A 56,783-nucleotide genomic window follows, 5' to 3' on the forward strand; every position below is an offset into this window, starting at 1 on the left:
GTCTCGAGGACCACTACGCCGGCGAGGAACCCGCGGCTGCAGACGACTGATGAGCTCACAGATATCCGACGGCCCGACTCGAGCGGCCGTCCGCGATCGATTGAACCGGGTTACCGATCCGGAACTCGACTGCTCGATCGTCGCGCTCGAGTACGTCGACGGCATCGAGATCACCGGGCACCGCGTCGCCGTCGACCTCACGCTTCCGACTGCGTGGTGCTCGCCGGCCTTTGCCTGGATGATGGCAGTCGACGCCCGTGACGAGGTCGAGTCCCTCTCGACAGTCGAGGAGAGCCGGATCACGCTCCACGAACACATGCACGAAACGGAGATCACTCGCGGCGTGAACGAGCGCCTCTCCTTCGGCGAGGCGTTTCCTGATGCCGACGGTGATGTCGCAGCAGTCCGTGCGGAACTCGACGAGAAAGCTCGCGTCGCCCGCCAGTACGATGCAGTCGAGGCACTGCTGGACGCCGGCCTCGACGCCGAGGCGATCGTCGATCTCAGCTCCCGCGACCTCGAGATGGACGATTCGACGAACACTGTCGCCGTCTACGTCGACGACCGTTCGTTCGCGGTCACCGTTCCGAACGACCCGATCGAGCGGTACCTCCACAAAGCTCGCGAGACTGCCCTCGTTTCCGAGCCGGACGCCTCCCTGTTTCGAACGCCGGAGGGCGACCCCATCGACGCCGAGTCGTTCGCCCTCGTCCACCGGCGGGGGCGGCTCACACAGGTCAACATGTCGAGTCAGGGCGGCATCTGCGACGGCCTTCGGGAGGCCAGAGAACGGCGTCTCGAGGGGGCGGCCGACGACTGACTGCGGTCCGCTGTATTTGCAGCTAGTGTGTCCCTCGCGGGACGTCTCGGCACCGCGAAACTACTTTTCGACCTCGAGCAGTGCGACCCGTTCGTGAACCAGCGCCGACAGTGGCGCGTCTGTGGCCGCCCGTTCGGCATCGGTGATGTCGAAGAAGCCACACAGCGTCTCGGCGTCCTGCGTCTCGAGCGTCGAGTCCCGCTCGACGAACGCGCCCAGCGCCTTCAGTTCCGCGATCGCGGCCGCTTCGTCCCCGTCGTGAGCGCCGTCGACGAGCACGACCGCGCGGTACTCGCCCTCGCCGACGCCCATCTCGAGGGCGCGGTCGATCTGCCGCCGGCCGGCGGCGTACAGGAGGATCTCGACGGCCCGATCCCGGGCGACGTTCTCGCCCCGTTCGATGGCCCGGTCGGCGAACTCGACGGCCCGCGCTATGTGTCGACGGTCGGCGACGTACCGCGAATCGAACGCCTGAACCGTCACGCCGTGGCGGGCCCCGATCTCACCGAGGGTGGCCACGAACGCGTCGATATCGTCGATCTCGAGTCGGCCTTCGAGTAGCGCCATCAGAAATCACCCAGGCTCGCTTGACTGTCGTCCGCGTCCGTCGTTTCAGTCGCATCCGTTGCTGTGCGGTCCCCGCTCGCGTTCGCCACTGCGTTCCCGTCCCCGTCGCTTTCCCCGTCCGCTCTCGGCTCGACGCCGTCCATCGAGGGGTCCTCGCGGCCCGCGTTCTCGAGGATGGTCTCGGCCGTCTTCCGCCCTTTGAGAACCGCGAGGATGACGCCTTTGTCCGCAGTCCGTAAGTCGGCGGGCTCCTTGATCCCCGCGTCGTAGAGCCGGCGGGCGCGCTTGCGGCCCACCCCGCCGACCCCGACGAGTTCGAGGAGTTCCTCACCCACGCCGTGTTCGACGCGGGCGCGGGCCTCCCGGACGGCGACGGTCCACTCGCTGTCGATCTCCGCGGCCAGGGACTCGGCCGCCCCGAGCAACCACTCGGCGGTGTCGACCTTCCCGCGGAGGTCGCCGGGTCCGATCTTGTAGCGGTCGGTCAACTGCTCCTCGTCGGTCTCGGTCGCCCAGTCCTCGAGCAGCTTGCCCGTCTTGAGCGCCGAGAGCCAGTCCTCGAAGCGCTCCTCCTCGAACTCGCTCGGGGCGTTCCCCAGCAGCTCGGCCCCCCGTTCGTAGAAGAGGTCGCCGAATCGTTCGTCCTCGCCGGAGCGCAGATAGAGTTCGTACATGTCCGGCGTCCGCGAGATCAGTTGGTAGAGTCCCAGTGCGGTCGGCCGTTCGTCGGCGTCCGCGAGCCCGTGGACGATCTCGGCGGCGCTCATCGGGTCCAGGTAGAGCCGCGAGACGGTGTGTCCGAGGCTGGTCGCCGCGAGTTCCTCGTCGCGGCTGCCGTCGTCTGCGAGAGCGGCTGCCGATGTGAACGCTCCGTCGTCGACACCCTCGCTGTCGTCGCTCCCACCGCTCTCGCGCTCGATAAAGTCGTTCGACTCGAGATACTGTAGGACCGTGTCGGTCACCGTCTCGAGCCGACCGGGTTCGCTCGACTGGCTGGCGTAGAGAGTGGCTTCGAGGAACTCGAGCAACTCATCGCGCGTGCGGGCGAAGCCGGAGGCGATGGTCGCGAGGACGTGGGTCCGCAGGGCGGGCTCGGCCGCCAGTTTCGAGCGTACCGGCTCGGGCTCGGCCCAGATGTAGCGATCGAACAGGTCCTCGCTCTCGTCGTGGTTCTTCGCGAGCAACACGGCCTCGCCGTAGGGATCGAGACCGGGGCGGCCGGCCCGCCCCATCATCTGGTGGACTTCGAGGACGTCCAGCGGTGCCATGCCGCCGGCGCTGGGATCGAAGCGCCGCCAGTCGCGGACGATCACGCGGCGGGCGGGCGTGTTCACGCCCGCGGCGAGCGTCGGCGTCGCCGAGATCACTTTCAGGAGTCGGTCCCGGAAGGCGTCCTCGACGATCGACCGCTGGGTGCTCGAGAGGCCGGCGTGGTGAAATGCGGCCCCGTGTTCGACGGCCGCAGCGAGGTCTTTGCTGGTCTCGGTGTCGCTGTCGTCCCGAATCTCGTCGGCCAGTTCGGCCAGCTCGGTCCGTTCTTCGGGAGTCAGTTCGTTCGTCGAGACGTCGCCCAGCCGCCGCGCGGCGGCCTCGGCGTTCTGCCGGGAGTTGACGAACACGAGCGAGGAGCCGTCCTCCCGTAAAATGTCGCGGACGAGGGCGGCCTCCTGCTTTTCGCTGCCCTGGACCGGGACCTCCCGGGTCGAGCCGTCGTCGAAGTTCAGGGCGTTGCCGTAGTGGACGCCCATCTGCAGCTCGATCGGTCGCCAGTCGGTGTCCACGAGCGCAGCGTCGAGCCAGTCCGCGATTTCGTCGGCGTTGCCGACGGTCGCCGAGAGCGCGACCAGCTGCATGCGGGGATTGAGCTTCCGAAGTTTCGCGAGGGTCACCTCGAGCGTCGGCCCTCGATTCCGGTCGTCGATGAGGTGTACTTCGTCCGAGACGACGCAGGTCAGATCCGAGAGCCAGTCGGCCCCGTTGCGAACGAGCGAGTCGACCTTCTCGCTGGTGGCGACGACGATGTCCTTCGTCGCGAGCCAGTCGCTGGTGCTCTCGTAGTTGCCCGTCGTCACGCCGACCGTGACGCCGAAGCGCTCGTAGGCCTCGAACTCGTCTTTCTTCTCGCTGGCGAGTGCCCGCAGGGGGACGATGTACAGTGCCGTCCCGCCGCGCTCGATCGCCGACAGCATCGATAGGGCGGCGATCATCGTCTTCCCGCTGGCGGTGGGGACCGCGGCGACGAGGTTCTCACCCTCGGTCGCGCCGGCCTCGACCGCCGCTGTCTGCGGCGGGTAGAGCTCCTCGATGCCTTCGCTCCGGAAGTGGTCGACGGCACCGGCCGGGAGCCCCGACAGCTCCTCGATATTCATTGTCCTCCCTTGGCGCGTCCCGCGGTTTAAAGTATCGTCTTGTGGGCTGCGGAGGCCGCCCCTCGAGCGACGCTGTGCTCGCTTGTCGCCCCGGTTCACGGCGAGCAACCGGGCTGTTCGCGTGCGTTCGAAGAGCCGGTGGGTTTCCTTCTCCCGTCCGAGTCGTTCGACGCCGATAGACCGATGCGACCCGCCGTCGAACAGGCCCGTATGGCCGACTCCCATCCCGACCGCGTCCTCGTTCCCACGCTCGGCCGTCCGCGGGAAGACGAGGCCCTCGCCTACGCCCTCGAGACGTTCCCCGACGCCGACATCGTACTGCTCACCGTCATCACGCCGCTGGACGCGCCGCTCAGCGAGGGCGGTATCCTCGAGCGAAGCGAGGACCGGCGGGCGCAAGCGCGGGCCAGCGCAACCGACTTGCTCGAGTCGGTTGCCGATGCGGCCTCGGACCGGGTCCGGATCGAGACGGCCGAGGGACGGCCCGGAACTGTCGTTCCGCAGTACGCCGCCGAGGCGAGGATCGATCACGTCGTCATGTACGGCTCCAGGACGGGCTCGACGGGATTCCTCAGGCGGTTTCTCTGTCGCGACATCGCGGCCACGGTGGTCGACCGGACCGCACAGCCGGTGACGGTGCTCGACTGATGGCCTCGAGTCCGAACGAAGCTTAACCGCCGATAACCGACGCGAACAGCCGATACAGGCCGTAACTGACGACGACCGAACTCGAGAGGGTCACCAGCCAGAAGGTGATCGTGACGCCGATCTTGCGCCGGGAGACGCCCGCCGAGCCGCCGGCCAGTCCGCCGCCGATGACCCCCGACAGGATGATGTTGTTCAGCGAGATGGGAATCCCGAGCGCGATCGCCAACTGTGCGATGATGAACCCCGGGACCAGCGCCGCGATCGAGCGGCGAACCCCGAGTTGGGCGTACTCCCGGGACGTCGCCTGCAGCAACCGCGGCGCACCCATCCAGGCACCGGCGAGGATTCCGGTAGCCCCGATCCCGAGCAGGAGGATCCCCGGCAGGCCGAGTTCGACGCGAAAGAGGTTCTCGAGGGGGCCGGTCGCGAGGCCGACCTGCGAGCCGCCCGAGGAAAAGGCGACGATGCCGCCGAGGACGAGCAGGAACGAGCGGATCCCGTTCTCGACGGAGACGCGGACGCGCTCGCGGCTCCAGTAGAACGCGATGACGCCGACCCCGACGGTCACGAGGACGGTTCCGAGGTCGACGCCGGCGGCGAGCGCCGGCCCGCCACCGAACTGCCGGGAGACGAAGCCGGCCAGGGTGCCCTGCTCGGCGGCCGGATCGGGGATCACACCGAGGCGGACGTTGGCGACGATCGCGCCGACGATACCGGCCAGCAGCGGGACGCCGACCGTCTCGGGAACGTCGTCGCGCCGCAGAACCGTCGCCGTCGCGTACGCCAGTCCGCCGGACATGATCGGCACCAGCAGCCAGAAGAGTCCGAGCCGTCGGTAGGTGTCGATCGCCGGATCGCCGCCCAGCGAGAGGCCGACGCCGACCATCGCGCCCGTCGTCGCGAACGCCGCGGGGATCGGATACCGTGTGTAGATCCCGACCGCCATGAACCCCGCCGCGGTCAGCAGCCCCGCGGTGGCCGCAAGCGGCGTGATCGTGACGCCGTCGATGAGGTCCGCACCGACCGTCTCCGAGATGCTGCCGCCCTGCATGAGCGCTCCCGCGGCCGCGAGCAGGCCGATGACGAACGCCGCTTGCATCGTCGAGATGGCGTTCGCGCCGATCGCGGGGGCGAAGGGTGGCGAGTTGCTGTTCGCCCCGAGCACCCACGCCATGAACAGACAGGTGACGATAGCGGCTCCGACGAGGACCCCGAAGGAGAGTGCGACCATTCCGTCTCGTACATCGTCGTTCGACGACCCCGTGGAAAAGCGTTTGCTCGGCAGCGAACCCGTGGCTCATGGTCCCCATCGCCTCCCGTGGGGACCGTCGTGCCGTCCCGCTTTCGCAACTCGAGGGGGGGTGAGCCGCCGAACAGTAAAGCGATGCTGTCATCTGGCTCCTGGTACCGCGGACCATGACCGGGGACCGCTACCGATTTACGCCGATCGGCCCAACCACCTCGTATGAAGGTCGAATTCGACGAGGACACCTGTATCGGGATGTTCCAGTGCGTCGCGGAGTGGGACGCCTTCGAGAAGGACAAATCGAAAGGGAAGGCGATCCTCGCGGACAGCGAGGAACGCGAGGACGGCGTCTTCGTCCGCGAGGTGCCCGACGACGCGGAACTGGACGCGAAGTTCGCCGCTCGGTCCTGTCCCGTCGATGCGATCGCGATTTACGACGACGACGGCAACCAGTTGATTCCCTGATCCGACGGCCGAATCGCCGTCCGCAGTCTCGAGGCTACTCGGTCGACGATGGTCGCGAACAGAACCGGCGACCGGGTGTCGTCTACGAGATTTCGTCGTACTGCTCGGAGAGTTTCTCGGCGGCCTCGCCGAGTTGGTTGCGCTCGTACTCGGTGAGGTCCCACTCGACGATCTCCTCGACGCCGTCGGAACCGAGCTTCGCCGGCACGCCGAAGGCGGTGTCCTCGTGGCCGAACTCGCCCTCGAGTTTCACGCTCGCGGGGAGGACCTCGCCGGTGTCACGCAGGATGGCCTCGACCATGTGGCCGACGCCGGTCGCCGGCCCCCACTGGGTCGCGCCCTTCTTCTCGATGACGTTCATCGCCGAGGTCTGGAGTTCCTCGAGGAGGTCCTCCTTTTCGTCCTCGTCGAACTCGGGATCGCGTCCGTCGACCCGGACCTTGGAGAACACGGGGACCTGCGCGTCGCCGTGCTCGCCGAGGATGGTCGCGTCGACGTTCTGCACCGGAGCGTCGAAGCGCTGGGAAATGACGTACCGGAACCGAGCGGAGTCGAGCCGGCCGCCGAAGCCGATCACTTTCTCGCGGGCGCGCTCGCCCGTCTCGTAGAGGTGGCGGTTCAGCAGGTCGACCGGGTTCGACGTGGTGACGGTGATGAAGTCGTCGTTGTGCTCGGCGATCGAGGAGCCGATGTCTTCCATGATCGGGGCGTTGTCGCCCGCCAGATCGATCCGTGTTTGCCCCGGCTGGCGCGGGATGCCCGCCGTGATGACGACGACGTCCGATCCCGCGGTGTCCTCGTAGCCACCCTGTCGGATCGTCGTGTTCGAGTCGTAGGCCGCACCGTGGTTGGCGTCGGCGGCCTGTCCGATCGTGTCGTCTTCCTTGTCCGGAATGTCGACGAACACGAGCTCGTCCGCAATGTCCCGAAGCGCGATGTTGTAGCCCGCAGCGGCCCCGACGGTCCCGGCCGCGCCGACCACGCTCACTTTCGTCATACCACGTAATGATTCCCCATCGCACACGTTAAATCCGTCGAAACCTCTGGCTTCGAACCGATTCGGCGATGAATATTTCGACGACTGTCGTATTCCATCTCGCGCTCCGCGGACCACAGTATGCCCGGCCGCTCGGGCGGCCGCTCACTGCTTCCCCCCGCGATCCGACGCTCACTTTCGCTCGAGTCGCCCGCGACTCGAGACCGAACCGATCATTGTCGCCGCCCACGGCGTCTCGCGTATGCGCGCTAGCGTCATCGGCGGCGGGACGGTCACGGACGAACAGGCAGCCCGCGCGGAAGCGGTCGGCCGCGAACTCGCGGCTCGCGGTCACGTCGTCGTCTGCGGCGGTCGCGGCGGGACGATGGCAGCGGTCTGTCGCGGCGCGAAGTCCGAGGGCGGAACCACGATCGGTATCCTCCCCGGCGAGCGCCCCGGAGCCGCCAACGACGATGTCGACATCCCCATCGCGACCGGTCTCGGCCACGCCCGGAACACGCTCGTCCCGCTGAACGGCGACGTGGTCATCGCGCTGGCCGGCGGCGTCGGTACCCTCTCCGAGATCGGCTTCGCCGGGATCTACGACCGTCCCGTCGTCGGCCTCGGGACCCACGACGTTTCCGCCCTCGAGATCGATTTCGAAACCGCCGACACCCCCACCGAGGCCGTCGCTGCCGCCGAGGCCGCACTCGAACGATCGCGGTGACTCGGGGCGCGGCTCCGTCGATAGGGCCGCTCTCCCCCTTCGCAGCTTTTTCGATGGTCCGCCGCCTCTAGACGAATATGAGCGACTTCGACAAGGAAGCCGAGCGCGAGAAACTTCGAGAGAAGTACGAGCAGGACAAAGAGGAGCGCAAGGCGACCCAGCGGATGAGCGACCTGCTGCTCAAGGGTGCGACGATGACCAACGCCCATTGCGGGACCTGCGGCGACCCCCTCTTCCAGGATGACGGAACGACCTTCTGCCCCAGCTGTCACGGTACCCCCGACGCCGTTCAGGGGACCGATCTCGAGGCCCAGTCGGCTGCGGAGGGAGTGGGCGACGGAACTGCCACCGGTGGGTCCGCTGATCGACCCGGTGCCACCGACGCGGCCGCGCCGGATACCGACGACGCCGCGACGACAGCGGCCGAGACGGCGTCCACGCCCAACCAGACGACGACCGACCCGCGCGACGCCGACCACGGACGGGAGACGAGCGCATCGACCTCGGACCGGCAACCGCAGCCGTCGACGCCGGCTCGAGACGACGGCCCCTCGCAGTCCCGTCCCGACGCCGCGTCGACCGCCCGCTCCTCTGCGACTCCCCGCCCCGACGACCGTCGGTCCGGTTCCGACCGCAACCGCCCGCGTCCCGCAACCGGTCCGTCCTCGGCCGACGGCGATCTCGATGCCGCTCGCGATGCGCTCGTCCGGTCGCTCGAGAAGTTCGCCGAAGCGGCCGCCGCCACGGACGATCCCCGCTACGCGGCGGACTGTCTCGAGGCGGCTCGTGAAGCCAGCGAAACGTTGGCGACGCTGCGCTGACCGTCCTCGAGACCGCGGTAACGCCGATCGTAGCCGGCGTCGACGAACGACGGCGAGCTGAATCAATCGACATTCGCTCGGCTTGAGCGCCGTCAAGTGACTTCGCACGTCGCGCAGAGGTGGATCTTCACCGGTTCCTCGCGGTCCCGCGTTCCGTCCGGCTCGACCCCGTCGGGCACCAGTAGATTTAAATTAAGTAGAATGTTACCACCCGATAGGAATACGCGGCGCTGAGCCGTCACGGTTCGAGTGTCCGTCGATCGGGCGGTTTCGACCGGCGCGTCGTCGAAGGCGCCAGTGTCGCCGCCCGGTCCGACTCGCCGCCCTCCCCCCCGTGCCGGATACTCGCTCGCCTGCGGCTCGCGATCGCTTGCCACCCCTAGACGGAGGAGAGCCACCGATGGCATTAGGATACGTTACGTTCATTACGATAGCGACCGTCTGCACCGGCGTTACAGCCACTTGCGCGCTCTGTGTCCGCGCTTCGGCGCTCCCGCGAACGATCGCCGAACTCGAGGATCGGGGCCGGAGTATCGCGCCCTATCTCGGCGTCACGCTGCTGGTGTTGTTGGTGAAGCGATGGACACATTACCGCAGGTTGGAACTCTCGTATGCGCTCGACTGGGACATCACCGCGGAGATCTACGCCGTGGAAGGCTCGTTCGTCGCTGGCCTGCAGTCGATCGTTCCCGACGCGCTGATCGGATTCTTCTCCGCGATGTACATGTTCGGGTTCCCGTACCTGCTGGTGTCCGCCCTCGTCCTCTACTTCCTGTTGGGGACCCAGCGGCGCTTCAAGCAACTGCTCGTCGCGTACGCCCTCAACACCCTGGTCGGCTCGGTGTTCTATACGCTGTTCGTCGCCTACGGACCGCGCAATCATCTGTCGACCGTCAACGGGCTTATGTACGAGTTCTACCCGCAGACACAGGAACTCACGGCGGAGGTGTCGGCGAACACGAACGTCTTCCCGTCGCTCCACACGTCGCTGGCGGTTATCGTCGCGCTATTCGCCTGGCGGTCGCGCCGGGAGTACCCCAGATGGTTCCCGATCGCGTCGGTCGTCGCCACCCTCGTCGTCTTCTCGACGATGTATCTGGGGATTCACTGGTTGATCGACGTCGTCGCAGGCGTCGTACTCGGTATCTGGTGTGTCCTCACCGCCGAGCGACTCGTCGCTCGCGCGGAGGGTGAGCCCGTTTCGACGTCTGACGACCGCGAGACGGGTCTCACGACCGAAACGAACGACTGAGCCGTGACCCCGGTCGCTCGAGTACTTCGCTTGGCCGCTCGTAACCCGACTGGAGCATCCGCGTTGCTCAGCCCGTGTAGTCGCTTCCGATGACCTCCCGAATCCGCTCGGCGGTCACCGTCCCCACGCCGTCCGCTTCCTGTAACTCGTCTTCGGTCGCGATCATCACCGCCTCGACGGTGCCGAACTCCTCGAGCAGCGACCGTGCCGTGACGGGGCCGATTTCGGCGATCGAGGAGACCACGTACTCCTGTTGTTCGCTCAGGGTCTTGGTCCCCTTTTCGCCGTGGACCGACACCTCCCGGTCGGCGGTCTCCTGTTCCCGGCCGGCGATCACCGCGAGCAGTTCGGTCGTGTCGTCCTCGTCGTCGGTCCGCAGGACGCTCGCCCCGAAGTCGACCGCGAGACTCGAGAGTGCCCCCCGGACCGCGTTCGGGTGGACGTCCCGCTGTTCGTAGAGTCCCTCGCCCTCGATGACGACGATCGGCCGCGAGTAGTGGCGAGCCATCGCGCCGACCTGTTCGAAGACGGAGCGGTCGCCGCCGACCAGCGAGTCGACGAAGTCCGCGACGGACTTGCGCTCGACGACGACCCGATCGGAGAGGACGTAGTCGCCGACGTCGAGCGTCTCGAGGCTGATCTCGTACTCCTCGCGTCGCGAGAGGTCGCGGGCGATGTTCGCGTCCATCTCCCGCTGGTCGGCGACGACCGCGACGGTGTCGCCCTCGGCGTGTGGTTCGTGGGTCTCGACGTCCTCCTCGATCTCGGCCGCCCCGTCTCCGGGTTCTTCATTACTACCCGTTTCCGAGTTGTTCGCTCCGAATTCCTGCAGTCCCGGCCCCGCTACAACCCCCTCGCTTCCGCTGGAGGAATCGCCGACGGCGTCGGTGTTTCCGTCGTTCCCGTCTACTTTCACTCCGCCCTCGCCTGCCCCTTCGAAATCGGTCAGTGACTGCTGTGAGTCGTCGAGTTCCTCGGTGATTTCGGGGGCCAGTCCTTTCAGTTCGCGCAGTTCCGACTCCATCTCCTTCTCACGCCGCTGCGAGATCCAGAAGTAGGCCTCGTCGCGGGTGTCCTCCGCCATGAGGACGACGACCCGACCCTCGGTCTGTCGACCCGTCCGTCCCTTCCGCTGGATCGAGCGGATCGCCGTCGGGACGGGCTCGTAGAAGAGGACGAGGTCGACCTCCGGTACGTCGAGCCCTTCCTCGGCGACCGACGTCGAGACGAGCACCTCGAACTCGCCGGCGCGAAACTCGTCTAAGACCTCCTGTTGTTGCTTCTGGGTCATCCCGTCGGAGCCTTCGCGGTCGCCCTGCCCGACGAACCGCTTCGCGTCGAAGCTTTCCGAGAGGAAGTCAGTCAGCGCCTCCGCCGTGTCGCGGGACTCGGTGAAGACGATCACCCGCTCGCCACCCTCGAGCCCCAGCGTTTCCGCGAGCAGCATGCGCGCTTTGCTGTATTTGGGGTGGATCTCGTCGAAGCGCTCGGCGTTCCGCATGGCCTCGCGCACGCGCGGATCGGAGACCATCCGCTGGCTGGCCTTCGACGCGCCCGAGGTTCGGGCCTGATTGCGCTGGCGCTCGAAGTATCGCCGGAGCGCCTCGACGCTTTGAGTCTCGACCAGCGTGACGGCCTGCCGGAGCTTCATCACTTCGGCGTGGATCGACATCCCCTCGAACCCCTCCGACTGGTCGTTGTTGATCAACGTTTGCAACTCGGCCCGCATCCGATTCAGGTCCTTCTGTGACTGATCAGGTTGGGTCGAACTCGCGACCCCGAGGTCCTTGAGTTTCTCGAGGCGCTCTTTGATGACCTCGTTCAGGGCGTCGCGGATCTCGAGGACTTCGTCGGGCAGGTCGATGCGCTCCCACTCGACCTCGGTGTCGTGGGTGAACTCGTCGACGTCGGCGTCCTCCTCGGTCATCACCTCGACCTCGTCGATGCCGAGGTTCTCACAGACCTCGAGAATTGCCTCCTCGTCGCCCCCGGGCGAGGCGCTCATCCCCGTCACGAGCGGCCGCTTGGCGTCGGCGTGGTAGCGCTCGGCGATGTAGTTGTAGGCGTAGTCGCCGGTCGCGCGGTGACACTCGTCGAAGGTGAGATGGGTCACGTCGGCGAGCGAGATCCGGCTCCCGACGAGGTCGTTCTCGATCACCTGCGGCGTCGCCATCACGACCGTCGCTTGCTCCCACGTTGCGGCGCGGTCGTCCGGGCTCACGTCGCCCGTAAAGACGACGATCTCCTCGTCGGGGAGCTGCAGCGCTTCGCGGTAGAAGTCCGCGTGCTGCTGGACGAGCGGTTTCGTCGGCGCGAGCATCACCGACTTCCCGCCGACCTCCTCGAGTCGCCGTGCGGTGACCAGCAGGCTCACCGTCGTCTTCCCCAGCCCCGTCGGGAGACAGACGAGCGTGTGGTGGTTCGCGGCCGTCCCCGCGAGTTTCAGCTGGTAGAGTCTGCGCTCCAAGAAGTCGGGCTCGAGGAGCGGATGCTCGATCGAGGGCGGTTCCTCGTCCTGTGCTGCCATTGCCGGCTGTTCACCGTCGCCGCGAATAAGGGTTCCCGTACCGCGGTGAAAGTAAACGAGGACGACCTCGTCCCGTGTCGACCTCGAGTCGACGGTCCGATTCCGCCGGCGACACGACCGATACGGGACCCAGGCCGGTAGCTACACCTGCCATCCCTGCGACCGCTGTTTGGTGCCCACCAACTGCCGATCCAGAGCGGCCGATTACCGGTCGCCGCCCGCCAAAATCGGCTGGGGGTTCTTCCACCAGTTCAGCCTCGCATGAGACGCAATGCATCGCAGACACTATCTCGCTGCCGCTGGCCTCGTCGGTACAACCGGTCTTGCAGGCTGCATCGACGAGAGCCCCCTCGCGAGCACCGGCAGTATCGCCGACGATGACGACGATGACGACGCGGCCGACGAACGGACTATCGAAGCGACGTCGGACGGTCCGGAAGCGACGGCTCGAGCGTTTCTCCGCGCCGTCGACGCCGGCGACGACGACGCGTTCGCCGACGCCATCCACAATTCGAGTAGCCTGCATCCGGACAACTTCGATGCGACGACGGACGGTGAGGGCACGGACCGACCGGCGGTCGATATCGAGTCGTTCGACACCGAACTCGACGACACCGGTCTCACCGTCGCGGACCTCCGTGCGATCCCGGGTGCCACGCTGTTCGTCGAGGACGACCTCGCGACGGTCGTCGAGGGCAGTGACACGGCGCTGGTTTCGGCGACGATGGAACCCGGCGACACGGCCGGCGAGGCGTTCGAAGACGAGGTGGAGATCGTGCTGGTCACCGAGGACGGGGAGTGGGCGATTCTCTGGTGGCTCCCCGCCCGGACCGACCCCGCCGAGATCAGCGACGAACCGATCATCGACGAGGCGGGACGCGTCGTCGACACGGTCTCGTTCGATACGTCGGGTGCCAGACACCGCGCTCGGGTCGAGTTCGCGGACGCGCCGGATGTCGACGTGGTGACCGTCGAATCGACGGTTTTCGGGGCCTCCGCTACGATGGACGATCCGAGCGCGACCGACACTGCCACGATCACCCTCGATCCGAACGGGGACGAACTGGTCGTGTCCGCCACCATCGACGGCACGACCGAGGTCGTCCATCGGGAGCCTCACAACGTGTAGCCTCCGGTACGGCTCGTTCCCACCCGCCGCCGTCAGCCGGGTCCGTAGTCGAGCCCACACGTGACCTCATTATAACCCCGCCGGTGACGTAGGACGCGTATGGCGTTCCGATCGATCACCCACCGCCTCCCGGACGGCGGCTCGATCCTCACCGCGATCGGCTTCGTCCTGCTGGTCACCATCGTCGGCGCGGCCCCCAGCGTGTTCTCCTCGCCCGACACGCCGTGGTTCCGCGCCCTCGAGAAACCGTGGTTCTACCCGCCGACGATCGCGTTCCCGGTCGTCTGGACGCTCCTCTTTATCCTCCTCGGCATCGCGTTGTGGCTCGTCTGGCGCAGCGACGCCGACGGGCGTCGCCTCGCGCTCGGTGCCTTCGTCCTCCAGATGCTGTTCAACGTCGCCTGGACGCCCACCTTCTTCGCGCTCGAGGCCCCGCTGGTCGCGCTGGGGATCGTCGTCGTCCTCTGGACGCTCGTCGCCGGGACGATCCTCGCCGTTCGGCGGGTCGATCGGCGCGCCGCGGCGTTGCTGATCCCGTATCTCGCGTGGGTGACGTTCGCAGCCGTCCTCAATTTCGAACTCTGGCGGTTGAACGCCTGATCCGATGTCACGGCCGAACGGTCGGTATGGCGGCCCGGCTCGGGGCTACATCGACACCGGCGTGAACTCGAGGACGAGATACGCTAGACAGGCGGCGTAGATCGGGATCGTCAGGTTGTCGTCGATGATGTAGGTCCGGATCTCGACCGTCACGCCGTCGGCGAGCGTCGCGCCCGCCGCGGCGAGCAGCGCTGCCGTGATCGGCAGAAACGGGAGCGCGATGATCGTCGAGACGAGGAACATCGTGCCCAACACCTTCGGTGATTTGACCCGCTGGAGGCTGTTGTCCGAGACGGCCCCGCTGATCGGGTCGCCGAGCGCGAGCATCAACATCGCGGGCAGCGCGATCGCCGGTTCGAAGACCACCACGACGGCGGCCATGCTAATCAGGTAGAGCGCGTACGCAGCGGGGTTGTCCTGTTCGTACTCGCGGGTGAGGACGTCATAGAGCCGCCAGTCGAGTCCGATCTGGAGTCGCAGGAACTCGAGGACGAGCGCGCCGGCCGCGAGGACGATCATGAGGATCCGAAACCGGGGCCACGTCAGCCCGACCTCGAGATAGGTGGCGAGCAGATAGAGGGCGACCAGCCCCGAACCGCTGGCGTGGACGAGTCGCCGCTTCAGTTCGTCGGCCATCATGTCCTGCCTTGGGAGAGGTGACCTTCAGTCCGTCGGTTAGTTCTCCCGAGTACTATATATTATTTAAAAGCGCGGCGGCGACCGACGCCCATTTTCACTGTGCGCCGTCTCGTGTCGTTCATCCGTAAAGTGGTGTCGAGATCGTCCGCAAACCCGTCGCAAAACGCACTCTCCGCGACGCGAATGCCGTCTACTCCTCGAGATCGTCGAACGCGAGATCGCCGGCGCGAATCGCCGACAGCGTCTCGGGCAGCTCGTCGATCGCGAGTCGCTTCTGGTCCGTCGAGTCGCGCTCGCGGACCGTGACGCCGCCCTCGTCCTGTTCGATACTCTCGTAATCCACCGTCACGCAAAACGGCGTGCCGACCTCGTCCTGGCGGCGGTAGCGCCGACCGATGTTCCCCGAGTCGTCGTACGTGACCGACAGGCCCGCTTCGCGGAGGTCCGCGGCGATGTCCCGTGCCGCGTCCTCGAGTTCGTCGTCGTTTTGCAGGGGGAAGACGCCCACGAACGTGGGTGCGACCTCAGGATCGAGCTCGAGGAACGTGCGTTCCTCGCCGGCGACCTCGTCCTCGCGGTAGGCGTGGTGGAGGACGGTGTAGACCAAACGGTCGACCCCGAAGGAGGGTTCGATCACGTGCGGGACGATGTGTTCGCCCGCTTCCGTTTGCTCCGCGACGGCGAAGCCGGTCTTCTCGACGGGGATCTCGTGGCTCTCGCCCTCGAGTTCGATCTCGACGGTGTCGCCGTCGAACGCCGATCGATCGCGGGCAGCGAGGTCCTCGAGCTCTCCCACCACTGCCTGTGCGTCGCCGCCGAACTCCGGCCCGAGGTAGCTCATGTCGGGATCGACCGTCGCGCGCTCGACGGTTTTGGGCTCGTCGTACTGCTTGAAGATCGTAAAGCGGTCGCCGGAGTGTTCGGCGTGTTTCGAGAGGTCGTAATCGCTCCGGTAGGCGAAGCCGGCCATCTCGATCCAGTTGCCGTCGATCTCGCTCTCCGCGTCCCAGCAGTCCGCCGCGTAGTGGGCGCGTTCGCCCGAGAGGTGCTGTCGGAACCGGAACCGGTCCATGTCGACGCCGACGGCGTCGTACCAGGGTTTCGCGACGCCGAGGAAGTACGCGACCCACGGACTGGCGATGGTTCCGTCGTCGACGGCCGCACCGATCGTTGTCCGGATCTCCTCGCCGTCCTCTTCGTTCTGCTCGCTGGCAGGGTAGAGCGTCACCTCGACGTCCTCGACGCTCTCGAGGTCCGGCTCGTCCTCCTCGGGGTCGATGAAGTACTCGAGTTCCGCCTGCGTGAACTCGCGGGTGCGGATAATCGAGCGCCGGGGGCTGATCTCGTTGCGGTAGGCGCGGCCGATCTGGGTCACGCCGAACGGCAGTTGGTTACGTGCGTACTCCTTCAGCCGCGGGAATTCGACGAAGATGCCCTGTGCGGTCTCGGGGCGCATGTAGCCGGGGTCGGAGTCGCCGGGACCGATGTTCGTCGCGAACATGAGGTTGAACGAGTCGACGGCCTGCCCCGCGAGTCCCGCACCGCAGGCGGGACAGACGAGTTCGTACTCGGCGATGACCTCCTCGACCTCGGGAATGGGCAGGCTCTCGGCGTCCTCGTAGTCGGTGTTGTCCTCGACGACGTGGTCCGCGCGGTGACTCTCGCCGCAGTCGGGACACTCGACGAGCATGTCGTCGAAGCCGTCGAGGTGGCCCGAGGCCTCGAAGACGGGTTCGGGCATGATCGTCGGCGCGTCGATCTCCATGTTGCCCTCCGCGACCGCGAAGCGATCGCGCCAGGCGTCCTCGACGTTACCTTTCAGCGCCGCGCCCTGGGGGCCGAAGGTGTAGAAGCCGCCGACGCCGCCGTACGCCCCCGAGGACTGGAAGAAGTAGCCCCGCCGCTTGGCCAGTTCGACCAGTTTCTCGCTCGTCGATTCACCCGCGCTCGCCGCCGCATGTTCGTGCTCACTCATAAAGCGCCTCCAGTAGATCGACGTCACAGACGACGCCGACGAGGTCCTCGCCCGTGACCATCGGAATCTGCTCGATGTCGTTGGTGATCATCCGCTGGGCGGCCTCCTGGATCGACATCTCGGCCGAGACCGTCACGACCTCGTCGGTCATGAACTCACGGACCGGCCCCGCCGGAAGCTCGATGTCCCGCGTGGGGAGATAGCGACTGCCGACCGCCTTGATTCCCTCCCAGGACCAGTCGTCGTCCTGATCGCCGAAGTTGTCGCCCGTCTCCTCCTCGCCCTCGACGATCCGGGCGACCTCGAGCACGTCGACCTCCGTGAGGACGCCGCTCATGCGACCGTCGTCGTCGAGCGCGACGGCGTAGGGGACGTTCGCGTAGGAGAGTTCCCGCTCGGCGACGGGCAGGGGCGTCCCCTCGTAGGTCGTGTTGACGTCCGCGCTCGCGTAGGCTCCGACGGTGCCCTCGGTCTCCTGATCGCCCGTCGCGATCGCGTGGATGACGTCCGTGACGGTGACGATCCCCTCGAACTCGCCGTCGACGACCGGAACGCGGCGCGCGTTCGCCTCGACCATCGTTCGCGCGACGTCCTCGAGGTTCGTCTCGGCGGTCGTCGTCGGGACGTCCTCTTCCATCAGCATCACGAGCTGGTCCTCGTCGGGCTGCTCGATGAGGCTCTCTCGGGAGATGAGACCACGATACTCCGGCCCGTTGTCGGTCGGTTTGACGACCGGGACGGACGAGAACGACTGTTCTTGCAGGTACTTGAGTACGTCCGAACGAGTACCCGGCAGGTCGGCAGTGACCACGTCCTCGCGGGGCGTCATCGCGTCGGCTACGTTCATATCCCCACGGTACGGCGAAAATGAGTATAAACCCAGTGTTTCACACCCGATATCAGTTCGGTTTCCGATCGGTCCGGCAGCCGGACAGTCCGATTCGATGAGTTTATATGTATCTGGTTGTCACTCTCTCACATGGCGACGAACCCCCACGCCATGGCGTCCGATAATACGATCGTCGGTTCGATCGACTCGACGGCTACGAGCGACGAGTACGTCATCGCGGACATCTCCGCGGACGGTGCCTGGCTGTCGATGCGGGCGGATGACGCACCGACGCTTTCGGCCTGGCGATAACTGGGGGTGGGAGGGGATCGGTTCGTGTCCCGTTTTCCGGTGCCGGCTGTGATCGCCGCTCGAACGGGCTGCCGGACTCACCGCGAGCCGGCCGGTCGCGGCGACGGGTCGGCGACCGCTACCGTTTAGTACGACGCGCCGGTCGCTGCATCTATGAAGCGCTCTCGGCCGCGACGGGAGGCGAGTCGGGACTCGAGCGACGAGTTCGAACTCGAGCACGACGGCTCGCGCTTTTCTTCCGTCACCGTCCTCGCGTCGTTGGTTCCCCGCGCGGTCGCCCGGCGCGCGATCACCGCGTCAGTTACGACCGACCGAGACGTCTACGAGCGCGACGAGCCCGTCGAGATCACCGTCACGTTCGAAAATCGGCTCCCGGTGCCCGTCGAACTCCCGACGCCCCGTCAACGGCGCTGGGGTTGGACCGTCGACGGGTACCTCGAGGCCAGCGACGAGCGTCGGTACACACCGGAACGGCCGGCAACCTTCGATTTTCGCGGCGGCGAGCGAAAACGAGTCTCGGTGACCTGGAACGGCCGCCTCGAGCGAACCGGCGGCGATCGCCACGAATCAGTCGTCCCCGACGCCGGCGAACACGAGATTCGGGCGTTCGTCGCGACCGACGAGGGGACGGCTCGGCCCGCGGACGCGACGACGATCCGACTCGAGTGACACTGGCGCTCTCCGATCGGTGGTACTGGCCGACCGCTCGCTCCGATCCACTACGACCGATCTATTTGTCTTCCCCCATAGGATCTGTGACCTACAGTAGCAACTGCAACGATTGACACACTGGTCGCAACGCTGTTGTACGATCAGGTGTGCAATGACGTTCAGTTGCAATTATCGTATTCTTACAACGTTCTCGACTACCGGCCCTCGTTCGGACCGAAGCGGTTCGGACTCAGTGGCCTGTCAGCCGTTCGTATTGGCACCGATTCGCGATCTGACCTCTACTGTGTTTGAACTGTTTTCCACTCTGGAACATGTCTTTCCCCACTCCGATAATCGATCTAGTCGACGTGACCGAAATGTGGGTCTGGAACGACTCTCTACCCATAACACACACCCACCATCAACATAAAATTTTATGGCCAATATTTATATTAGTATCTGTGGGTGGAGTAGATGCAGTAATGAAATACAATCGACGATCAATATTGAAGAAAGGCGCTGGGGTCGCAGTCGGTACCGTAGCAACGGTCGGACTGGCCAATACCGGTACAGCAGCGAACGGGTGCGATCCGTGGTTTACTGCGGACGAACTCGATCTCTATACGTCCGCGGAACCGATCGACGTGAGATACGAACTCGACGCCTCGTATGTGTACCCGTGTGGGAGCTACGACTCATCGAGAGACAGTTCCGAGGGGTATTTCGAGACGACGGTGTTTCCCGACGAACGACAGGGGTGGCTGCTCAATCCCAACGGTCGCACTGATCGGACGCTCACCCTCGATTCGCAGGGTTCGACCGACTTCGCGCTCAACGTCGTCGATTACGCCGAATACGATCTGGACGAGTACAAGGGCGCGACGGAGTTCGAAATCGAAGTCACGGAGGGGTCGTCGGTGACGGTCCATCACACCACGTCGAACTGCAACGGCGGCACGACGAACACTCAGACTGTTGATACCGGTGAGACGAGAACTCTCTGCGTGGACGCAAAACCGACCTCGGTGCAGTTCCAGGACCTCTCCTCGAGCAATACCGTCATCTACCGGGACTTATCCGAACCCTGTTCACTTGTCACACTTCCCTGCGAGTGACGCGATTAGCTCCTCGCTTTTAGCGTGGTCAGCCGTGACGACTCAAAATTCATCGGGTTCCGTGGCCCTCTGCCGTCCATAATCCGTCGTACCGGTCAGATCTCGAGCGATCAGGGTTCGATTCCGTGGCGGGTCGACTGTCCGGCTATCCGGTCAGGAACCCGCCCGGCGAAACGCGCGTCTCGGGTTGGCCGTCGTCGCTCGTCTGGACGCCCGAAAACGAGGGCGAGTGTTCGATCGTTCGCTGTACCTTCGCACCGGTTTTCGTGTGCGCTGCCAGGATGGCGAGTATCTTACTCATGTATGAGTAAATAGTTCCGGCAGCGGCTTAAGGGTTTTTGCGATGATTGACCGTGTTGAGCCATCGCTGACCGGAGTATCAGTGAACAGTTCGCACGGCCGGTCGCGTTTCCCAGTCGGTGCTCGACGGCACAGTCGGCGACCGGTGTAGGCCCGGTCCGGAACCGTCACCGGTGCAGGTGACAGGCCGCGAAGTGGTCACCGTCGCCGTGTTCTGACTCGAGGTCGTACGCCGGTCGCTCGTGTGCACAGACGCTCTGCTCGGCGAAGGACTCGAGCAACAGGTCGGTTGCGGCCGCCCACCGATCGGATTCGTCGTCACCGTCCCCACCGCCGCCGTCGCTGGCGATGAGATCGATCGCCTCGTCGACGATCGACCCCGCCTCGCCGCCGGGCCGGTCGCCGTCGAAGAACTCGGCCTCGATCCGGGCGGCCGGCATCGGTTCGAACGAGCGTCGCTTGACCGCCCGCATGAACGCTCGCGTCTGTGCCCACTTCTCGTCGGACCAGTCGTACGCGTCGGGTGCGATCAGGCGCGGACACCGCGTTCGGAACCGACACCCCGACGGCGGATCGACCGGGCTCGGCACCTCTCCCTCGAGTATGCCCCGGACACCGTTCTCCCGTGGGTCGGGGACGGGAATCGAATCGAGCAAGGCACGCGTGTAGGGATGCTGGGGGTTCTCGAACAGTTCCTCTTTCTCGGCGAGTTCGACGATGTGTCCGAGGTACATCACCGCCACGCGGTCGCTGATATGCCGAATGACCGAGAGGTCGTGGGCGATAAAGAGGTACGTGAGCCCGAACTCCTCCTGGAGCGATTCCATGGTGTTCAGCACTTGCGCCTGGATCGAGACGTCCAGTGCGGAGACCGGCTCGTCACAGACGACGAAATCGGGGTCGACCGACAGCGCCCGTGCGAGGTTGATCCGCTGTCGCTGGCCGCCGGAGAACGCGTGTGGATGCCGGTTGTAGTGGCGCGGATCGAGGCCGACCTTCTCGAGGAGTTCTTTCGCCCGCGCCCGCCGACCTTCGTCGTCGAGCATATCGTGGGCCCGCATCGGCTCCTCGATGATCTGGCCGACCTTCATCCGGGGGTCCAGCGAGGACTGTGGGTCCTGGAAGATCATCTGCATGTCCGAGCGCATCCGGCGGAGTTCCTCCCCGCCGAGGTCGGCGAGGTTCTCCCCTTTGAAGTAGATGTCCCCGTCGGTCGGCTCGAGCAACCGCAGGATCGTCCGCCCGAGCGTACTCTTGCCACAGCCGGACTCGCCGACGAGCCCGAGCGTCTCGCCGGGCTGGATCTCGAGGGAGACGTCGTCGACCGCCTTCACCGTCTCCCGGTTGATGTTGACCGGGGGGAACTGATTTGGCTCGAACTCCAATCCGGCCAACAGTCCCGACTCCTGCCCGAAGTACTTCGTCACGCCGTCGAGCTCGAGCAGCGCGTCGTCGCTGTCGTAGCCGCTGTCCTCGTCCATTCGAATGCCGCTACTCACGGGTCTCACCCCCGCTGTCGTCGCCGGCCGGATTTGCCGTGAGCTCCGACTCCGACTCTTCGACCGCCGCCGATCCCGTGTCGACCGCAGTTCCCTCGAGCGGCGGGCTCTGGTCGTAGCCCGCGTCGAACGCGTCGTGTTTCACACAGGCCGCTTCATGTGGCTCCCCGTCGGCGTCGGCGACCACCTTCGCGTCTGGATGGGCGCGTTTACACACCTCCCGTGCGTCCGGACAGCGCGGATGGAACCGACAGCCCGACGGCGGGCTGATCGCTTCGGGCATCACACCCTCGATCGCCTCGAGTTCCGTGACGGTCCGGTCGGGACGGGGAATCGAGTTCAACAGGGCGTTCGTGTAGGGATGTTTGGTGTCGTAGAACAGGTCGTCGACCGGCGCTTTCTCGACGATCTCGCCGAGGTACATGACGTTCACCCGGTCGCAGATCTCCGCGACGACGCCCAGATCGTGGGTGACCCAGATGAAACTCGTCCCGTACTTCTCTTGGAGGTCGTCGACGAGGTCGAGGATCTGTCCCTCGACGGTGACATCTAAGGCCGTCGTCGGCTCGTCGGCGATGATGAGGCTGGGCTCACAGGCCAGCGCCATCGCGATGAGGACGCGCTGGCGCATCCCCCCGGAGAACTGGTGGGGGTACTCATCGTAGCGCTCTTCGGGGTCCGGGATGCCCACTTCGCGGAGCATGTCGATCGCTTCCGCTCGCGCCTCGTCCTCCGGCAGCCCGCGGTTGAGTTCGATGAACTCCCGCAGTTGGCCGCCGACGGTGAAGACGGGATTGAGCGACTCCATCGGGTCCTGGAAGATCACCGCGATCTCGTTGCCCCGGATTCGGGTGCGAATCTCCTCGCTCGAGAGCATGTCGTCGCGCTCCCGGAGTTCGCCGTCCGGCCCCTCCTCGAGGCCGAAGAGCGTCTCGCCCTTGTACGTGATCTCGCCACCGACGATTTCGCCGGGACTCTCGACGAGTCCCATGATGCTCATCGAGGCGACCGATTTCCCGGCGCCGCTCTCGCCGACGAGGCCGACGATCTCGCCCTCGCGGACCTCGAACGAGATGCCGTCGACTGCGCGTACTGTACCTTCCTCGGTGAAGAACTGCGTCTTGAGGTTCTCGACGCGAAGTAGTGGTTCGGAGCTCATAGTTAGTCGTCAATCTGCGGGTCGAGGGCGTCCTGCAGGCCGTCGCCGAACAGGTTGAAGCCCATGATGGTGATCATGATCGCGATACCTGGCCAGATCGAGAGCCAGATATTCGAATGCATGTAGTTGCGATGCGCGATGTTGAGCATCTGTCCCCAGTCCGGGGTCGGTGGCTGTGCACCGTACCCGAGGAAGGAGAGTCCAGCGACGATGAGGATGGTGACGCCGATCTGGAGCGTCGCGTACACGAGCATCGGGGCGAAGCTGTTGGGGACGACGTGTCGCATGATGATGTTGCGGTCTCTCACCCCGGCCGCCTGCGCGGCTTCGATGTAGTCCATTTCGCGGACGCTCAGGACCTGACTCCGGATGATGCGGGCGAAGATCGGAATAAAGGCGATCCCGACGCCGAGTACCGCATACCAGATGCTGGCCCCGCCGATGAAGACGGTAAAGACGATGATGAGGATCAGCGGCGGGATGGCGTACACCGTCTCGACGATCCGCATCAGGATGTCGTCGACTTTGCCGCCGTAGTAGCCCGCGACGGCACCGATGATCGTTCCACCGCTGAGGCCGATAAACGTCGAGATGAGCCCGACGAACACCGATACCTGCGTGCCGTAGACGATTCTGGTAAAGTAGTCCCGGCCGGTGTGGTCGGTCCCCAGCGGGTGCTCGAGCGTGCCGCCCGCCGGCAGCGGGTTCCACGACTGCTCCGCCAGCGGGAAGTACGGCGGCATGTGCTGGGTACCTTCACCCGGCGGCGGAATGTGCGTGGGGTGATCGAAGAACGGCAGCAGTTGTGCGAACGTGTAATCGGACACCTGTCCGAACGTGAGCCGTGACAGGTTGCTGTCGATCAGGGTGTACATCGCGACGAACAACGTGAACGACACGATGTACAACCCCAACCGGGCCGTCGTGTCCTGTTTGATCCGTGCAACGGTGTACCGCCACCCGACCCGTGCCTCGACTTCGTCTTCGGCTCCCGATTCCGTCTCGCCGTCGAGTTGTGATTCACCGACTGCCATAGTTATTCACTCTCACCGTAGGTGACCCGTGGATCGATGTACGCATACGAGATGTCGGTAACGATGACGCCGAGCACGAACAACACGCCGAGCATCATCGTCACCCCCATCATGAGTTGATAGTCGTTTTGCTGGATCGCGTCGACGAATAGCTGTCCCATGCCGTTGATGTTGAACACCGTCTCGACGATGACGGCACCACCGATCGCCGTCGATAGGTTGGCTCCGACGATGGTAACGATCGGTAACTGGGCGACCTGAAACGCGTGCTTTCGCAGGATCGTCCGCTCGGGAACGCCGTACGCGCGGGCGAGTTTGACGTACTCGCCTTGCAACGATTCGATCATCTGGGTCCGTTCGACGCGCATGATCGTCGCCATCTGCAGCGTCCCCAGTGCGATCATCGGCAACAGCAAGTGTCTGAGCGACTGATAGTACAACTCGAGGTGGCCGTCTATCGACCGATAAGTACTGGGGGGCCGCCACGGATAGACGAGCCCGCTCGAGGGAAGCCACTCGAGTTTGACGGCAAAGATCAATATCAGCACGATCCCGATCCAGAACGATGGGGTGCTGACGCCGATGAGCGCGGCAACCCGGGACGCGTGATCGCTCGGTTCGTTTCGCTTGTCGGCGGCGACGACTCCGAGCGGGATCGCCGTGACGAGGGCGAACGCGTACGCCGACAGGACCAATAGAAGCGTCGGGCCGACCCGTTCCAGTATCAGATCGGCTACCGGCCGTCGATAGTGGATGCTCTGCCCGAGGTCTCCCTCTAGCAGGCCGCCCATGTACGTGAGGTACCGCTCGTGGAGCGGCTTGTTGAGTCCGTATCGTTGTTCGATCGCCCGTACCAACTCCTCGTTTTGTTCCTGCCCTTGCAGCATGAGACTGACCGGGTCGCCCGGTCCCAGGTTCGCAAGCAGAAACGTGATGACGGAGATCCCGATGAGGACGGGGATCGACTGCAAGAGCCTGTATGTCGCGTATTTGAGTAGTTTCATGAATCCGTGGATCTGTCCGTTGATTCGTCGCAGTCATCTTCGTTTGCGGTCGTTCAACCCGCTATGCTCAGGAAATCGTCGACACTCCCGGCAAACCTCGCCCGGCCACATCCATCATTCTATTGAGACGTTGGCGTAATCGGAGACGAAGACCGGGTTCGTCGCGGAGTCCGGGTGGGCCTGGAGGTCGTTCACGTAGTCGCGTGACGCCATCGTATTGTCCAGCGTGAATGCCGGCAGGACCGGAAGCTGCTCGACGATCTCCCGAATAATGGGGTCGTAGATCTCGTAGCGCTCATCTCGGTCGGCCATGTTCCGCGCCCGAAGAAGGTCGTCGTGGAAGGAATCGCTCCCTTCGTAGTAGTGGCCCTGGTTGCCGGTTGCACCGGTCTGGCTCTCGTGGAACAATGCATAGAGGTAGTCGTCCGGGTCGCCACCGCCGGACCAGCCCAGCAGGTACATCTGGTAATCGTCGGCGTTACCCGTGTGGTACTTGTCGAGCAGCGCCGCGAAGTTGAGTTGTTGGACGTCGGCACCGTAGCCGATCGAGTCCAGTCGGGTGGCGATTCGTTCCGCGAGCTGTGCCCGAAGTCCCGACGGCGTGAGGATCGTCGGCTCGAAGTCGTCCGGTGCGTGTTCGTCGAGCAACGACTTCGCTTGGTCGGGGTCGTACTCCGGCAGCATGTCCCGGTACTCCTCTTCCGGGAACTCCCAGACGTCGTTGACGACCGGCGGAATCGGGCTGTACATTGGCGTAGTCACGTTCCCGGCGTTGCTCTCGATGAAGCTCTGCATCGAGAACGAGTGGGCGATCGCCCGTCGTACCTCGGGATTGGTCGTCGGCCCTTCGTTACAGTTGAACGCCATGTACATGTACGTCGAACTCTTCGAGGAGTGGAGGTTAATGCCGTCTTCGTTCTTGAGAACGTCCCAGTCCTTGTTGGGTACCTCCGAGATCACATCGGTGTCTCCGGACCGGATGCTGGAGACGCGACCTGCGTTGTCATCGTGGGCTTCGAAGCGGACTCGCTCGACGTTCGGTTCCAGATCGCCCCAGTAGTCGTCCCACTTCTCGACCTCGACGTAGGTGTCCCCGAGTTCGGAGAACTTGAACGGCCCCGCACCGATCGGGTCCCTGTTGAACTTGTCGCGATCATCGGTCCGGACGTCCTTGGGGACCACCAGAACGCCCATCGTCGTGAGTTCGAACGGGCCGTACGGATCGTCACCGAGGTCGACCTGTAGCTGGGTGTCGTCGATGACCTCGGTGCTCTCGATCATGTTGTATTCGGCGGCGTTCTCCGTTGTCTCTTCGACCGGTGCGGTAAACGAGTGGGCCACGTCGGCGGCGGTCACGTCGTCACCGTTGTGGAACGTTGCGGCCTCCTTGATCTCGAAGATATACCGGGTCCCGTCGCGCTCGACCGTCGGTTCGCCCTTCGCGATTCTGGGCTGTAATTCGAGTCCCTCGCCGTACTCGTAGAGTCCGTCGAAGACCCGCTCGATCACCTGAAAGCTGTAGGTGTCGTTCGAGACGATCGGATCGTACTGATCCTCTCGAGACTGTTCCTGCGTGTAGTGGAACGCTTCACCGTCGCTACTGCTCCCACCGATACACCCTGCGATCGCTGCCGCGGAGACGGCAGTGCCCGAAGCGAGTAGTCGCCGTCGGGACAGTTCTGACGTGTGGTTTGACATACCAATGACAACTCCTATGAGATAGAATATATAATTTTTGGTGTTAACGCGATATATGCCGGAAAGTTCTATCCTGGAACGTAACTAGTTGTCGAGGCGTCATGCATGTTCGATGGTGATGGTCTCCCATATCTGTGTGGGAAGTGGTTCGTATTATTAATAGCCATCGATGTTTACTACTACCACAGTCACGTTCGTATCCCCCCATCCGAACAAACGATGAGCTTTTTCTATCGGCCGATCCAGTAGCTGGATATGAACTATCGAGCCGTCGAGACCACGGGTGAGTACGTCGCCCGCCTCGAGACGGGTGCCGACTGGCGGGCCCAGATCGAGTCGCTCGCCGACGCGGTCGAGGCCGACGCCGCCTGGTTTACAGCGCTCGGTGCGGTCCAGGACGCCGAACTGTGGTTCTACGATCAGGATGCCTGCGAGTACGAGCCGATCGCGTTCGACGACCCGCTCGAGGTCGCGAGTTGTACGGGGAACGTCTCGTGGTTCGACGACGAACGCTTTGCCCACACTCACGCAGTCCTCTCGGGGCCGGAAGGCGAGTCGGTCGCCGGCCACTTGAACGAGGCGACGGTCTGGGCTGGCGAGGTCCACATGCGCGTCTTCGAGGAGCCTCTCGAGCGCGAGTACGACGACTCCACCGAACTCGACCTCTGGCTCTAACATGCGCCCGGAAGACGAACGGTACTTCCGGCGGCTCGAGGACCAACTCGACGACGCCTTCGATGTCGCCGAACGGGCCAAAGAGCGGGGCGGCGATCCGAAACCGGAGGTCGAGATTCCGGTCGCCAAGGACATGGCCGACCGCGTCGAGAACATCCTCGGGATCGACGGCGTCGCCGAGCGGGTCCGCGAACTCGAGGGCCAGATGTCACGGGAAGAGGCGGCTCTCGAACTCGCCGCGGACTTCGCCGAGGGGCGCGTCGGTGACTACGAGACGAGAGCGGGCAAGGTCGAGGGTGCAGTTCGAACCGCGGTCGCCCTGCTGACGGAGGGCGTCGTCGCCGCCCCGATCGAGGGGATCGACAAGGTCGAAATCCTCGAGAACGACGACGGGACGGAGTTCGTCAACGTCTACTACGCCGGCCCGATCCGCTCCGCCGGGGGGACCGCACAGGCGCTGTCGGTGCTCGTGGCCGACTACACGCGCGCACTCGTCGGTATCGAGCAGTTCAACGCCCGCCAGGAGGAGGTCGAACGCTACGCCGAGGAGATCGCCCTCTACGACAAGGAGACGGGACTCCAGTACTGCCCGAAGGCAAAGGAGGCCAAATTCATCGCCAACCACCTCCCGATCATGTTAGACGGGGAGGCCACCGGAGACGAGGAGGTCTCGGGCTTCCGTGACTTAGAGCGGGTCGATACCAACAGCGCCCGCGGCGGGATGTGTCTCGTCCTCGGAGAGGGGATCGCGCTGAAGGCCCCGAAGATCCAGCGCTACACCCGGAACCTAGACGAGATCGACTGGCCGTGGCTGCAGGACCTCATCGACGGCAACTACTACGACGACGAGACTGAGGCCGCCGACGACGGGGACGATGCCGACGACACGGCGTCGGCCGACGCAGACGCGGACGCGGACGACGGTGCCGATGGTAACGACGGCGACGACACCGCCGACGACCCCGAGGGACCGCCCCGCGTCGACACCTCCGAGAAGTTCCTCCGGGACCTGATCGCCGGCCGGCCGGTGTTCTCCCACCCCTGTGCGGAGGGCGGGTTCCGGCTACGCTACGGTCGCGCACGCAACCACGGCTTCGCGACCGCCGGCGTCCACCCCGCCGCGATGCACCTGGTCGACGACTTCCTCGCGACGGGGACCCAGATCAAGACCGAACGACCCGGCAAGGCCGCCGGCGTCGTCCCCGTCGACTCCATCGAGGGGCCGACGGTCAAACTGGCCAACGGCGATGTCCGCCGGATCGACGACCCCGAGGACGCCCTCGAGATCAGAAACGGCGTCGAGAAGATCCTGGATCTCGGCGAGTATCTCGTCAACTACGGCGAGTTCGTCGAGAACAATCATCCCCTCGCGCCCGCCTCCTACACCTACGAGTGGTGGGTTCAGGACCTCGCCGCCGCGGGCGTCGATGTCCAGGCGCTCGAGGACGATCCCCGGGTCGACCTCGAGTTCCCCGACCCCGAGGAGGCCGTCGAGTGGGCTCTGGAGCACGATGCCCCTCTCCATCCCGAGTACACCTATCTCTGGCACGACATCGACGTCGACGCGCTCCGTGACCTCGCGGCGGCGGTCGCCGAGGGTCGGATCGAGAGGGACGGCGACGGTAGCGTCGACGGCAACGGGGACGACAGCGTCCTCGTCCTCGCGTCCGACGACGCCGTCGCCGACGCCCTCGAGACGATCGTCATCGAACACCGCCAGCGCCCCGATGACGACCGCATCGAGATCGACGACTGGCGGCCGTTCGTCCGTTCGGTCGGCTGCGAGCCCCGGCGCACTGCCGCCGACGGCGCTGCACTCGAGCGCGAGGAGCGGGCGACGACGATCGAACTCGAGCGTACGTGGTCGGACGACGACCTCTCCGAGCGTGCCCGAACCTGGGGCCACGTGACCGAGGGCGACAACGCCATCGAGGCGGTCAACGAGGTCGCGCCGTTCCGGGTTCGCGAGCGCGCGCCAACGCGGATCGGCAACCGAATGGGCCGACCGGAGAAATCCGAGAGCCGCGATCTGAGTCCGGCGGTCCACACGCTGTTCCCGATCGGCGAGGCCGGCGGCACGCAGCGCAACGTCGCCGACGCCGCCAAACACGCCGAGACGATGTCCGACACCCCCGGCGTCGTCGAACTCGAGGTCGGCCGCCAGCGCTGTGACTCCTGTGGGGCCGAGACGTTCAAGAACCGCTGTCCGGACTGCGACGACCGCACCACGCCGGACTATCGCTGTCCGGACTGCGACCAGTCCATAGAGCCCGACGAGGCCGGCCGCGTCGAGTGCGACCGCTGCGAGCGTGAGGGTACCTGCGTCGAGACCCGCGAAATCGACGTCAACGACGAGTTCCGCAGCGCCCTCGAGTCGGTCGGGGAACGCGAGAACGCCTTCGAGATCCTCAAAGGCGTCAAGGGACTCTCGTCGCAGATCAAGGTCCCCGAACCGATCGAAAAGGGGATTCTGCGAGCGAAACACGACGTCTCTTCGTTCAAGGACGGGACCGTCCGCTACGACATGACCGACCTCCCGGTCACGTCGGTTCGGGCCAGCGAACTCGACATCGACGTCGGCCAACTCCAGGCGCTCGGCTACGAGGAAGACATCCACGGCGAACCCCTGACTCACGAGGACCAGCTGGTCGAACTCAAAGTCCAGGACATCGTCCTTTCGGACGGCGCGGCCGAACACATGCTGCGGACCGCCGACTTCATCGACGACCTGCTCGAGCAGTACTACGGCCTCGAGTCGTTCTACGAGTTCGAGGACCGCCAGGATCTGGTCGGCGAACTCGTCTTCGGGATGGCACCGCACACCTCGGCGGCAACCGTCGGTCGAGTGATAGGGTTTACGAGCGCCGCCGTCGGATACGCTCATCCGTACTTTCACGCCGCGAAACGCCGGAACTGCTTCCATCCAGAGACGAAACTCTGGTCCCAGAACCACAACAGTGAATGGGGTTATGAATCGATCGAAACGATCGTCGAAGAGCGCTTGACTGATCCCGAAGAAGACGATTTCGGAACGCTCGTTCAGGACGTCGACGGACTCAGCGTCCCATCAGTCACTGCCGATGGAACGCCCGTCGAACGGCCTGTTGAAACCGTTTCGAAACATCCGGCCCCCGATCATCTCGTTCGGGTCGAAACACGGAGTGGTCGAACGATAACCGTAACTCAGGATCACACGTTCCGTCGATGGACGCCCGCAGGCCTGGAGTCCGTCGACGCTCGCGAACTCTCGGCTGGCGACGAACTCCCGAGTCCGAAATCGATCGACTTCGAGGGGACGACGAAATCGATCGATCTACTGAAAGCGTTTCTCGAGGCGGATGCCATTCCGAACGACTCGCTCGTTATCCGCGGGCTGGGCTCCGAACAAATCAAGGATTTACTCGACGACGCAACGCCGAATCAGGCGTATCTCAAACCGGTTGCGGAGCGACTGGGAGTTTCCCAGTCGACGGTCTACAACTGGGTCAGCCGAGACAGTGTTCCAGTCGGTCCGCTTCTCGCTTTCTTCGACGCTGCGGAACTGCGTGACCGCATTCCGGACGACGTTACCCTCGGGATGAAACGCGACACCGCAGCCATCGAACGACAGTTCGAGATCGACGATTCCGTCGCGACGCTGCTCGGATACTATGCTTCCGAAGGTTTCACTCGTCGTGAAGACGGATCGTTCTATCAGACGACGATCTGTACGCCCGACAGAGCGGCTCGAGATGACATCGTCGATGCGTTCACCGACGCGCTCTCGATCGACGCGTTCGAAGAGAACGAATGGAAGGTAACCGTCTCGAGCCGTCTCGTCTCGGCGCTGTTCGCCGACGTGCTCGACCTCGGTGCGACCGCGGAAACGAAACGGATTCCGGATTCCGTTCTCGATAGCTCTCGCTCCCAGCTGCGCGCATTCTTGGCCGCGTACTTCAGCGGAGACGGGAGTACGTCGAGCGAACGAATCGAGATTCGAGCACACACGATCAGTGACGAACTCGCCACCGACCTCGTTGCTGCGCTGAAACGTTTCGGTATCGCAGCGAAAACCTACCGCGAAACGCGGCGTCCGTCCACTGGAGCCGTCGCCGAGTTCTACAGTGATGACGAACCAGTCCCCGAATTCGAATCGTGGGTTCTCAAAATCACGTCCGAGAACGCTGCTCGATTCGCTGACCGTATCGGGTTCCATCTCGAACGGAAACAGGAGACGCTTACCAACGTCCTCGAGACGACCGAACTCCGCTCGCAGCGCCTTTTCGCTGACGGGGGCGATACGTGGCTCGACGAAGTCGTTTCCGTCGAGATCGTCGAGAGTGACGTCGAATACACCTACTGTCTCACCGTCGAGGAGACGAATACACTGGTTGCCAACGATCTGTACGTCGGTCAGTGCGACGGTGACGAGGACTGCGTAATGCTCCTTCTCGACGGATTACTTAATTTTAGTAAGACGTTCCTGCCCGACCAGCGCGGCGGGAAGATGGACGCCCCGCTGGTCATGTCCTCCCGGATCGATCCCTCCGAGATCGACGACGAGGCCCACAACATGGACGTCGTCACGCAGTACCCCCGCGACTTCTATCTCGCGACTCGTGAGCAGGCTGATCCCGAGGACGTCGACGTCGAAATCGCCGAGGAAAACCTCGGTACCGACCTGGAGTACACCGGCTTCGACCACACCCACGATACCACCAACATCGCGATGGGACCGGACCTCTCGGCGTACAAGACGCTGGGCTCGATGATGGACAAGATGGACGCCCAACTCGAACTGTCGCGCAAACTCGAGGCCGTCGACGAGACGGACGTGGCCGAGCGGGTCATCGAGTACCACTTCCTGCCGGACCTCATCGGGAACCTGCGGGCCTTCTCCCGACAGGAAACGCGCTGTCTCGACTGCGGTGAGAAGTTCCGGCGGATGCCCCTGACCGGCGACTGTCGGGAGTGTGGTGGCCGCGTCAACCTCACCGTCCACAAGGGTTCGGTCAACAAGTACATGCAGACCGCCATTCAGGTCGCCGACGAGTACGACTGCCGTGACTATACGAAACAACGCTTAGAGGTCTTGGAGCGCTCGCTCGAGAGCATCTTCGAAAACGACAAGAACAAGCAAAGCGGGATCGAGGACTTCATGTGAGCCTAAACTTTGCTCTGCGGGCCGCCTACGGCGGCCCTCGGCAAAATGTAGGATAAAAGCACTCCTCCTTCCGTTCGCTCGCGCTGCTCGCTCACATCAGTCGTCGGCCCGCTCGCTCACCCTTCGGGTTCGCTCGCGGTGGTGATCGGGTAGATGCCTGCCCTTCCCCGGGTTCTGCGTCTCTCGCGTCTGCTCGAGACGCACTCCCGGCCGAAACGAAACACGAATACGTCGAACTCAATCGCCGCTGGCGCGCGTCACCCCGGGCATCCCCTCCTTGGTGTACTGCGGTTCCGGCGCGTGGTGTGGGTCCGGCAGCCAGTTCCGGAGGTGCTCGTTGAACCGGTCGGGTCGTTCTCGCGGCGTCCAGTGGCCGCAGTCGTCGACGAGGGTCAGTTCGGCGTCCGGGATCAGGGTCGCTGCTCGCTTCGACCACTCGACGGGAACCAGCGGATCGTCCCGGCCGTGGATCAGCAGCGTCGGGACCGACAGGGACTCGAGGTCGCCGACGAAGTTCGTCGCGACGCGGCCGTTGAAGGAGAGTTCGTTGTTCTGGAACTCCTCGAAGGCCCGTATTGAGCCCGGTTCCATCAGTTTCCGCCTGATGTCGTCGACGAAACGATCGGGCAGTCGGTCGGCGTCCGCGACGAGGCTATCGAGAACCATGCGGACGCTCTTGGTGGAGGTACTGGCTGCGATCTTTCCGAACTCAGTCGCGCCGGGTACCCGTGACAGCACCTTCCACTGGAGCGCACTCGGGAGTTTGCCGCCCAGTCCGTAGCTGTCGACGAGCGCCAACCGCTCGACGCGGTCGGGGTTGTCCAGTGCGTAGCCGAGCGCGACCCCGCCGCCCATCGAAATACCGGCCAGCGAGACGCGGTCGAAGGGGAGCGTCTCGAGGAAGCCCTCGAGAACGTCGACGTAGGTCTCGACGGTGTGATCGACGTCGCCCGTACTGTTCCCGTATCCGGGCCAATCGAGCGCGTAGACGCGGTAGTCGGCCGCGAGTGCGTCGATCGCGTGTCGCCACGAGACGGTCGCGTCGTCGATCCCCGCGCCGTGACAGAGGACGATCGGCGGCCCGCTCGTTCCCGCACGTCGGTAGGCGATTCGACAGTCGCCGATGGTGGCGACGCCGGTGCCGCTCATGATCGAATCACGTCACAGGGGGGAAGGACCGAGGCCGTATTAGCAGTCGGATTTGGCCTGCTAGCCGTGCCTAGTGGCCACAATGAGCAATTTCGGTCTCCCGACCGTCCCACCTCGTTACGTTTCCTCCCGGTGGTATCGAACGACGGCTCCCCCATCCCCCGTAACTCGGGGAATCGTTTTCCGGCCGAAGAGTCAGTGGCAGGAGAGTTGTATGTGTGGGTAGGTATCATACCTCTCCCCTCTATCCCAGGACGATATATTACTTTCTATTACCGTGTTCGTTCCTAACATGGCTGTTGTGCCGTGGCTATCGTCGTTTCGCGCTCACAGCGACATCCACGGCCTCGAGCGACCGCTCGCACAATGCGCGCTGTGACTTTATTCCCGTCGCGGATGTAGCCCGGTCATGGTCGACACTGGCGAGACGCCGGCGACGGAAGGGGACGATGCGGCCGTCGAGGAGATAGAGAACCTCAATTTCGGGCAATCGGTCTACGACGAGGACGGCAACCGACTCGGTCGCATTCGGGGATTCGAGCGGGGTGGATTCTTCGTCACGACCCGCGAGGGAGCCGAAGCGATGAGCGTCGACCACGCCCGTTCGGGCCACGAGTTCGGTGAGGCGCATCTGATGTGGCGATGTATGGAGTGTGGCGAGATGGGCGAAATCGACGAGGGCCTGCCCGACGAGTGTCCGAACTGCAACACCGAACGGGAGGATCTGATGTACTGGACCGAGGACTGACTCGAGGCTATCACTCGAGGGATCGCTGTCGACACCTGAGGGTTCTATATAGCACGTCAGGATTTATTCCTGCCCGTGGCGTAGATCCATGACGGTGGCTCACATGGATAAAGAACAGCCGCGACTGGCGTTCGGGACGACGGTCTACGCCGAGGATGGTACGGAAATCGGACAGGTTCGCGGAATCGACGAAAACGGACTCTACATCACGCTCCGGGACGGCATCGAAGGGATGAGCGTCGAACACGTCAGATCTGGGCAGGCCTTCGGCGAGGCCGAACTGCTGTGGCGTTGCTGGGAGTGTGGCGAACTGGGTCGACTCGACCAGGACATCCCCGACGCGTGTCCTTCCTGCGGTGCCGATCGGGAGGAGTTGTACTATTGGACCGAAGATTAAGGGACGGCCGAACCGTTTCAGTGATCCCTCCCCTTTCGATGACACTGAAATCTCGCCCCTCATTGACGCCCGAGTCGTTTTTCGATTGAGGCCGCAGTAGTGAGAGTCGTCGTCCCGTCGTCACCGTCGAGAGGCGGGAAATCCAGTAGCGATGTGACGAGTACCGTCCGTTCGCATCTCGACTGGACCGTATCGATACCTCTCCCGCGCGTGTGTCCTCCTCCGAACGTATTGCCCGACACTGGCCGAGTTACGGATGGGCGATCGGTTCCTCGAGGCACACCGTCCGCGTCCGTTTTTCTTCATAAATATTGGTTGTGTAAATCGATAGTCTTATTAACAATCGTTACACACTGCGAAAACGGTTCGCTATGAGTGAACTATTATCAAACAAAGGCGCAATTGTTGCCGAGCTACCGAGTGAAACCGATCGGGCACGCACGTTCGTGCTTGCCAGGGGCAGGGAGTTCGGGTCGCAACCAACCCGATCGAGGCCGTTCAACACGAGGCGAAATACGGGCAGGAAACCCAGTGCTGGAATCTAATGATGAGCGACACTGACGCGGCAACTGTCCACGAGAAGGGGCGGGCAGTGCTCCTCACTGCGATGATGGTACTCTCCGTCGTTGCGATGTCCGCAGCGTTCGTCGGCGGGGCAACGGCTGCACAGAACGCGAGATATCACGATGATCAGACGGTCTCCCCCGGAGACATCGTCTATCAGGGCGAAGACGACTTCGAGTTTTCCGATGACTTCACCCGAGACACGCTGAACGGTGTGGAGAACGGCGGTGCCGAGGGCGAACAGCTCGAGCCCCCCGTTCCGGATACGCAGCCCACCGGCACGTACGGGGACGGTGACGGGAACACTGTGACTGTCACCTCCCCGCGCGTGACCGACCTCACGATCAACAACGTGTACGACGACGGCAGCGTCAACGCCGTTGACGGCTCGAGTATCTCGACCGGAGACGCCGATAACATGAACGTTACCGTGGAGTACACCTTCGGCGACGCGGAATACATCGACATCTCCGTCGAAGATGAGAGCGGTACTGACATCACGAATCAGGTCATCGATGACAATACGATCGAGGAAACCGGCGGCAGCGTCGGTCTGGACCTCTCTACCGAGGACGCCGGCGAATACACGGTCACCGCACAGGGTGCCGGGAACCTCGACTCCGGCGATGCGGTCGAAACCGCGACGGTCGAGTTGCGGACCGATGCCGATCTCGGTCTCGAGGTCGACACCGACAGTGCCGTTCGTGGCGACAACGTCGAGTACACCGTCAGCGGGGGAAGCGATGGCGACACGCATCTCGTTGCGATCGAACGCTCCGAATTCCGCGACGGTGTCACTGCCGACAACGCCGAGCGCGTCTTCCGGAACGTCGACGATACGGAAGCGGTCGGCGTCTATCCCGATAGCGACGACACTGAGAACATCGACTTCGCGTGGGCCAAAGTCGGGATCGACGGCACGACGGCCGTCGGTCAGATCGAAACCCAGTACCTTGACGACAGCTCCGTTGACGTAGACGTCTACGACACCGGCGTGGATGCTGCCGATGTCGATGACGGTACAGACTCCATCGATGACGTCTCGCTCGACGTTTCGGGAGGCGACATCGCGATCGAGAATCCGGCTAGTTCCTACGTCATCGGGTCCGAAATCGATATCAACGGTACCGCGGACGGGTCCGACGAAGTCGCGGTCTTCGTCCGCGATAACGCCGACTGGGAACTCGTCGAGCAGGGGATCGTCGTCGACTCCGACGGTACCTTCGAAGAGGAGGATTACGTGCTCTCCAGGGACGGCGGGGCCGGTTCCGACAGCCTCAGTCTGCCCGGTACGTATCGCTTCGGCGTCATCGACCAGTCGGATGCCGACGAGGTGATGGACGACGATAACACCATCTCCACGTCGGACTTCAATCAGGGGACTAGTACCACCTCGTCGCTGCGCGTCGTCGAGGGCGAGTTGACCGTCGATCACGTCAGTATTATCGACGGCCAAGTCGCCGACGGGGAGACGCTTTCGATCCGCGGGACCGCTCCTGGCCAGGATTCGGTATACGTGTCCTTCTACGGCCCGCGCGGGACGTACGACCGGATACCGATCTCGACCGACTCGGAGTACGTGTTCGAGGAAGAAGACATTCAGGTCGGGAACAACCTCGGGCCCCAGCTTGGCACTGATACCAGTATCAGTCAGGGGACAGTCTATATGAGTGTCTACTCGAAGGGCCGTGACAACGTTCCCGGGGACGGGTCGGTCGACAGCGTCGACGGCGGCACCGTCGAACAACAGTTCGTGAGCATGTACAAGCAGCTCAACGAGGGGTCCACGTCCCAACAGCAGGTCATGGAACGAATCGCGAGCGAAACGACGCAGGACTCCGGGAGCGACGACATCTCCCGTTTGTTCCAGTTCCGATACACCGACCCACAGACCACGATCGAGAACGTCTCGAGCGCCAGCGCCGGCGAGGGCACGGTCGTCACCGGAGAAACGATGACCGTTACGGGCGTCACGAACCGCCAGCCCGACGATAACACCATCACGGTGGAGGTCACCGAAGGCCCGTCCGCCACGCAGTTCGACCTCACGTCGGCCGAGCAGTGGGGGGCTGACGGTCGCTGGAACGTCACACTGGACACCGAGGGTATCGAACCCGGTACCTATACCGTCGAAACCGACGACGGCGACAGCACCGACAGAGCGGATATTCGGCTCACCGCGGAACCCGAAACCGTTGCTGACGGTGGGCCGGACGACGAGAACTCGGATGACGGGCAATCCGACGACACGGTCGACGAGAGCAGCGACGGCACGTCCGACGACAGCGGTGACGATACGGCCGACGATACCAGCGACGAAGCGTCCAACGAGATCAGCGACGACGACGGGATGCCGGGCTTTGGCATCGCCGTTACGATCGGCGCGCTGCTCGCAGCCGTGCTGGCACTTCGTCGCGACGATCGACACCACTGATCGTCGCTTCGCATTCGATCGCACGGCGGCGGCGGTCCATCCGCCCGTGAACGACCCCAGTCGGTGCTGTGCGCACTGACCGCGACTCGCCCGAACAGCCCGTTCGGATTCGACGGACGGTCGCGTTCGGTCGCGCTCCGCCGTCATCTCCACGGGCGGCTCTTTTGACGTCTCGAGCACGGCCGCCGACAGTAACCGTTATCATCGCGCTCGCACCACCTCGAGCCATGGAAATCGTCGTTTTCGGTGCCGGCAGCCTCGGCAGTCTCGTCGGCGGGCTGCTCGCCCGCGAGCACGACGTTACGCTCGTCGCTCGCGAGGCCCACGCCCGCGCCGTCAGCGGGTCGGGACTGCGTCTCGAGGGGGCGGTAGCGGACGCCCCCGAACGCGTGTTCCCGGCGGCGACGACCGATGGAACGGGACTCGAGGCGGATCTGGCCGTCGTGACGGTCAAGTCGTTCGATACTGTCGCGGCTGCCGAACGGCTCGCGACGGGAACGTTCGACGGCGTTCTCTCGCTCCAGAACGGCATGGGAAACGAAGCGACGCTTGCGGCGCGGCTCGAGGTCCCGGTTCTCGCCGGGACGGCGACCTATGGGGCGGTCCTACGGGAGCCGGGCGTCGTCGACTGTACCGGCGTCGGCGAGGTCGTTTTCGGTGCGCGAGCGGGCGGGCCGTCGGCGCTTGCGGCCCGACTCGGCGAGGCGTTCGCGGCGGCGGGTCTCGAGACGACCGTCGCCGAGGATATGCCCCGACGCCTGTGGGAGAAACTCGCGGTCAACGCCGGCATTAACCCGATCACGGCCCTGACCGCGACGGAAAACGGGGCCGTGCTCGAGGACCCGGCCGATGTCCTCTCGCGGGCGGCCGTCCGAGAGACGGCCCGCGTCGCCCGAGCCTGTGCTGTCCCCCTCTCGAACCGTGAGGCACAGTCCGCGATGGAAGCCGTCGCTTCGGCGACGGCCACGAACACGTCCTCGATGCGCCAGGACGTTCTCGCCGAACGCCGCACCGAGATTGACGCGATCAACGGCCACGTCGTCGATCGAGCGGCCGAGTTGGGGATCGAGGTGCCGACGAACCGGACGCTCACGACACTGGTCAGGGCCTGGGAGCGCGGGCGCGACGTGCGATGAGGACCGTCCACGGCCGCTCTTCTCGGAGAACTCCCCGACTATGCCGACGGATTACGGAGCCGAGGCTCTGCGGTCACGATAGCAAACCCATCGAATCGGTGTTCGACCTCCGCCGGACGAGGATGCGTTAGAACGGTGCTTCCGGTCCTTCGTCGGCGTTGCCGCCGTCGTCGTCGACGGTCTCGCCGGGGAAGGAGGGACTCATGCCGCCCATCTCCTCGTCGCCGCCGTCCATGCCGGTGGACGCGTTGACCTTTTCGATTTCGGGAATCTCCTTGACCATCCGGCTCTTGATCGCCTGGATCGTCATCGGCGAGATACCACAGCCACTGCAGGCACCACCGAGGGCGATGCTGACTTCGCCGCTTTCGCGGTCGATGTCCTGAATCGCTGCGCTGCCGCCGTGCATCTGGATCTGCGGGAAGTTTCGTCGCAGGAAGTTCGTCACGCGGTCCTCGAGGTCGTCCCCGTCGTTCTGGGTCTCGGTGCTCATGGAAATCCCTTGGGTATCAGCCCCCCTAAACCTTCCGTCCTCCATGTTCGCCTGCCGGCGTCGACGACGGGTAACCCCCTAATTGAACCCGAATACTCGCCGGAGTTCGGTCTCGATCTCCTCGACGTGTGTCTCCAGAACGTCGTCGAATCGCTCTTCTTCCACGAGCACGCCCGAGAGTCGCTCGTAGGGCCCGTCGGGGAGCTCGACGCGGAACTCGCCGTTACCCTCGTAGAACGGTTCGCTCTCGTTTAACACCTCCTGGTCGATCGCGTGGACGAGTTGGGAGTCGTAGCGGTCGTTCATCCGGTTGAACGCGTTTTTGTACGCCTGCTGGAGTTCGGGGAAGTAGTTGGCGTACTTGTCTTCGAACTTCTCGGGATCGAAGTCGGCCATACCCTAGTCCAGCGTTGGCGGAGACAAAAGTCGGACGATCCCCCTCGCCTCGCGGGCACGTCGCGGTCCGGATCGACCGCACCGAACCACGCTCGCGTCGCGGACCGACCGTGCCGCCCCGAAAACGTGACAGGTCGCTGCCGTAGTAAGGGAACGGTATATAGGACCACGCGCTCGCAAGCGGAACGGACACCCCCAGTCTGGGCGACATCGAACGTACATGGCCGCTGCACAGGACCCCATCCCGTCGGAGGCACTTCCGCCGAGATGGGGACTCGCCGAACGCCGTGACGAACGGTTCACCTATCGGCACAGCCGTCCCCCGATCGAACTGATCGCGGAGGTCACCGCGGCCGACCGGTCGCATCCGGGACTCGGTCTCTGTCGGTGTTGGGAGCTTCGCTATCGGTATTTCCTCGCGGACCGCGTGATCTCGGAGTCGATCGGCCGCGTCTCGACGCAGCGAGCCGCCGTCGACGGATTGCTCGAGTGTATGCACCGGATTCACGACACGGTCTCGGCGGCGGACGACCCGTTCGCGGTCCGTGAGGTCCTCCATAGCGTCTCGCTCTCCGATCTCGTGCCGAGCGGGCTACCCGCGTCCTCCGAGTAGCCGCCAGGTTCGCGGTCGCGTCCCGTCGGCCTACACGCGCCGCGTCAGGTGCGCTCGAACCGTCCGCTGGCAGTCACCGCAGATCCCGTACAGCCGCGTCGCGCTCGAGAGCAGCGGGTATCGGACCGAACAGTCCGAGTAGACGGATTCGACCAGCGTTCGATACCGGGTCCCGCCCGGTCCGTAGCGGTTCGTCGAGCGGGTAAACTGCGCCTGCCGGTCCGCCGTGAGCGTCTCGAGTCGATCCCGATAGGCCGCGAGTCGATCGTGGTTCTCCCGTAACGTCTCGAAGTCACGCTGGAGGAGCGACTCGTCGGCCATCGACTGGAGCCACGCAAGGATTTCGTCGATCTCGTCGAGGGCGTCCTCGAGCGTCTCCCGCTCGTTCCGGAGGGTCTGTTGGACGACGTCTACTTCCGTTCGCCTGGTCTCGACCGTCTCGAGGACGGCCCGTTTGAGCGGCGGCGTCCAGCCCGTTTCCGATGCGAGCGCGACGGCGATGTCCTCGCTCAGTTCCGCGGCGATCGTCTCGGTGAGCGACTCGTCCGTCTCGCAGTCGGCGATACTGTGGGGACGGACGGTTTCGGCGAACGCCTCCCGAACGGTGACACAGCGATCGCCCGTCGCGGTCGATCGCCCGGTCTGAACCGTCGTCGCCATCGTCGGCGTCGCTGCGACCGCTTGCTGGGATCGGGCAGCCGCGGGACTCTTCGCCGGGACTTCGCGAACACGCCGTGCGAACGCTTCGAACGCGGCGTCCCGTTTCTCGACGGCTGCCCGTTCCTCGTCGACACAGTCGAGTGCCCGATGAACGGCGGTCGATCCGGTCATCGATTCTCACCCCTCGTACAGACGAGTCCGCTCGCCGTCGCATCGCTTCGCAGGACGAACTGCCAGTCGCCCTCACCGAGCGCGGTGACGTCGGTCACGGCCAGCGGTTCGCTCGGCGTTCCCGACCGTCGCAGAATATCGATCCCGATCGGCAGCGTCGGAAACCGGGACTCGCCACACTCGATCGCGTAGCCCCGCACGGAGACGGTCCAGACGTCGTCGGTCCCGCCCGTCGAATTCCGCGCCACGCCGTACTCCCGGATCAGCGACAGCGAGTCCAGAAAGGCGAGGCTCGCTTCCACCGGATCGGCCGCCGGTTCGACCGGCGAGAGGTTCGTCGCTGCGGCCCGCAGCACCTGCATCCGTTCGGCCGTCTCGAGGTGCGCTTCGAGCTCCGATGCCATGGTCTCGAGCAAGACCAGACAGAGCGTGTTCCGGTCGGTCGTCGCTTCGGCCGCAGCTAGATACGTTTCCATGATCGCCCGCTCGGCGGCCTCGTGGTCGCGGGCCGAGAGCGATTCGAAGACGGCACCCGAGACGTCGTGGCAGAAACTGATCAGCGGGCTGTCGTCCCAGGGGTCCCGTTCGACCGACGGTGGGGTGGCGTGGGTCTCGCCGTTCGCAAGCGCTGTGGGATCGTGGGGGTCTTCGGCCGCCTGCATCTCCGTGTCCGCGTCCGCCGGTCGTTCCTGACAGACGACCGGATCGTAAAACGGCAACTGCGGATCGTACCGTCGGAGCGCGGCGCGGTACTGTTCGGTCGCCTGCGCGGCGTCGGCCGCGTCCGTCCGGGTCGCGAACCGCTTCCCGGCGACCGGGACGGGTCGTTCACCGGAGCGCGCACAGACGACGTAGTACTCCCCGTCGTCGCTGGCCAGTCGTTCGATGTGGGTTCGAATGTCGCGGAGTGTCGTTCCGACCATGGGTTTCCTCCAGTCGTATTCGGGTTCCGTCGCGGCCGTCCCGACCGCTCGCGCCGGCGAGAGCTGGATTGCAGTCCGGTTGCCGCCATCGTGCTCACACCGGTATCGGGGACCGCTCGCACATTCTTTAGGCTAGCCTAAACTGTGATAAGTCCACCGGATTTTAGGCCCGCCTAATCACGCTCCGCTCCGACTTCTGGCACGCCGGCCGGAATTTCATGTAGCGTTATTTGGTTTACTACCGGTGGAGAGTCTATCCGCTCCGTCGTTCTCGGCCCGGAACTCGAGCACGCGCGCCGCTGACGGCCGTTCCGGGGCTACTCGCGGCGTAGATCGTGGTGCGACGTTCGTAAGCGGTTCGTCCACCGACCCGTGGCTGACCGGCGTCCCTTCGGTACGGGCGGGCGAACTGCAGCGGCCCGCTCGAGCACGGCCACGCCACCAGCGCCTCGCGAAGCGGCGGGAACGGTGGTATCGCCCACTCGACTCCGGAGCCGTCGGCGGCGACGCGGTTGCTTCGGGTGCCCGTCGAACTCACCGCACGATACCGTCCCGATGTTGGCCCGGGCGAAGCTGACAGCGACGTACTCACCGACGCGACCACCGTCCCGTGGAGGGACTCCGGCAGACGGCTGCCGGCCGCCTGGTTCCGGTTAGTGTACGGGTCGGTCTCGTCGGGCCGGCCGCGGCCCGGATCGACGAGTTTCCGGACGAACTCGGAGTGTCCACGGGGTTCCATCGACACGCTCGAACTCGCCCGCGCGGCAGTTCTCGAGCGACTCGCTCTCGTACCATCCACAGTCGTCGAACCCAGGCTGCGAGCGGATGAGTATCGAACTGTGACGGACACTCGAACCCGCGTCACCGTCGAAGTGCGGCGTCGAACCGGTTTTCGGCGGGACCTGTTTCGACGGGTCGTCGGTTCCCGACGGTTTCGGTCGTCACTTCCCCTTTGGACAGCCACTCGATCGGTTTCGACCGCGTGGCCCCGTCTCGAGCCCTCGAGCGTCGGCTCTCCGAGACGGACGATTCGAGGCATAAATCGAATAACGATATATTGAATCTCGGTCGATCCGTTGCTGCGGGCGGCAGCACAGTGTTTATGCGGGATAACGCGTTATTGGTGGTAGCGCTCCCGTGTACCGCTGGCTCCTATGACAACTCAGATCACGTTCGCGATCGACTTTCACGTCCACTCCGACGACTCCTACGACGGGCACGAACCGATCGAACTCATCCTCGAGCACGCCGCCGATATCGGACTCGACGGTGTCGTTATCACCGACCACGACGAGATCGAGGAATCACGGCGCGCCGCCGATCTCGCGCCCGATTACGGGCTGATCGGCATCCCCGGTGTCGAGGTCTCGACGCAGGACGGCCACCTGCTGGCGATCGGCGTCGAGACGCGGCCCGACTCCGGGCGACCGTTCATGGAGACCGTCGAAACCGTCCGCGAACTCGGCGGCGTGGCGATCGTCCCCCACCCGTTCCAGCGCAGCCGACACGGTGTCCGAAAAGGCACCATCGAGGACGCCGACGCGATCGAGACCTACAACTCGATGGTCTTTACCGGCTACCGCAATCGCCGCGCCCGGACGTTCGCCGAGCGCCGCGACTATCCACAGATCGGTGCCAGCGACGCCCACTACCTGCCGAACGTCGGCAAAGCCTACACCGAGGTCGTCGTGACACCCGACACGGCAACCCCGACGAAAGCCGACATCGACGGTGCCCATCTCGTCGAGGCCATCCTCGAGGGCCGGACCCAGATCCGCGGGAAGCGGACGCCGATCCACAAGAGCGCCGTCCAGTACGGGAAAGGCGCGGTGCGGAAAACGGCCTACATGTTCACCTCGCGCGCGCCGCTCTTACCGACGGTACCGGCCTCGATGGACAGATCGACCTGAGTCGCGTCTCGAGTCGGCCGCTGCGAGTTGCTCGCCTCCTTGCAGGACTCCGTTCTTCGACTCGGTTCGGAAAACGGTCGCCTGTCGGGATTAGGAGAGTTGTTCGCCGACGATTTCGTCGGCACGTTCGACGAACGCGTCCTCTTTTCCTTTCGGAACCGTGGCCCCTGCTGCGACATCGTGACCGCCCCCGTCGCCCCCGACGGTCCGGGAGGCCTCGCCCATCACGACCGAGAGGTCGAGCCCTTGCCGAACGAGGGAGTGAGTTCCCCGCGCGGAGACTTTGACCTCCGCGTCGTTTTTCTCCGCGAACGCGATGATCGGCTTCGAGCGGCTGATCCCCGCGTTCCCCATCGCCATTCCGGCGACGATGCCGACGATGGTCTCGCGGATCTCGTCGCTCGCGTGGAACCACTGGACGTGCTCCTCCTGGGTCGCCCCCTCGCTCGTGACGAGATCGATGCCCGCCGAGAGGTTCCGTCGGTGCTCCCGCAGCAGTTGGCGCGCCCGCTCGAGCGCGCCGTCCCGGTCGCCGAGACAGACGCCCAGCCCGACGTCGGCCCGCTCGTAGCGGGCGGTCGCGTTCAACAGGGTCGAGAACTCGCTTGCGTCCCGGAGTTCGGTCCCGACGGGCTCCTCGCACAGGACGTAGGCCGTGCTGACGAGGCCGTCGATCTTCGTCGCGGGCACGCCGCTCGAGACGGCCCGCCGGACGAGCGCGCTGGCGACCGTCCGTTTTTCCTCGTTCGTCAATCCGGCCCAGCGCCGCCACTCGCCGTCGCGTTTCAACTCGAGGTCGAGCCCGTCGAGGAATCGGAGCGCGCCGTTCTCGTCGTTCGAGATGCCGGGGATGTGGACGTCCGTGGCGTACTCGAGGAGTTTCGGGAGCGGCCGGGTCTGTTTGCCGTACAGCGCGAGGTCCTTGCCCGTCTCGAGGACGCCGGCCGCGACGCCCTCGTCGACGATGCCCTCGTTCGCGCCGTGGAGTTCGCCGCCGGCGGCCTGCATGTCCCCGACGGCACCGACGACCGCGAGGGCGGCGAGGTCGCGGTTGTCGGCGCGGGCGTTCGCGGCTCCCGACGCGGTGGGGGTCCCTCTATCGGCCGCAACCGACGGCTCCGGATCGGTGTCGGATACGTCGGCCAGCGCCCGCGCGAGGACGTAACTCGCACCGGCACCCGAGAGTTCGGACGCGCCGTTGATGCCGAACAGGAGCGGGTTGAGGTGGAACTCGGTGTCCCGATCGGCGGGCTGGTGGTGGTCGGCGATGACGGGCGTGAACTCGCCCGCATCCTCGTGGTCGCCGATGCTGTCGAGCTGGCCGCTCCCGAAGTCGGTAAAGAGAACGGTCTCGTAGTCGGTCGCCGCGATCGCGGCGACCGCGTCCTCGTCGAGTTGCTTCTCGAAGACGGTTTCGAACGGAATTCCCGCGCGCTCGAGCGCTTGCGCGGCGATCGCGGCGCTCGTGAGCCCGTCGGCGTCGATGTGGGAAGCAAGCAACACGCGATCGGCCTCGCACAGTCGCGTTGCGCACGTCCTCGCGCGATCCTCGAGTTCGGGAACCGGCCCTGCCATCGAGGGAGTGTGGGTCGGCTTCGCCCATAAACCCGCGGATCGCCCCGGTCGGCTCTGTACTCGGGTCGTGCGCTCACAGCGAACGCACGAGATCACCGCCGCCCCGATCGTGTGGACTCTAGAGCTCGCGCCGCGGTCATGGGCGCGGTCTCGAGAAGTGAGACACAGTGGAACGCACGGCCCGTCGGATACCGCTACGGTGTCCGAATCGCCGCCACCGTCTCTCGAGCGAGCGCATCGAACGTCGCTTCCTCGGGGATCACGTCGACCTCGATCCCCCGATCGGCCGCCGTTTCCGCCGTCGGCTTGCCGATCATGCCGACGGTCGCGCTCGCGAGTCCCTCGAGTGCGTCCTCGCGGATCCCTCGTTCGGCGGCGGCGTCGAGGAAGTGTTCGACGGTCAGCGACGAGGTGAAACAGGCGGCGTCGAGGTCGCCTTCGGCGGCCAATTCGGCCGAGCGGCCGCTTTCTTCGGGCCGAACGAGCCGATACAGGATCGTTTCGTGGACGTACGCGCCCGCGTCGTCGAGTCCCTCGAGCAACACCGAACTGCCGTGGTCGCTGCGCGCGACCTCGACGCGCGCGCCGTCGACCCGACTCTCGAGCGCCGTAACGAGCCCGCTCGAGGTGAACTCGTCGGGGACGAGGTCGACCGCGTACCCTTCTTCGCGGAGCGCGTCGGCCGTTGCGGGGCCGATGGCGCAGACGGTTTCGTCGTCGGGCTCCCAGCCCGCTTCGGAGACGAGTGCCGCGCCGGTCTTGCTGGTGAAGACGACGTAGTCGGCATCGGTTCGCGGCGTCGCGTCGGTGGCGTCGACGGACAGCATCGGGTCCGGAATCGGCTCGGCACCGAGGTCCGAGAGCAACGCCGCGGCTCGCTCGAGGCGCTCGTCGTCGGGGCGGAAGACGGCGACTGTGGGTGAGCGACTCATCGGTTACGCCTCGTCCTCGACGGTTCCGTAGTCGGTTTGCAAGAAGTCGACGATGGACTCGCGCGTGCCGGCGACATCGCCGATCACCGTTATCGCGGGCGGGGAGATCCCCGCCTCGTCACGGGCGTCGACGATGGTCTCGAGGGTCCCCGTCGCGACCTGCTGGCCCGGCCAGGTGCCCCGCTCGACCAGCGCGACCGGCGTTTCGGGAGCCATGCCGGCCTCGAGCAGCGCTTCCGTGTAGTCCGGGAGCCGGCCGACGCCCATCAGGACGACGATGGTGCCGCCGGTCGCGGCCAGGGCGTCCCAGTCGACCGCCGATTCTTCCTTCGTGGGGTCCTCGTGGCCGGTCACGAAGGAAACCGACGAGGCGTGATCGCGGTGCGTGACCGGAATGCCGGCCACCGCGGGCGCGGCGATCGCCGAGGTGACGGCGGGGACGACCTCGAACGGTACGTCGTGGGCCGCGAGGTACTCGGCCTCCTCGCCGCCGCGACCGAAGACGAAGGAGTCGCCGCCCTTGAGCCGGACGACGGCGTTCCCCTCCCGGGCGAGTTCGACCAACCGCTCGTTGATCTCCGACTGTGGCGTTCGCTCGCCGCCGGCGCGCTTGCCGACGTCCTCGCGGCGGTCCTCGGGGAGCATATCGATGATTTCGGGGCCGGGAAGCTTGTCGTGGAGGACGACGTCCGCGGCCTCGAGCAGGCGCGTTGCCTTGACGGTCAAGAGGTCGGGGTCGCCGGGTCCGCTGCCGACGAGGTAGACGGTACCCGGGTCGACGTCGATAGCGTTGTCTGACATTCGGTACTCGCTCCCTATTTCCCCTCGGGCTTATCTTCCTCGGAGGCGGTCCCGTCGTCGCCGCCGGCCTCCTTTCGGGCCTGCTCGATCAGGTCCGCCGCGCCGCGATCCGCGAGGTCCCGTGCGAACGAGCGGGCGGCGTCGGCGTGCGTCTCGACCGGCAGGTCCCGGCTGGCGGTCACCGACTCCTCGCCGTCGCGGTCGAAGACGCTGACGTTCGTGTGGACGTACTCGCCCTGCACGATCGCGTAGATGCCGACCGGCGCGATACAGCCGCCGCCGAGTTCCGACAGGATCGTCCGCTCGACGGTCGTCTCGACGCGGCTTCGCGGGTGATCGATGTGGGTCTGAATATCCCGAGCCGTCTCCCCGTCGGGTGCGGTCACCGCGAGCGCCCCCTGTCCCGGTGCGGGAACGAACGTCGACGTCGACAACTCCTGATAGTCGACGTAGTGGGCGAGCCCGCTGCGCTCGAGGCCCGCGCCCGCGAGGACGATGGCGTCGTACTCGGTCTCGACCTCGCGGCCGAGCGCGCCCTTCTCGAGTTCCGAGAGATCGTCGAACCACTCGTCGACCGTGCAGTCGTACTCGGGCTCGAAGTCCTCGTTGCCGGTGTTGCCCTTGCGCTCTTTGTCCGCCTCCGAGCGCTCCTGGTGTTCCGCTTGCAGCGCGGGCGCGAGCAACTTCTCGAGGCGCGTGTCGACGTTCCCGCGCAGCGGCTCGACCTCGAGGTCCGGGCGCTCGGAGAGCAGTTGCGCGCGCCGGCGGAGACTCGAGGTCCCGACGATCGCGCCCGATGGCAGTTCCTCGAGCGTCGCCCCGTCGGGCGTGACGAGGACGTCGCCGGGCCGTCCCCGTTCGGGGACCGCGGCGGTCACGAGTTCCGCGGGCTGCTCGGTCGGCATGTCCTTCATCGAGTGGATCGCGGCGTCGAGGTCCCCGTCGAGGACGCGCTCGTCCAGTTCGCGGACGAACGCGCCGGTCTTCCCGAGTTGATGGATCAATTCGTCTCTGATCTGGTCCCCCGTCGTCTCCACGGTGACGAGTTCGACCTCGTACCGCCGTTCCTCGAGGGCCTCCTGTACCAGGGTGGCCTGTCGTCGGGCGAGTGTGGACCCCCTCGTCGCCAGTCGCAACGTCCCACGCGTTCTCATAGGGTGCAGTCGGTGCCTCGAGTATGAAAAGCGCACGCTTGTCCGACGCGGGAACGCGCACGCTATTTCACGAACCGGCGTGGAACCGAGTTTCGGGACGGAACGGCCGCGTTGGCTCCGATCCAGTTGGTTGGTATTAACACACAATGTTTTTGCGAAACACGTTCGGGGTGCTATTTATATTACTTGGCGGCCGACCATTCGACCGAATGGCAGACACCCTCTACGAGCGACTCGGCGGTGAAGACGCGATTACGGCTGTCGTCGACGAATTCTACGACCGCATCATGGCGGACGACCAGGTCGCCGGTTACTTCGACGACGTCGATATGCAGAAACAGCGCGCACACCAGGCCCAGTTCATCAGTTCGGTCACCGGGGGTCCGGTCGAGTACGACGGCGGCGAGATGGAAGCCGTTCACGCGGACATGGGCATCACGCCGGCGGACTTCCAGGCCATCGCGACTCACCTCGACGACGCGCTCGCCGAATTCGACGTCGCCGAAGACGACCGCGAGTCGGTTCTCGAGGAAATCGCGAGCTATCAGGACGCGATCGTCACGGCCGCGGACTGACCGTTTTCGCCCGTTCCGCTTCCGGGGGCGGGTCGGAGCCCCCCGACCGCCGTCGATCGGCGGACGGTTGCGGGGATCGCTACGAACTCACGTCCCCTAACAGCCCCTGCGAACGTGTTCGGACCTTCTTCCAGATCATAGGAACTACTGGGTTATTTGAGGGGGGTTCAGGTTCGAGTTACGATCGTCATGCAGATATCCAGAAAACAACTCGCCATGTTTCTCGCGACGATTTTCGTCGTGAACCTCGTCGTCATGGGCGGCGGGGCGTGGCTCTCCTACGAGAACGAACCGGAGATCCCTAACACGATCGTCGGTCCGGACGGCGAAACGGTCGCGACGAGCGACGACGTTCAGTCCGGGAAAGCCGTCTTTCAGGAGAACGGCTTGATGAATCAGGGGTCGATGCTGGGCCGCGGTAGTTACTACGACGTCGACTACACGGCCGATACCCTCGAGTTGAAGACCGACTACATGCGCGACTACTACGCGCAAGAAACGTACGAGACGGCCTACGAGGACCTCGAGACGCCTGAACGGGCCGCGATCGACGAGACGGTTCGCCAGGAACTCCAGTCGAGTACCCACGGCGAGCACGTCGAGTACTCCGCGGCGGAGGCGTACGCCCACGAGCAGGTGCGTCAGGACTACGTCGAGACGTACCACGAGGGCGACCGCGAGCGGGGGATTCAGGAGGGGCTGATTCCGACGGAGGAAGAGGCCGAGCAGTTCGCCGACTTCGCGCTGTGGACCGCCTGGATTTCCCACACTGACCGTCCGGGAACCGACGTCTCGTTCACGAACGACTTCCCGTACTCGCCGGCCGCGGGTAACGACGCCGGCGGGGCCGTGATGACCTGGAGCGTCATCGCGATGGTGTTGCTGGTCGCCGGTGCCGGGATCGCGATCTGGCTCTACCAGGCCGTCGAACTCCCCGAGCCGGAGGCCGGGGGCGTCTCGATCCCCCATCCGAAGGAGATCGATCTGACGCCGAGTCAGCTACTGAGTACCAGATTCATCCTCATCGGGGCGGTGCTGTTCGTCCTCCAGACGTTCCTCGGCGGGCTGCTCGCCCACTACTACATCGAGCGCGACGGCTTCTTCGGCCTCAGCGAACTGATCGGGTTCGACATCCTCCAGTGGCTCCCCTGGTCGATCGCCCGGACCTGGCACGTCGACCTCGGCGTGCTCTGGATCGCCACGATGTGGCTCGGTGCCGGCCTGTTCCTCGCGCCGCTGTTGACGGGCCACGAGCCGCGCAAGCAGGCCCGCTACATCAAGGGCCTGATCGGTGCGTTGCTCGTCGTCGCCGTCGGCGGCCTGGCCGGTATCTGGCTTGGCATCAACAACGTCTTCGACGGCCAACTCTGGTGGCTCCTGGGCAACGAGGGGCTGGAGTACGTCGAGATCGGCCGTATCTGGCAGGCCGGACTGCTGGTCGGCTTCCTCGGCTGGACCGCCCTGGTCGCACGCGGATTCAAACCGTTACTCGACCGCGAACCGCGCTACGGGCTAGCCCATATGATCGTCTACGCGGGCGGGTCGATCGGCCTGCTGTTCATGGCCGGCTTCCTCTACACGCCCGAGACGAACTTCGTCATGACGGAGTTCTGGCGCTGGTGGGTCGTCCACATGTGGGTCGAGGGCGTCTTCGAGTTCTTCATCATCGTCGTCATCGCGCTGACGCTGGTCTCGATGAACCTGCTCACTAAGAAATCCGCCGAGAAGGCCGTCATCTTCCAGGCCGCGCTGGTCATGGGCAGCGGCATCATCGGCGTCTCTCACCACTACTGGTGGGCCGGCCTCCCCGAGGTCTGGCTGCCGATCGGGAGCGTCTTCTCGACCCTCGAGTTCATCCCGCTGCTCTTTATCCTCTACGAGGCGCTGGGACAGTACCGTGCGATGGACACCGCCGGAACGGACTTCCCCTACCGGATGGCCTTCTACTTCATCGTCGCCTCGTCCGTCTGGAACTTCTTCGGGGCCGGCGTGATCGGCTTCTTCATCAACCTGCCGGTGATCAGCTACTTCGAGAGCGGGACCTACCTCACCGTCGCCCACGCCCACGGCGCGATGTTCGGCGCGTTCGGCTTCCTGGCGATGGGGATGGCCGTCTACATCCTCCGGGTGACCACCCGTAACACTCACTGGTCCGAACGCCGGCTGCGCTGGTCGTTCTGGCTGTGCAACCTCGGCCTCGCGCTGATGCTGTTCCTGTCGCTGCTCCCCGTCGGCTTCCTCCAACTCGAGACCGCGTTCACGCAGGGGTATGCCGCCTCGCGGAGCCTCGAGTTCTACAACGGCGGGCTCATCCAGACGCTGTTCTGGCTGCGTATGCCCGGTGATACGCTGTTGATCCTCGGAGCGGTTCTGTTCGCCTGGGACGTCGTCGCGAAACTCCTCTTCCAGCGGAAGGCGACCGCCGAGGAGACGAGCGGTCACGTCATCGCCGACCGGATCTTCGGCGACCGCACCCCGGCCGACCCGGTCAGCGACGACGACTGACCCCGTCGCTCCGGTTCCGTTTTCGCCGTTCGACGCTCGGTCGGTACTCGTGAGCCGCGTGGCCGCGACGCCGTCGGCTCCGCTGACGGACCGATCGAACGCGCGGACGAAAGCACCGTCTCGTTCGCGTCACCCGTATCGACTCGGGGGCGCAGTTCCGGCACTGGCGAACGAGGCCGCCGCGGGCTGGATCGAAACCAGTGTCGACGGCGAACCCGCGACACGCGTCGAGAAGGAGACCGACCGGAAACGCGTTGAGAGAAGGCCGACCGGGAATGCGTCAGCGAGCTGTCCCCGGTCGGTCACACCGATACCGCCGCTCTCGGCGCTTTCGCCGTCGGGCGATCAGGACGCGGTCAGAGCGCTTCCTTGTACGCCTCGAGTGTCTCCTCGACGTCCGCGACGGTGTGGCCGTAACTGACGAACTGACACTCGAACTGGTTCTGCGAGAGGAAGACGTCCCGATCTTTCATTTCGCCCCAGAAGATGCGCCGCCAACGTTCCGTCTCGGCGTTTTTGACGTCCGCGGCGTTTTTCGGACAGTAGTCGTATCGCGAACAGGTCGGGTCCTGGCGACAGCCGGCCTCGCACTGTTCCTCGAGCGAGTCCGGACCCGGCCCATCCCGCGTGAAGATCACTTTGAACATGCTGTCGGTTCCGGTGACGGTATAGCTAGGGGCCTGATCGGCCACGATGTCGGTCAGCCCGTGCCGGAGTCGGTCGCCGAGCCCGTTGACGTGGTCGTAGACGTCGTTCGCGGCGGCGAACTGCAGCGTCTCGAGGCCGGCGGCCATCGTGACGGGGTGACCCGAGAAGGTGCCGGCCTGGAAGACGTCGCCGGAGGGCGTGAACTGCTCGACGATCTCGGCGCGACCGCCGATCGCGCCGACGGGGAAGCCGCCGCCGATGATCTTGCCGAACGTCGTCAGGTCCGGCGTGACGCCGAACTCGCTTTGTGCACAGCCCAATCCACCGACGCGGAAGCCGGTGATGACCTCGTCGAAAATCAGCAGGGAGCCGTGGTCGTCGGTGATCTCGCGGAGGAACTCGTGGTAGCCCGATTCGGGGTAGACGATGCCGTAGTTCCCCAGAATGGGTTCGGTGAGGACCGCCGCGATGTCGTCGCCGTGTTCTTCGAAGACCTCGCGCATGGCGTCTTCGTCGTTGAACGGGACGGGAAGGGTGTGCTCGGAGAACGACTGTGGAATCCCCGCCGAGGACGGTTTCGGATCGTCGGCGTCGCCCTCGACCAGCGTCGACTCCTGGGCACCGTGATAGCCGCCCTGCATGACGACGATCTTGTTCCGGCCGGTGTACCCCCGCGCGAGTCGCACGGCGGAGGTGGTGGCCTCGGTCCCGGAGTTGACGAACCGGATCTTCTCGACGCTGGGGACGTGACGAACGACGAACTCCGAGAGGTCGACTTCGACCGGCGTGGGCGTGCCGTACATCGGCCCCTCGCTGGCCTTCTGCTGGATGGCGGCCTGGACCGGTTCGGGGAGGTCGTGACCCAACAGCAGCGGGCCGAGTCCCATCACCCAGTCGATGTAGCGGTTCCCGTCGGCGTCGATGACGTGACCGCCTTCGCCTTTCCGGACGAAGAACGGATAGGGTTCGATCGCCGCGCGGACCGCCGAGTTGACGCCGCCGGGCATCACCGATAGCGCCCGGTCGTACAGCTCGCGTGAATTGTCCTCGGTCATGCACGGGCTTTCGCAGTCGCGAGGCAAAGTAGTACCGAGGTTCGACGCCGATCCGCCGGCGGAGACGCCGAACGTGTACGCGTGGGGTCGGTCCCGCGGCCGCTCACCCGCCGCTCGTGGACGCTCGAGAACCGGACGAGACCGCATCGACTGCCGGCGTCCCCGATCGAATCTACGGGGATCGTACGGCCGGTCGCGTCCCGAATTCAGACGGCGTCGGGTCCGGTCTTGCCGGTGCGGATCTGCGTCGCGCCCTCGACGGGCATGACGAAGATCTTGCCGTCGCCGGGTTCGCCGGTTTCGGCACCCTCACGGATGGCATCGACGACCTCCTGGGCGGGAATGTCGGCGACGACGCATTCGATTTTGACCTTCTGATGGAGATCGACCGTGTACTCCTCGCCGCGCCATTGGCCCGTCTTCGCGGGCTGAGAGCCGCGACCGGAGACGTTGGTGACGGTCAGCGACGGTGCGCCAGCTTCGGCCAGCGACTGCTTGATCGCGCCGAGGCGGTCGGGGCGGACGATCGCGGTGACCATCTTGATCCGCCCGTCGTTCGGCTCGCCGCCGTCGGAACGGATGATCTCCTCCGTGTGGCCGCCGTCGGTGGCGACGTCGGGCTGACCGAATTCGGGGTAGGTGTCGACGCCGTGTTCGGAGACGTCGAGGCCGTCGCGTTCGTGTTCCTCGGAGACGCGGGCCTGTCCGACGGCCTTGAACGCGCCGAAGACGAGTGCGGTCGCAGCGACCGTCCAGACGGTGATGACCGCGACGCCAGCGATCTGCGCCGCGAACGCGGTTCCGACGCTATCGACGACGCCCGGGGCCGCCACGAACGGGAACAGGAGCGTTCCGATGATACCCGCAGAGCCGTGAACGGGGAAGACCGCACAGACGTCGTCGATCTTCAGATATTCCTCGACGAACTCGAAGACGATCGGCAACTGCGCGCCGGCGATGCCGCCGACGACGAACGCGCCCCACCACGCAGTGGTGTCGGGGATCGCGGTGATGCCGACCAGCCCGGCGAGTAGGCCGTTCGCGACGTAGAGCGTATCGACCTTGCCGGTCTTGAGCCACGCGACGAGGCCGGCTCCGATCGCACCACACGCCATCGCGAGCGTCGTGGTCAGGGCGACGCGGCCGACGGTCGCGAAGGAAGCGAGCGCGAGTTCACCGGAATCGGTGACCTCGAAGACGGTCGCTGCGGTCCCGACGTTGAAGCCGTACCAGCCGAACGCGAGGATGAGCGTTCCGAGCACGGCGAAAGTCAGCGAGTGGCCGGGAATGACGTTCGCACTGCCGTCGTCGTTGTACCGGTCCATGCGCGGGCCGAGCACCCAGGCAGCGGTGAGACCGGCGATACCTCCCATTCCGTGGACGATCATCCCGCCGGCGAAGTCGTGGAACCCGGCTCCGATGAGGTCACCGAGCGCGCCATCTGCAGTGAGCGGCCCTGCCGTGCCCCACCCCATCCCGGCGACGACCGGGTAGATGACCGCGGCCAGCACGAAGGTGTAGCCGACGTACGCGCGGAGTTTCGCACGGCCAGCGACGGCTCCCGACACGATGGTTGCTGCCGTCATCGCGAAGACGGCACCGAACAGCCAGTCGACCCATGCGTTCGGGTTTTCGGCGGCCAACGTCAGCGAGAACCCATCGCCACCGACGACGCCGGAGATCGCCGCCCCGATCAGGAAGAACACGGCGACCCCGACGCTCCAGGTCAACAGGTTCTTCGTCAACTGGTTGGCGACGTTCTTCGAGCGCACCTGCCCCGCCTCGAGCATGGCGAAGCCGGCGTGCATGAAGAAGATCAGGAAGGTCACGACCAGCACCCACAGGAGATTGACTCCGTCGGCGATGACCTGTGGGTCCACGTCGGTCTGCAGGAGCGTCGGCTCCATCAGACGCCCACCCCTCTCTCCTGCACACTAACCCCATCCACCATACGATCGTCCTCTTTTAGTGCAGTCTCGTCCATGATCGTCTTCTTAATCACGTTTGATCCGATTATCTCTGTTCTATTTAAGGATTAGCGTTGACGAATGGTGAAATATTGGCTGTAATAGGTCTATCCGTCCAATGCTAAAGCAGGTTTAATGTGTATAAGGGCGTTGGAAATCACGTCTTTTTCGAGCGACGGTAATATTTCACTCGTTTGTCAACCAGGAACGGGCGGTGATCGGCTCGAAATCGACTGTTTTCCTCTCGGACCGTCGCCTGAACGGGCCATCACGACGCGACTGCGCTCTCGCGCGGCAGATATTGCCGCCCCGTCACGCGATCCGAGGGCGATATTGACGTTCGTCTAATCGACCGGTCTCAGCGGCAGAACGTGGTCGGTTTCGCTTCGGTGGCTCACACGAGAGAATCGGCAGCGGTCGAGACCGTCGTTACAGCCGCTGTGCAACGTCTTCGGCGAAGTACGTCACGATGATATCCGCACCTGCCCGCTTGATCGACAGCAGCGATTCCGTGGCGACCGCCTCGAGTTCGAGCCAGCCCTTCTCGGCGGCGGCCTGAAGCATGGCGTACTCGCCGGAGACGTTGTAGGCGGCGACGGGGTGGTCGAACTCGCTGCGAACGGTGCTGATGATGTCGAGGTACGGGAGCGCGGGTTTGACCATCATCACGTCCGCGCCCTGTTCGGCGTCCAGGCGGACCTCTCGCACGGCCTCGCGAGCGTTGGCCGGATCCATCTGATAGTGCCGGCGGTTCCCGAACGCGGGCGCGCCGTCGGCGGCGTCCCGAAATGGGCCGTAGAATGCGCTCTCGTACTTGGCCGCGTAGCTCATGATCGGGACGTGTTCGAACCCCGCTTCGTCGAGCGCCGACCGGATGGTTCCGACCATTCCGTCTATCATCCCGCTCGGGGCGACCATGTCAGCGCCCGCACGGGCGTGGGAGGTCGCGATCTTCTCCAGGGCCGCGAGCGTCGCGTCGTTATCGACGGTCATCGTGGGCTCGCAGGCCGCCCCGTCCTCGAGGGCGCCCTCGCTGCGTAGCTCCTCCTCGAGCGGGCCGCAGTGACCGTGATCGGTGTACTCACAGAGGCACACGTCTGTAATGACGTAGGCGTCCGTCTCGCTGGTGATCCGCCGCACCGCCTCCTGTACGACGCCGTCGTCGGCCCAGGCGCGGCTCCCCTCGGGGTCCTTCGATTCGGGGATGCCAAAGAGCATGACCGCCTCGACGCCCGTCTCGAGGACTTCCTCGACGCGGGCGACGATCCCGTCGATCGGCACGCGGTCGTGGCCGGGCATCGACTCGATGGGGGTGCGCTCGTCGGTCGTCGCATCGACGAACACCGGCGCGATGAGATCGGCGGGCTCGAGGCTCGTTTCGCTGACGAGGTCGCGAACGCGATCCTGTCGGAGCCGCCGGGGGCGATGGGTGAGATCCATATCCGTGTTTTCGAGAGGAGTCGCAAAAGCGCCTCGCTCGCGGATCGATCCTCGCCGCTGTCGGGTCCGGAGCAGCCATCCCGATCCGTCGCTCGGCGATCTACTCGGTCGTCCCACGGTCCGCGACGTACGCGCTGTCGCGTTCCGCCGGTCCCGTCGTAACGCGAACTGCAGCGAGTACGCACTTTTAAGTACGCGTCTCACATTTAAGCTGCTAGCAATGGCCATAGACCCGCAGTTCCACGAGAACCGCGACCAGGTCGACGAACACGAGGGCCACTCGGTCTGGGGTCCCGTCGACGAACCCGAAGAGCTCGGTATCCACGGGACGCACGTCGCCGTCGACTTCGACATCTG

General features: G+C 65.0%; 49 protein-coding genes (2 of these 49 running past the window's edge). 23 read left to right on the forward strand and 26 right to left on the reverse strand.

The annotated features are described in order from the left end of the window. On the forward strand, positions 1–50 hold the 3' portion of the coding sequence (locus ALTAJ2_RS10615; RefSeq protein ID WP_007110080.1) for an amidohydrolase family protein. It extends 1,015 nt beyond the left edge of the window; the window shows 50 of its 1,065 coding nt (coding positions 1,016–1,065); its start codon lies beyond the left edge, outside the window; it ends in the stop codon at positions 48–50. Beyond that, positions 50–820, forward strand: coding sequence for an iron-sulfur cluster assembly protein (locus ALTAJ2_RS10620; protein WP_007110081.1), 771 nt, complete (start codon positions 50–52; stop codon positions 818–820). Before ALTAJ2_RS10615 ends, ALTAJ2_RS10620 begins: the two co-directional genes overlap by 1 nt. Positions 821–880: 60 nt before the next feature. On the opposite strand, the gene cgi121 is transcribed toward ALTAJ2_RS10620, so the two are convergent. Continuing rightward, positions 881–1,387, reverse strand: a complete 507-nt coding sequence (cgi121, locus tag ALTAJ2_RS10625; RefSeq protein WP_007110082.1) for a KEOPS complex subunit Cgi121 — start codon at positions 1,385–1,387, stop codon at positions 881–883. Further along, a complete protein-coding gene (locus ALTAJ2_RS10630; protein WP_007110083.1) occupies positions 1,387–3,756 on the reverse strand; it encodes an ATP-dependent DNA helicase in 2,370 nt (789 codons plus the stop codon). The genes cgi121 and ALTAJ2_RS10630 overlap by 1 nt, the downstream gene beginning before the upstream one ends. A 183-nt stretch (positions 3,757–3,939) precedes the next feature. On the opposite strand from ALTAJ2_RS10630, the gene ALTAJ2_RS10635 reads away from it, so the two are divergent. Further along, positions 3,940–4,404, forward strand: a complete 465-nt coding sequence (locus ALTAJ2_RS10635) for a universal stress protein (protein WP_049900769.1) — start codon at positions 3,940–3,942, stop codon at positions 4,402–4,404. Between the two features lie 22 nt (positions 4,405–4,426). Here the strand turns inward: ALTAJ2_RS10635 and ALTAJ2_RS10640 are convergent, their stop codons facing one another. Beyond that, positions 4,427–5,635 carry an inorganic phosphate transporter gene (locus tag ALTAJ2_RS10640; protein WP_007110085.1) on the reverse strand — a complete coding sequence of 403 codons (1,209 nt, stop codon included), beginning with the start codon at positions 5,633–5,635 and terminating at the stop codon, positions 4,427–4,429. 234 nt (positions 5,636–5,869) lie between these two features. On the opposite strand from ALTAJ2_RS10640, the gene ALTAJ2_RS10645 reads away from it, so the two are divergent. Continuing rightward, positions 5,870–6,115: a ferredoxin gene (locus ALTAJ2_RS10645; RefSeq protein WP_007110086.1), complete on the forward strand. Its 246-nt coding sequence runs from the start codon at positions 5,870–5,872 to the stop codon at positions 6,113–6,115. A gap of 82 nt (positions 6,116–6,197) precedes the next feature. Here the strand turns inward: ALTAJ2_RS10645 and mdh are convergent, their stop codons facing one another. Continuing rightward, positions 6,198–7,112 (reverse strand): malate dehydrogenase, encoded by a 915-nt coding sequence (gene mdh / locus ALTAJ2_RS10650; protein WP_007110087.1) that lies wholly within the window; start codon positions 7,110–7,112, stop codon positions 6,198–6,200. A 241-nt stretch (positions 7,113–7,353) separates the two neighbouring features. Here mdh and ALTAJ2_RS10655 point away from each other — a divergent pair, with 241 nt between their 5' ends. From ALTAJ2_RS10655 to ALTAJ2_RS10670, 3 genes are all read left to right on the forward strand, one after another. Further along, positions 7,354–7,818 carry a TIGR00725 family protein gene (locus ALTAJ2_RS10655; RefSeq protein ID WP_007110088.1) on the forward strand — a complete coding sequence of 155 codons (465 nt, stop codon included), beginning with the start codon at positions 7,354–7,356 and terminating at the stop codon, positions 7,816–7,818. Between the two features lie 77 nt (positions 7,819–7,895). Beyond that, positions 7,896–8,639: an Sjogren's syndrome/scleroderma autoantigen 1 family protein gene (locus tag ALTAJ2_RS10660; protein ID WP_007110089.1), complete on the forward strand. Its 744-nt coding sequence runs from the start codon at positions 7,896–7,898 to the stop codon at positions 8,637–8,639. A 400-nt stretch (positions 8,640–9,039) separates the two neighbouring features. Continuing rightward, positions 9,040–9,891, forward strand: a complete 852-nt coding sequence (locus tag ALTAJ2_RS10670; protein WP_007110091.1) for a phosphatase PAP2 family protein — start codon at positions 9,040–9,042, stop codon at positions 9,889–9,891. A 67-nt stretch (positions 9,892–9,958) separates the two neighbouring features. Here ALTAJ2_RS10670 and ALTAJ2_RS10675 read toward each other — a convergent pair whose 3' ends face one another. Next, entirely contained in the window at positions 9,959–12,418 is a 2,460-nt protein-coding gene (locus tag ALTAJ2_RS10675; RefSeq protein ID WP_007110092.1) for a DEAD/DEAH box helicase, read from the reverse strand. Between the two features lie 271 nt (positions 12,419–12,689). Here ALTAJ2_RS10675 and ALTAJ2_RS10680 point away from each other — a divergent pair, with 271 nt between their 5' ends. Continuing rightward, the gene (locus ALTAJ2_RS10680) at positions 12,690–13,547 is read left to right on the forward strand and encodes a hypothetical protein (protein WP_007110093.1); all 858 of its coding nucleotides are present in this window, start codon (positions 12,690–12,692) and stop codon (positions 13,545–13,547) included. A 99-nt stretch (positions 13,548–13,646) separates the two neighbouring features. Then, entirely contained in the window at positions 13,647–14,147 is a 501-nt protein-coding gene (locus ALTAJ2_RS10685) for a TspO/MBR family protein (protein WP_007110094.1), read from the forward strand. 45 nt (positions 14,148–14,192) lie between these two features. On the opposite strand, the gene ALTAJ2_RS10690 is transcribed toward ALTAJ2_RS10685, so the two are convergent. From ALTAJ2_RS10690 to ALTAJ2_RS10700, 3 genes are all read right to left on the reverse strand, one after another. Further along, complete coding sequence (locus ALTAJ2_RS10690; RefSeq protein WP_007110095.1) at positions 14,193–14,783, reverse strand: diacylglycerol/polyprenol kinase family protein; 591 nt, start codon at positions 14,781–14,783, stop codon at positions 14,193–14,195. A gap of 193 nt (positions 14,784–14,976) precedes the next feature. Next, on the reverse strand, positions 14,977–16,761 hold the full coding sequence (gene glyS, locus ALTAJ2_RS10695) for a glycine--tRNA ligase (RefSeq protein ID WP_007110096.1): 1,785 nt from the start codon (positions 16,759–16,761) through the stop codon (positions 14,977–14,979). Then, the gene (locus ALTAJ2_RS10700) at positions 16,754–17,608 is read right to left on the reverse strand and encodes a CBS domain-containing protein (RefSeq protein ID WP_007110097.1); all 855 of its coding nucleotides are present in this window, start codon (positions 17,606–17,608) and stop codon (positions 16,754–16,756) included. Before ALTAJ2_RS10700 ends, glyS begins: the two co-directional genes overlap by 8 nt. Before the next feature lie 132 nt (positions 17,609–17,740). Between ALTAJ2_RS10700 and ALTAJ2_RS19705 the strand changes: the two genes are divergently transcribed. From ALTAJ2_RS19705 to ALTAJ2_RS10710, 3 genes are all read left to right on the forward strand, one after another. Beyond that, complete coding sequence (locus ALTAJ2_RS19705) at positions 17,741–17,902, forward strand: DUF7556 family protein (protein ID WP_168713804.1); 162 nt, start codon at positions 17,741–17,743, stop codon at positions 17,900–17,902. Positions 17,903–18,055: 153 nt separating this feature from the next. Beyond that, a complete protein-coding gene (locus tag ALTAJ2_RS10705; protein ID WP_007110099.1) occupies positions 18,056–18,571 on the forward strand; it encodes a hypothetical protein in 516 nt (171 codons plus the stop codon). Positions 18,572–18,930: 359 nt separating this feature from the next. Then, on the forward strand, positions 18,931–19,668 hold the full coding sequence (locus ALTAJ2_RS10710) for a hypothetical protein (protein ID WP_239647726.1): 738 nt from the start codon (positions 18,931–18,933) through the stop codon (positions 19,666–19,668). A gap of 145 nt (positions 19,669–19,813) precedes the next feature. Here ALTAJ2_RS10710 and ALTAJ2_RS19710 read toward each other — a convergent pair whose 3' ends face one another. The 6 genes from ALTAJ2_RS19710 to ALTAJ2_RS10735 form a co-directional block, all read right to left on the reverse strand. Continuing rightward, positions 19,814–19,969 carry a hypothetical protein gene (locus ALTAJ2_RS19710; protein WP_007110101.1) on the reverse strand — a complete coding sequence of 52 codons (156 nt, stop codon included), beginning with the start codon at positions 19,967–19,969 and terminating at the stop codon, positions 19,814–19,816. 166 nt (positions 19,970–20,135) lie between these two features. After that, on the reverse strand, positions 20,136–21,449 hold the full coding sequence (locus ALTAJ2_RS10715) for an ABC transporter ATP-binding protein (RefSeq protein WP_007110102.1): 1,314 nt from the start codon (positions 21,447–21,449) through the stop codon (positions 20,136–20,138). A 10-nt stretch (positions 21,450–21,459) separates the two neighbouring features. Further along, positions 21,460–22,626, reverse strand: a complete 1,167-nt coding sequence (locus ALTAJ2_RS10720) for an ABC transporter ATP-binding protein (RefSeq protein ID WP_007110103.1) — start codon at positions 22,624–22,626, stop codon at positions 21,460–21,462. Between the two features lie 2 nt (positions 22,627–22,628). After that, positions 22,629–23,660: an ABC transporter permease gene (locus ALTAJ2_RS10725; RefSeq protein WP_007110104.1), complete on the reverse strand. Its 1,032-nt coding sequence runs from the start codon at positions 23,658–23,660 to the stop codon at positions 22,629–22,631. Positions 23,661–23,662: 2 nt separating this feature from the next. Continuing rightward, positions 23,663–24,664: an ABC transporter permease gene (locus ALTAJ2_RS10730; RefSeq protein ID WP_007110105.1), complete on the reverse strand. Its 1,002-nt coding sequence runs from the start codon at positions 24,662–24,664 to the stop codon at positions 23,663–23,665. A gap of 114 nt (positions 24,665–24,778) precedes the next feature. Continuing rightward, complete coding sequence (locus ALTAJ2_RS10735) at positions 24,779–26,362, reverse strand: ABC transporter substrate-binding protein (RefSeq protein ID WP_007110106.1); 1,584 nt, start codon at positions 26,360–26,362, stop codon at positions 24,779–24,781. Positions 26,363–26,617: 255 nt separating this feature from the next. Between ALTAJ2_RS10735 and ALTAJ2_RS10740 the strand changes: the two genes are divergently transcribed. Both ALTAJ2_RS10740 and polC read left to right on the forward strand, forming a co-directional pair. Then, positions 26,618–27,037, forward strand: coding sequence for a PPC domain-containing DNA-binding protein (locus tag ALTAJ2_RS10740; protein WP_007110107.1), 420 nt, complete (start codon positions 26,618–26,620; stop codon positions 27,035–27,037). A gap of 1 nt (position 27,038) precedes the next feature. After that, entirely contained in the window at positions 27,039–32,180 is a 5,142-nt protein-coding gene (polC, locus tag ALTAJ2_RS10745; protein WP_007110108.1) for a DNA polymerase II large subunit, read from the forward strand. Between the two features lie 237 nt (positions 32,181–32,417). Here polC and ALTAJ2_RS10750 read toward each other — a convergent pair whose 3' ends face one another. Next, positions 32,418–33,329 carry an alpha/beta fold hydrolase gene (locus ALTAJ2_RS10750; protein ID WP_007110109.1) on the reverse strand — a complete coding sequence of 304 codons (912 nt, stop codon included), beginning with the start codon at positions 33,327–33,329 and terminating at the stop codon, positions 32,418–32,420. A 409-nt stretch (positions 33,330–33,738) separates the two neighbouring features. Here ALTAJ2_RS10750 and ALTAJ2_RS10755 point away from each other — a divergent pair, with 409 nt between their 5' ends. The 4 genes from ALTAJ2_RS10755 to ALTAJ2_RS10770 all read left to right on the forward strand — a co-directional run bounded on the left by ALTAJ2_RS10755 (position 33,739) and on the right by ALTAJ2_RS10770 (position 38,608). Beyond that, positions 33,739–34,077, forward strand: coding sequence for a DUF7130 family rubredoxin-like protein (locus ALTAJ2_RS10755; protein WP_007110110.1), 339 nt, complete (start codon positions 33,739–33,741; stop codon positions 34,075–34,077). Between the two features lie 103 nt (positions 34,078–34,180). Then, a complete protein-coding gene (locus tag ALTAJ2_RS10760; protein WP_007110111.1) occupies positions 34,181–34,474 on the forward strand; it encodes a DUF7130 family rubredoxin-like protein in 294 nt (97 codons plus the stop codon). Positions 34,475–35,018: 544 nt separating this feature from the next. Continuing rightward, complete coding sequence (csg, locus tag ALTAJ2_RS10765; RefSeq protein WP_007110112.1) at positions 35,019–37,472, forward strand: HVO_2072 family ArtA-dependent S-layer glycoprotein; 2,454 nt, start codon at positions 35,019–35,021, stop codon at positions 37,470–37,472. Between the two features lie 227 nt (positions 37,473–37,699). Next, on the forward strand, positions 37,700–38,608 hold the full coding sequence (locus ALTAJ2_RS10770) for a ketopantoate reductase family protein (protein ID WP_007110113.1): 909 nt from the start codon (positions 37,700–37,702) through the stop codon (positions 38,606–38,608). Positions 38,609–38,735: 127 nt separating this feature from the next. On the opposite strand, the gene ALTAJ2_RS10775 is transcribed toward ALTAJ2_RS10770, so the two are convergent. Both ALTAJ2_RS10775 and ALTAJ2_RS10780 read right to left on the reverse strand, forming a co-directional pair. Next, positions 38,736–39,101 (reverse strand): NifU family protein, encoded by a 366-nt coding sequence (locus ALTAJ2_RS10775; protein ID WP_006184928.1) that lies wholly within the window; start codon positions 39,099–39,101, stop codon positions 38,736–38,738. 78 nt (positions 39,102–39,179) lie between these two features. Beyond that, the gene (locus ALTAJ2_RS10780; protein WP_007110114.1) at positions 39,180–39,497 is read right to left on the reverse strand and encodes a DUF5783 family protein; all 318 of its coding nucleotides are present in this window, start codon (positions 39,495–39,497) and stop codon (positions 39,180–39,182) included. A 220-nt stretch (positions 39,498–39,717) separates the two neighbouring features. On the opposite strand from ALTAJ2_RS10780, the gene ALTAJ2_RS10785 reads away from it, so the two are divergent. After that, complete coding sequence (locus ALTAJ2_RS10785; protein WP_007110115.1) at positions 39,718–40,110, forward strand: hypothetical protein; 393 nt, start codon at positions 39,718–39,720, stop codon at positions 40,108–40,110. Positions 40,111–40,140: 30 nt separating this feature from the next. Here ALTAJ2_RS10785 and ALTAJ2_RS10790 read toward each other — a convergent pair whose 3' ends face one another. Both ALTAJ2_RS10790 and ALTAJ2_RS10795 read right to left on the reverse strand, forming a co-directional pair. Continuing rightward, positions 40,141–40,941 carry a DUF7260 family protein gene (locus ALTAJ2_RS10790; RefSeq protein ID WP_007110116.1) on the reverse strand — a complete coding sequence of 267 codons (801 nt, stop codon included), beginning with the start codon at positions 40,939–40,941 and terminating at the stop codon, positions 40,141–40,143. Then, positions 40,938–41,864: a DUF7551 domain-containing protein gene (locus ALTAJ2_RS10795; protein WP_007110117.1), complete on the reverse strand. Its 927-nt coding sequence runs from the start codon at positions 41,862–41,864 to the stop codon at positions 40,938–40,940. The genes ALTAJ2_RS10790 and ALTAJ2_RS10795 overlap by 4 nt, the downstream gene beginning before the upstream one ends. A 1,154-nt stretch (positions 41,865–43,018) precedes the next feature. Here ALTAJ2_RS10795 and ALTAJ2_RS10805 point away from each other — a divergent pair. Beyond that, the gene (locus ALTAJ2_RS10805; RefSeq protein WP_007110119.1) at positions 43,019–43,774 is read left to right on the forward strand and encodes a PHP-associated domain-containing protein; all 756 of its coding nucleotides are present in this window, start codon (positions 43,019–43,021) and stop codon (positions 43,772–43,774) included. Positions 43,775–43,864: 90 nt separating this feature from the next. Here ALTAJ2_RS10805 and ALTAJ2_RS10810 read toward each other — a convergent pair whose 3' ends face one another. From ALTAJ2_RS10810 to hemC, 4 genes are all read right to left on the reverse strand, one after another. Next, positions 43,865–45,349, reverse strand: a complete 1,485-nt coding sequence (locus ALTAJ2_RS10810) for a DHH family phosphoesterase (protein ID WP_007110120.1) — start codon at positions 45,347–45,349, stop codon at positions 43,865–43,867. 194 nt (positions 45,350–45,543) lie between these two features. Then, complete coding sequence (locus tag ALTAJ2_RS10815; protein ID WP_007110121.1) at positions 45,544–46,281, reverse strand: uroporphyrinogen-III synthase; 738 nt, start codon at positions 46,279–46,281, stop codon at positions 45,544–45,546. Between the two features lie 3 nt (positions 46,282–46,284). After that, the gene (cobA, locus tag ALTAJ2_RS10820; protein ID WP_007110122.1) at positions 46,285–47,082 is read right to left on the reverse strand and encodes a uroporphyrinogen-III C-methyltransferase; all 798 of its coding nucleotides are present in this window, start codon (positions 47,080–47,082) and stop codon (positions 46,285–46,287) included. A gap of 14 nt (positions 47,083–47,096) precedes the next feature. After that, the gene (hemC, locus tag ALTAJ2_RS10825; protein ID WP_007110123.1) at positions 47,097–48,236 is read right to left on the reverse strand and encodes a hydroxymethylbilane synthase; all 1,140 of its coding nucleotides are present in this window, start codon (positions 48,234–48,236) and stop codon (positions 47,097–47,099) included. Positions 48,237–48,445: 209 nt separating this feature from the next. Here hemC and ALTAJ2_RS10830 point away from each other — a divergent pair, with 209 nt between their 5' ends. Beyond that, entirely contained in the window at positions 48,446–48,811 is a 366-nt protein-coding gene (locus ALTAJ2_RS10830) for a group I truncated hemoglobin (RefSeq protein WP_007110124.1), read from the forward strand. A 189-nt stretch (positions 48,812–49,000) separates the two neighbouring features. Then, positions 49,001–51,316, forward strand: coding sequence for a nitric-oxide reductase large subunit (locus ALTAJ2_RS10835; RefSeq protein WP_007110125.1), 2,316 nt, complete (start codon positions 49,001–49,003; stop codon positions 51,314–51,316). 356 nt (positions 51,317–51,672) lie between these two features. On the opposite strand, the gene hemL is transcribed toward ALTAJ2_RS10835, so the two are convergent. The 3 genes from hemL to hemB form a co-directional block, all read right to left on the reverse strand. After that, positions 51,673–53,019, reverse strand: a complete 1,347-nt coding sequence (gene hemL / locus ALTAJ2_RS10840) for a glutamate-1-semialdehyde 2,1-aminomutase (RefSeq protein WP_007110126.1) — start codon at positions 53,017–53,019, stop codon at positions 51,673–51,675. A gap of 206 nt (positions 53,020–53,225) precedes the next feature. Continuing rightward, a complete protein-coding gene (locus ALTAJ2_RS10845; protein ID WP_007110127.1) occupies positions 53,226–54,926 on the reverse strand; it encodes an ammonium transporter in 1,701 nt (566 codons plus the stop codon). A gap of 489 nt (positions 54,927–55,415) precedes the next feature. After that, on the reverse strand, positions 55,416–56,426 hold the full coding sequence (gene hemB, locus ALTAJ2_RS10850; RefSeq protein WP_007110128.1) for a porphobilinogen synthase: 1,011 nt from the start codon (positions 56,424–56,426) through the stop codon (positions 55,416–55,418). A gap of 220 nt (positions 56,427–56,646) precedes the next feature. On the opposite strand from hemB, the gene ALTAJ2_RS10855 reads away from it, so the two are divergent. Continuing rightward, positions 56,647–56,783 carry the beginning of a 4Fe-4S dicluster domain-containing protein gene (locus ALTAJ2_RS10855; RefSeq protein WP_006184912.1) on the forward strand. The gene runs 187 nt beyond the window's last position, so 137 of the gene's 324 nt are visible here — the first part of the coding sequence; its start codon is at positions 56,647–56,649; its stop codon lies off the right edge, out of view.

Source organism: Natrinema altunense (genome assembly GCF_000731985.1).
In the GTDB taxonomy this organism is placed as follows: Archaea; Halobacteriota; Halobacteria; order Halobacteriales; family Natrialbaceae; genus Natrinema; species Natrinema altunense.

Coding starts and splice junctions, on each gene's coding strand:
- ALTAJ2_RS10655 (WP_007110088.1), top strand. CDS start 7,354: ATGCGCGCTAGCGTCATCGGCGGCGGGACGGTCACGGACGAACAGGCA.
- ALTAJ2_RS10630 (WP_007110083.1), bottom strand. CDS start 3,756: ATGAATATCGAGGAGCTGTCGGGGCTCCCGGCCGGTGCCGTCGACCAC.
- ALTAJ2_RS10680 (WP_007110093.1), top strand. CDS start 12,690: ATGCATCGCAGACACTATCTCGCTGCCGCTGGCCTCGTCGGTACAACC.
- ALTAJ2_RS19705 (WP_168713804.1), top strand. CDS start 17,741: ATGGCGACGAACCCCCACGCCATGGCGTCCGATAATACGATCGTCGGT.
- ALTAJ2_RS10775 (WP_006184928.1), bottom strand. CDS start 39,101: ATGAGCACCGAGACCCAGAACGACGGGGACGACCTCGAGGACCGCGTG.
- ALTAJ2_RS10760 (WP_007110111.1), top strand. CDS start 34,181: ATGGATAAAGAACAGCCGCGACTGGCGTTCGGGACGACGGTCTACGCC.
- ALTAJ2_RS10830 (WP_007110124.1), top strand. CDS start 48,446: ATGGCAGACACCCTCTACGAGCGACTCGGCGGTGAAGACGCGATTACG.
- ALTAJ2_RS10815 (WP_007110121.1), bottom strand. CDS start 46,281: ATGAGTCGCTCACCCACAGTCGCCGTCTTCCGCCCCGACGACGAGCGC.
- ALTAJ2_RS10715 (WP_007110102.1), bottom strand. CDS start 21,449: ATGGACGAGGACAGCGGCTACGACAGCGACGACGCGCTGCTCGAGCTC.
- ALTAJ2_RS10845 (WP_007110127.1), bottom strand. CDS start 54,926: ATGGAGCCGACGCTCCTGCAGACCGACGTGGACCCACAGGTCATCGCC.
- ALTAJ2_RS10785 (WP_007110115.1), top strand. CDS start 39,718: ATGGCCGCTGCACAGGACCCCATCCCGTCGGAGGCACTTCCGCCGAGA.
- ALTAJ2_RS10770 (WP_007110113.1), top strand. CDS start 37,700: ATGGAAATCGTCGTTTTCGGTGCCGGCAGCCTCGGCAGTCTCGTCGGC.
- ALTAJ2_RS10690 (WP_007110095.1), bottom strand. CDS start 14,783: ATGGCCGACGAACTGAAGCGGCGACTCGTCCACGCCAGCGGTTCGGGG.
- hemL (WP_007110126.1), bottom strand. CDS start 53,019: ATGACCGAGGACAATTCACGCGAGCTGTACGACCGGGCGCTATCGGTG.
- ALTAJ2_RS10700 (WP_007110097.1), bottom strand. CDS start 17,608: ATGAACGTAGCCGACGCGATGACGCCCCGCGAGGACGTGGTCACTGCC.
- ALTAJ2_RS10635 (WP_049900769.1), top strand. CDS start 3,940: ATGCGACCCGCCGTCGAACAGGCCCGTATGGCCGACTCCCATCCCGAC.
- ALTAJ2_RS10685 (WP_007110094.1), top strand. CDS start 13,647: ATGGCGTTCCGATCGATCACCCACCGCCTCCCGGACGGCGGCTCGATC.
- ALTAJ2_RS10710 (WP_239647726.1), top strand. CDS start 18,931: ATGTGGGTCTGGAACGACTCTCTACCCATAACACACACCCACCATCAA.
- ALTAJ2_RS10780 (WP_007110114.1), bottom strand. CDS start 39,497: ATGGCCGACTTCGATCCCGAGAAGTTCGAAGACAAGTACGCCAACTAC.
- ALTAJ2_RS10620 (WP_007110081.1), top strand. CDS start 50: ATGAGCTCACAGATATCCGACGGCCCGACTCGAGCGGCCGTCCGCGAT.
- csg (WP_007110112.1), top strand. CDS start 35,019: ATGATGAGCGACACTGACGCGGCAACTGTCCACGAGAAGGGGCGGGCA.
- ALTAJ2_RS10750 (WP_007110109.1), bottom strand. CDS start 33,329: ATGAGCGGCACCGGCGTCGCCACCATCGGCGACTGTCGAATCGCCTAC.
- mdh (WP_007110087.1), bottom strand. CDS start 7,112: ATGACGAAAGTGAGCGTGGTCGGCGCGGCCGGGACCGTCGGGGCCGCT.
- ALTAJ2_RS10805 (WP_007110119.1), top strand. CDS start 43,019: ATGACAACTCAGATCACGTTCGCGATCGACTTTCACGTCCACTCCGAC.
- ALTAJ2_RS10670 (WP_007110091.1), top strand. CDS start 9,040: ATGGCATTAGGATACGTTACGTTCATTACGATAGCGACCGTCTGCACC.
- ALTAJ2_RS19710 (WP_007110101.1), bottom strand. CDS start 19,969: ATGAGTAAGATACTCGCCATCCTGGCAGCGCACACGAAAACCGGTGCG.
- ALTAJ2_RS10705 (WP_007110099.1), top strand. CDS start 18,056: ATGAAGCGCTCTCGGCCGCGACGGGAGGCGAGTCGGGACTCGAGCGAC.
- ALTAJ2_RS10640 (WP_007110085.1), bottom strand. CDS start 5,635: ATGGTCGCACTCTCCTTCGGGGTCCTCGTCGGAGCCGCTATCGTCACC.
- ALTAJ2_RS10645 (WP_007110086.1), top strand. CDS start 5,870: ATGAAGGTCGAATTCGACGAGGACACCTGTATCGGGATGTTCCAGTGC.
- ALTAJ2_RS10730 (WP_007110105.1), bottom strand. CDS start 24,664: ATGAAACTACTCAAATACGCGACATACAGGCTCTTGCAGTCGATCCCC.
- ALTAJ2_RS10790 (WP_007110116.1), bottom strand. CDS start 40,941: ATGACCGGATCGACCGCCGTTCATCGGGCACTCGACTGTGTCGACGAG.
- ALTAJ2_RS10740 (WP_007110107.1), top strand. CDS start 26,618: ATGAACTATCGAGCCGTCGAGACCACGGGTGAGTACGTCGCCCGCCTC.
- hemB (WP_007110128.1), bottom strand. CDS start 56,426: ATGGATCTCACCCATCGCCCCCGGCGGCTCCGACAGGATCGCGTTCGC.
- ALTAJ2_RS10675 (WP_007110092.1), bottom strand. CDS start 12,418: ATGGCAGCACAGGACGAGGAACCGCCCTCGATCGAGCATCCGCTCCTC.
- hemC (WP_007110123.1), bottom strand. CDS start 48,236: ATGAGAACGCGTGGGACGTTGCGACTGGCGACGAGGGGGTCCACACTC.
- ALTAJ2_RS10810 (WP_007110120.1), bottom strand. CDS start 45,349: ATGGCAGGGCCGGTTCCCGAACTCGAGGATCGCGCGAGGACGTGCGCA.
- cobA (WP_007110122.1), bottom strand. CDS start 47,082: ATGTCAGACAACGCTATCGACGTCGACCCGGGTACCGTCTACCTCGTC.
- ALTAJ2_RS10795 (WP_007110117.1), bottom strand. CDS start 41,864: ATGGTCGGAACGACACTCCGCGACATTCGAACCCACATCGAACGACTG.
- glyS (WP_007110096.1), bottom strand. CDS start 16,761: ATGAGTGAGCACGAACATGCGGCGGCGAGCGCGGGTGAATCGACGAGC.
- ALTAJ2_RS10720 (WP_007110103.1), bottom strand. CDS start 22,626: ATGAGCTCCGAACCACTACTTCGCGTCGAGAACCTCAAGACGCAGTTC.
- polC (WP_007110108.1), top strand. CDS start 27,039: ATGCGCCCGGAAGACGAACGGTACTTCCGGCGGCTCGAGGACCAACTC.
- ALTAJ2_RS10735 (WP_007110106.1), bottom strand. CDS start 26,362: ATGTCAAACCACACGTCAGAACTGTCCCGACGGCGACTACTCGCTTCG.
- ALTAJ2_RS10725 (WP_007110104.1), bottom strand. CDS start 23,660: ATGGCAGTCGGTGAATCACAACTCGACGGCGAGACGGAATCGGGAGCC.
- ALTAJ2_RS10755 (WP_007110110.1), top strand. CDS start 33,739: ATGGTCGACACTGGCGAGACGCCGGCGACGGAAGGGGACGATGCGGCC.
- cgi121 (WP_007110082.1), bottom strand. CDS start 1,387: ATGGCGCTACTCGAAGGCCGACTCGAGATCGACGATATCGACGCGTTC.
- ALTAJ2_RS10660 (WP_007110089.1), top strand. CDS start 7,896: ATGAGCGACTTCGACAAGGAAGCCGAGCGCGAGAAACTTCGAGAGAAG.
- ALTAJ2_RS10835 (WP_007110125.1), top strand. CDS start 49,001: ATGCAGATATCCAGAAAACAACTCGCCATGTTTCTCGCGACGATTTTC.